The organism is Pseudomonas guariconensis, from assembly GCF_900102675.1.
GTDB lineage: Bacteria > Pseudomonadota > Gammaproteobacteria > Pseudomonadales > Pseudomonadaceae > Aquipseudomonas > Aquipseudomonas guariconensis.
In genome coordinates this window covers 1-57,671 of the sequence record NZ_FMYX01000013.1, presented here as the reverse complement: position 1 = coordinate 57,671, position 57,671 = coordinate 1, and the positions used below count along the sequence as shown (strand labels likewise).

Annotated in this window: 36 protein-coding genes (1 of these 36 running past the window's edge); 27 read left to right on the top strand and 9 right to left on the bottom strand. The window is 65.8% G+C overall.

Features of this window, described 5'->3' with window-relative positions; all coding sequences use genetic code 11:
* Positions 1-263: the final stretch of an AAA family ATPase gene (locus BLS27_RS19625; protein WP_090346439.1), read on the top strand. It extends 316 nt beyond the left edge of the window; the window shows 263 of its 579 coding nt (coding positions 317-579); its start codon lies off the left edge, out of view; its stop codon occupies positions 261-263.
* Between the two features lie 130 nt (positions 264-393).
* On the top strand, positions 394-1,320 hold the full coding sequence (gene pbpG, locus BLS27_RS19620) for a D-alanyl-D-alanine endopeptidase (RefSeq protein WP_043211593.1): 927 nt from the start codon (positions 394-396) through the stop codon (positions 1,318-1,320).
* Between the two features lie 124 nt (positions 1,321-1,444).
* On the opposite strand, the gene BLS27_RS19615 is transcribed toward pbpG, so the two are convergent.
* Complete coding sequence (locus BLS27_RS19615; RefSeq protein ID WP_090346435.1) at positions 1,445-1,879, bottom strand: hypothetical protein; 435 nt, start codon at positions 1,877-1,879, stop codon at positions 1,445-1,447.
* 185 nt (positions 1,880-2,064) lie between these two features.
* Here BLS27_RS19615 and pvdM point away from each other — a divergent pair, with 185 nt between their 5' ends.
* From pvdM to BLS27_RS19585, 6 genes are all read left to right on the top strand, one after another.
* A complete protein-coding gene (gene pvdM / locus BLS27_RS19610) occupies positions 2,065-3,408 on the top strand; it encodes a pyoverdine-tailoring dipeptidase-like protein PvdM (RefSeq protein WP_043211591.1) in 1,344 nt (447 codons plus the stop codon).
* Between the two features lie 17 nt (positions 3,409-3,425).
* Positions 3,426-4,706, top strand: coding sequence for a pyoverdine-tailoring periplasmic protein PvdN (gene pvdN / locus BLS27_RS19605; RefSeq protein WP_090346431.1), 1,281 nt, complete (start codon positions 3,426-3,428; stop codon positions 4,704-4,706).
* Between the two features lie 22 nt (positions 4,707-4,728).
* Positions 4,729-5,637, top strand: coding sequence for a dihydropyoverdine dehydrogenase (gene pvdO / locus BLS27_RS19600; RefSeq protein WP_043211588.1), 909 nt, complete (start codon positions 4,729-4,731; stop codon positions 5,635-5,637).
* A gap of 83 nt (positions 5,638-5,720) precedes the next feature.
* Entirely contained in the window at positions 5,721-7,055 is a 1,335-nt protein-coding gene (locus tag BLS27_RS19595; protein ID WP_043211586.1) for a lysine N(6)-hydroxylase/L-ornithine N(5)-oxygenase family protein, read from the top strand.
* Between the two features lie 27 nt (positions 7,056-7,082).
* Positions 7,083-8,729 carry a cyclic peptide export ABC transporter gene (locus tag BLS27_RS19590; protein WP_090346428.1) on the top strand — a complete coding sequence of 549 codons (1,647 nt, stop codon included), beginning with the start codon at positions 7,083-7,085 and terminating at the stop codon, positions 8,727-8,729.
* A gap of 130 nt (positions 8,730-8,859) precedes the next feature.
* Positions 8,860-11,250, top strand: coding sequence for a TonB-dependent siderophore receptor (locus BLS27_RS19585; protein ID WP_090346426.1), 2,391 nt, complete (start codon positions 8,860-8,862; stop codon positions 11,248-11,250).
* A gap of 211 nt (positions 11,251-11,461) precedes the next feature.
* On the opposite strand, the gene BLS27_RS19580 is transcribed toward BLS27_RS19585, so the two are convergent.
* The 5 genes from BLS27_RS19580 to BLS27_RS19560 form a co-directional block, all read right to left on the bottom strand.
* Positions 11,462-12,421: an alpha/beta hydrolase gene (locus BLS27_RS19580; RefSeq protein WP_090346424.1), complete on the bottom strand. Its 960-nt coding sequence runs from the start codon at positions 12,419-12,421 to the stop codon at positions 11,462-11,464.
* A gap of 85 nt (positions 12,422-12,506) precedes the next feature.
* The gene (locus tag BLS27_RS19575; protein ID WP_090346420.1) at positions 12,507-24,245 is read right to left on the bottom strand and encodes an amino acid adenylation domain-containing protein; all 11,739 of its coding nucleotides are present in this window, start codon (positions 24,243-24,245) and stop codon (positions 12,507-12,509) included.
* Positions 24,242-27,310 (bottom strand): non-ribosomal peptide synthetase, encoded by a 3,069-nt coding sequence (locus BLS27_RS19570; protein WP_090346417.1) that lies wholly within the window; start codon positions 27,308-27,310, stop codon positions 24,242-24,244. The genes BLS27_RS19575 and BLS27_RS19570 overlap by 4 nt, the downstream gene beginning before the upstream one ends.
* A gap of 12 nt (positions 27,311-27,322) precedes the next feature.
* Positions 27,323-28,372: a TauD/TfdA family dioxygenase gene (locus BLS27_RS19565; RefSeq protein ID WP_043215871.1), complete on the bottom strand. Its 1,050-nt coding sequence runs from the start codon at positions 28,370-28,372 to the stop codon at positions 27,323-27,325.
* A gap of 67 nt (positions 28,373-28,439) precedes the next feature.
* The gene (locus BLS27_RS19560) at positions 28,440-37,631 is read right to left on the bottom strand and encodes a non-ribosomal peptide synthetase (RefSeq protein ID WP_090346413.1); all 9,192 of its coding nucleotides are present in this window, start codon (positions 37,629-37,631) and stop codon (positions 28,440-28,442) included.
* 254 nt (positions 37,632-37,885) lie between these two features.
* Here BLS27_RS19560 and BLS27_RS19555 point away from each other — a divergent pair, with 254 nt between their 5' ends.
* The 14 genes from BLS27_RS19555 to BLS27_RS19495 all read left to right on the top strand — a co-directional run bounded on the left by BLS27_RS19555 (position 37,886) and on the right by BLS27_RS19495 (position 48,404).
* Positions 37,886-39,058 carry a PepSY-associated TM helix domain-containing protein gene (locus BLS27_RS19555; protein ID WP_090346410.1) on the top strand — a complete coding sequence of 391 codons (1,173 nt, stop codon included), beginning with the start codon at positions 37,886-37,888 and terminating at the stop codon, positions 39,056-39,058.
* Positions 39,055-39,588, top strand: coding sequence for a thiamine pyrophosphate-binding protein (locus BLS27_RS19550; protein WP_070571318.1), 534 nt, complete (start codon positions 39,055-39,057; stop codon positions 39,586-39,588). The genes BLS27_RS19555 and BLS27_RS19550 overlap by 4 nt, the downstream gene beginning before the upstream one ends.
* Positions 39,585-39,902: a hypothetical protein gene (locus BLS27_RS19545; RefSeq protein WP_043214083.1), complete on the top strand. Its 318-nt coding sequence runs from the start codon at positions 39,585-39,587 to the stop codon at positions 39,900-39,902. Before BLS27_RS19550 ends, BLS27_RS19545 begins: the two co-directional genes overlap by 4 nt.
* Positions 39,899-40,468, top strand: a complete 570-nt coding sequence (locus BLS27_RS19540) for a DUF6162 family protein (RefSeq protein WP_043214085.1) — start codon at positions 39,899-39,901, stop codon at positions 40,466-40,468. The genes BLS27_RS19545 and BLS27_RS19540 overlap by 4 nt, the downstream gene beginning before the upstream one ends.
* Positions 40,469-40,484: 16 nt before the next feature.
* Positions 40,485-41,387, top strand: coding sequence for a metal ABC transporter substrate-binding protein (locus BLS27_RS19535; RefSeq protein ID WP_090346407.1), 903 nt, complete (start codon positions 40,485-40,487; stop codon positions 41,385-41,387).
* Positions 41,384-42,130 (top strand): metal ABC transporter ATP-binding protein, encoded by a 747-nt coding sequence (locus tag BLS27_RS19530; protein ID WP_090346404.1) that lies wholly within the window; start codon positions 41,384-41,386, stop codon positions 42,128-42,130. The genes BLS27_RS19535 and BLS27_RS19530 overlap by 4 nt, the downstream gene beginning before the upstream one ends.
* Positions 42,130-43,029 carry a metal ABC transporter permease gene (locus BLS27_RS19525; protein WP_070571313.1) on the top strand — a complete coding sequence of 300 codons (900 nt, stop codon included), beginning with the start codon at positions 42,130-42,132 and terminating at the stop codon, positions 43,027-43,029. The genes BLS27_RS19530 and BLS27_RS19525 overlap by 1 nt, the downstream gene beginning before the upstream one ends.
* Positions 43,026-43,901 carry a metal ABC transporter substrate-binding protein gene (locus BLS27_RS19520; protein WP_090346401.1) on the top strand — a complete coding sequence of 292 codons (876 nt, stop codon included), beginning with the start codon at positions 43,026-43,028 and terminating at the stop codon, positions 43,899-43,901. Before BLS27_RS19525 ends, BLS27_RS19520 begins: the two co-directional genes overlap by 4 nt.
* Before the next feature lie 66 nt (positions 43,902-43,967).
* On the top strand, positions 43,968-44,894 hold the full coding sequence (locus BLS27_RS19515; RefSeq protein WP_241502446.1) for a LysR family transcriptional regulator: 927 nt from the start codon (positions 43,968-43,970) through the stop codon (positions 44,892-44,894).
* A gap of 250 nt (positions 44,895-45,144) precedes the next feature.
* Positions 45,145-45,453 carry a DUF3077 domain-containing protein gene (locus BLS27_RS19510; protein ID WP_238556633.1) on the top strand — a complete coding sequence of 103 codons (309 nt, stop codon included), beginning with the start codon at positions 45,145-45,147 and terminating at the stop codon, positions 45,451-45,453.
* A 132-nt stretch (positions 45,454-45,585) separates the two neighbouring features.
* The gene (locus BLS27_RS19505; protein ID WP_090346399.1) at positions 45,586-46,503 is read left to right on the top strand and encodes an AEC family transporter; all 918 of its coding nucleotides are present in this window, start codon (positions 45,586-45,588) and stop codon (positions 46,501-46,503) included.
* 49 nt (positions 46,504-46,552) lie between these two features.
* A complete protein-coding gene (locus BLS27_RS19500; protein ID WP_090346396.1) occupies positions 46,553-47,164 on the top strand; it encodes a cell wall hydrolase in 612 nt (203 codons plus the stop codon).
* Positions 47,165-47,328: 164 nt separating this feature from the next.
* On the top strand, positions 47,329-47,634 hold the full coding sequence (locus BLS27_RS23695; protein ID WP_139205765.1) for a hypothetical protein: 306 nt from the start codon (positions 47,329-47,331) through the stop codon (positions 47,632-47,634).
* Positions 47,635-48,002: 368 nt separating this feature from the next.
* A complete protein-coding gene (locus BLS27_RS19495; protein WP_090346393.1) occupies positions 48,003-48,404 on the top strand; it encodes a hypothetical protein in 402 nt (133 codons plus the stop codon).
* 218 nt (positions 48,405-48,622) lie between these two features.
* On the opposite strand, the gene BLS27_RS23690 is transcribed toward BLS27_RS19495, so the two are convergent.
* The 3 genes from BLS27_RS23690 to BLS27_RS19485 all read right to left on the bottom strand — a co-directional run bounded on the left by BLS27_RS23690 (position 48,623) and on the right by BLS27_RS19485 (position 50,959).
* Positions 48,623-48,868: a hypothetical protein gene (locus tag BLS27_RS23690; RefSeq protein ID WP_139205764.1), complete on the bottom strand. Its 246-nt coding sequence runs from the start codon at positions 48,866-48,868 to the stop codon at positions 48,623-48,625.
* Positions 48,814-49,878 carry a Tc toxin subunit A gene (locus tag BLS27_RS19490; RefSeq protein ID WP_090346390.1) on the bottom strand — a complete coding sequence of 355 codons (1,065 nt, stop codon included), beginning with the start codon at positions 49,876-49,878 and terminating at the stop codon, positions 48,814-48,816. The genes BLS27_RS23690 and BLS27_RS19490 overlap by 55 nt, the downstream gene beginning before the upstream one ends.
* Positions 49,879-50,029: 151 nt before the next feature.
* Complete coding sequence (locus BLS27_RS19485; RefSeq protein ID WP_090346387.1) at positions 50,030-50,959, bottom strand: LysR family transcriptional regulator; 930 nt, start codon at positions 50,957-50,959, stop codon at positions 50,030-50,032.
* 213 nt (positions 50,960-51,172) lie between these two features.
* Between BLS27_RS19485 and BLS27_RS19480 the strand changes: the two genes are divergently transcribed.
* From BLS27_RS19480 to BLS27_RS19460, 5 genes are all read left to right on the top strand, one after another.
* Positions 51,173-52,501 (top strand): hypothetical protein, encoded by a 1,329-nt coding sequence (locus BLS27_RS19480; protein ID WP_090346384.1) that lies wholly within the window; start codon positions 51,173-51,175, stop codon positions 52,499-52,501.
* Between the two features lie 9 nt (positions 52,502-52,510).
* Complete coding sequence (locus BLS27_RS19475) at positions 52,511-54,145, top strand: amidohydrolase (protein WP_090346381.1); 1,635 nt, start codon at positions 52,511-52,513, stop codon at positions 54,143-54,145.
* A 49-nt stretch (positions 54,146-54,194) separates the two neighbouring features.
* Positions 54,195-55,544: an APC family permease gene (locus BLS27_RS19470; protein WP_090346378.1), complete on the top strand. Its 1,350-nt coding sequence runs from the start codon at positions 54,195-54,197 to the stop codon at positions 55,542-55,544.
* 91 nt (positions 55,545-55,635) lie between these two features.
* Entirely contained in the window at positions 55,636-55,953 is a 318-nt protein-coding gene (locus tag BLS27_RS19465) for a DUF2388 domain-containing protein (RefSeq protein ID WP_043215867.1), read from the top strand.
* A 411-nt stretch (positions 55,954-56,364) separates the two neighbouring features.
* On the top strand, positions 56,365-57,671 hold a 1,307-nt coding region (locus BLS27_RS19460), incomplete at its 3' end, for an inverse autotransporter beta domain-containing protein (protein ID WP_208599423.1).

Genomic DNA, 57,671 nt, shown 5'->3' with positions numbered 1-57,671 from the left:
GCCAGCAGCATCCCTATAACCCTCATGTTTTCCTGGCACCGCCATGGGCAGAGATTTATGTGCAGGACGCAGAGCGCCGCCATGACATGGCTGCCGCTCGATGTGAGTTCGAGCAGCTCCAGAAGACTTATCCAGCGCTAGGCTATGCGGTATCGCTGCTACCAAAGATCAGCGTGGCTGAGCGTGCCGACTTCGTATTGACCACGTTGGGCATCGCTGAGCCCAGCGGTACTGGCTATGTCGCTGAACGGGTACAGGATTAAATTTCCTTCACCTTGCGCCCTTTGGATATAAGGCATTCGACAGCCGTTCGGCCATACTCCAGAATGCATCGGTTTTTTGGGGGAAACCCTTGCACAGCCAACGACATACCAACTTTTAGTGAGCCTCAACGTGAAAACTTCCCTGTCCATCCTCAGCCTGCTGCTGTTGCTCACAGGAACCGCGACCCTTCCGTCGACCGCTGCTGCACAACCCCCGGCCCAGGTACAACGCGACCCCGCCAAGCTGCACCTGGCCTCCGGCAGCGCCCTGCTGATCGACCTGAACACCAACCAGGAGTTGTATTCCAGCCATGCCGACCGCGTAGTGCCCATCGCTTCGGTCACCAAGCTGATGACCGCCATGGTGGTGCTGGACGCCAAGCTGCCCATGGATGAGATGCTCACCATGACCATTGCCAACAACCCGGAGATGAAGGGTGTCTATTCCCGTGTGCGGCTCGGTAGCCAGCTCAACCGTCGCGAGACCCTGCTGATCACCCTGATGTCTTCGGAAAACCGCGCCGCCAACAGCCTGGCCAACGCGTATCCGGGTGGCTACAGCGCGTTCATCAAGGCAATGAATGCCAAGGCGCGCAGCCTGGGCATGGCGCACACGCGCTATGTCGAGCCCACCGGCCTTTCGACCCAGAACGTCTCCACCGCCCGTGACCTGGCCAAGCTGCTGATGGCTTCGCGCAAGTACCCGATGCTCAGCGAGCTTTCCACCACCCGCGAAAAGACCGTGGCGTTCCGCAAGCCCAACTACACACTGGGCTTCCGTAACACCGACCATTTGGTGAACAAGAGCAATTGGGACATCAAGCTGACCAAGACCGGCTTCACCAACGAGGCCGGCCACTGCCTGGTGCTGCTGACCAAGATGGACAATCGCCCAGTGGCCATGGTGATCCTCGATGCCTTCGGCAAGTACACCCACTTCGCCGATGCCAGTCGCATGCGCCAGTGGTTGGAGACCGGCAGCGCCAAGCCGGCACCGGCGGTGGCGATGCAGTACAAGGCCGAGCGCCAGAGCCGTCCGCGCCTGGCCAACGACTGATCCGCGACCATGCTGCGCGGCACCTGCTTCGCGGGTAAATCCGCTCCCACAGGTATGGCGGGGTTCGTGAGAGCACCGCAAAACCTGTGGGAGCGGATTTACCCGCGAATGCGCATCCCCGGTATCAAGCCTGGGTACTGACCATGCCACCGGCGCTGCTGCCGCCGGTTTTGCTCAGGGCTTCCAACAGTTGCGCGGTGGCCGCCTGGATTTCACCGCTGATCGTGGCGATGCTCGCCTGCTTGGCGGTGATCGCTGCCAGCTTGCTGGTTTCGTCCATGTTCTGGGCCGCCAGCTGAGCCAGTTGCTTTTGCTCCTCGGCCAGCTGCTTCTGCAGCTTCTTGATCATCTCCCGCAATTGCTTGATGTGCGGCGGCTCACCGCTGTCCTCGGCACTTTCCGCTTGCTTGGCCTGTTTGGCCTGCGTGGTATCACGCAGCCCGGAAAGATCGACCTGCACGCCCGTCGCCTTGCCCTGTTCGGTCTTGTCCGCCTCGCCCGCCTGGGTGGTCGTGGCCAGCGATGGGCTGGCGATGTTGATCCCTGTGATGCCTACCATGTGTTTCTCCCTGCCCATTAGGGCCATTTAGACGCAGTAACTATCGGCCGCCCGGCGCACTTCTTGAGCGTCAGCGCCCGCCAATAAATTTGCCGTCCCGCCATTCGTCCACCTGATACCCGAGCCCTGCCCTGGCCCACACCTGCCCGGCACCTCGCCCCGATCAGCCCTGCAACGAGATGGCAATGACCACGACCCGCTCCCGCAAAGCCCTGTACATTGGCCTGCCCCTGGCCTTGGCAGCCGCCCTTGGCGCTGCCGGTTACTTCCACTGGTTCGGCCAGGATCCTGGCTACCCGCGCCCCATCGTCGAGCAGGCCAATGCCCTGCACGAGCACATGCTCTCTTTCGACAGCCATGTGACCGTGCCACTGGACCTGGGTACAGCAGGCAACGAGCTCGACAAGGACGGTCCGGGCCAGTTCGACCTGGTCAAGGCCGGCCGTGGACGACTCTCCGGCGCGGCGCTGACGATTTTCGGCTGGCCGGAGATCTGGAACGGGCCCAACGCCCCGCACCGTCCCACCCCGGGCTTCGTCGACGAGGCCCGCCACCAGCAGGAAGTGCGCTACAAGATCATCACCGGCATGGTCCGCGATTTCCCCAACCAAGTGGGCATCGCCTACACCCCCGAAGACTTCCGACGCCTGAACGGCGAAGGCAAGTTCGCCATCTTCATCAGCATGCTCAATGCCTACCCGCTCGGCCACGACCTGTCCCAGCTCGACCTATGGGCGGCGCGTGGCATGCGCATGTTCGGCTTCAGCTACACCGGCAACAACGACTGGGCCGACTCCTCGCGACCGCTGCCGTTCTTCAACGACACCGCCGATGCCCTTGGCGGGCTGTCGCCGCTGGGTGAGCAGGCGGTCAAGCGCCTGAACGATCTGGGCGTGATCATCGATGTGTCGCAGATGTCCACGCTGGCCCTGGAAGATGTCGCCCGTCTTTCCCGCGCGCCGATCGTCGCCTCCCACTCCGCGCCCCGGGCGCTGGTGGATATTCCACGCAACCTGTCCGACAAGGAGATGCAACTGATCAAGGACAGCGGCGGCGTGATCCAGGTGGTCGGCTTCGGCCAGTACCTCAAACCGCTGGGCAAGCCAGTACTCGACAAGCTCCAGGCCCTGCGCACGCGTTTCGACCTGCCGCCCTTGCAGGGCCTGGCCAACGCCCTGATGCCAGGCGATGCGGTGATCGCCATCTGGCCCGAGGCGCGCTTCGGCGAGTACGCAAGTTCGCTCTACGGCATCCTCGAGGAAGAGCCCAAGGCCACCCTCAAGCAGTACGTCGATGCCATCGACTACACGGTCAAGAAGGTCGGCATCGACCATGTCGGCATCAGCTCGGACTTCAATGACGGCGGCGGCCTGGAGGGCTGGAAGGACGTCAGCGAAATCCGCAATGTCACCGCCGAACTGCTCACCCGCGGCTACAGCGAAACCGACATCGCCAAGCTGTGGGCCGGCAACTTCCTGCGCGTGTGGGAGCAGGTCCAGAAATCCGCCCACCCTGTCGCCCACCGCTGATCAAGGCCTGACCGCTCATGAGCAATCGCCGTACCTTCCTCAAGCAAGCCGGCCTGCTGGCCGCAAGCCTTCCCATGATGCCCCACGCCCTGGCCGTCGCCGCGCCCGCGTCGCTGACCGGCCAGGACAAATGGCGCCAGCTGCGCACATTGTTTCCCCAGGCGCCGGAGGTGATTCACCTGTCCAATTTCCTGGTGACCACCCACCCTCGGCCAGTGCAGGAGAGCATCGACCGCTACCGCGCCGAACTCGACCGCAACCCGGCGCAGTGGATGGACTGGCACAGCCAGGCAGTGTGGAAGCGCGAGGCCGAGGTCCGCGAGTGGGCCGCACGCTATCTGGGCGTCAAGCCCCGCCAGATTGCCCTGACCGGCAGCACCACTGAAGGCCTGGGGATGATCTACGCGGGCCTGAGGGTGGCGCCGCACCAGGAGATCCTCACCACCGAGCACGAACACTACTCGGCCAACACCAGCTTCGACCTTCGCCAACGCCGGCAAGGCACCCAGGTGCGCAAGCTTCGCCTGTTCGACGAGGCCTGGAACGTCAGCACCGAGCGCATCCTGGAGACCATCGACCGCGCCATCAGGCCCAATACCCGCGTCCTGGGCATGACCTGGGTGCATTCGGGCAGCGGCGTGAAACTGCCCATTGGCCAGATCGGCGAGCTGGTGCGTCGGCACAATCGCGACCGCGACGAGCAGGATCGCATCGTCTACGTGGTCGATGGCGTGCATGGGTTCGGCGTGGAAGATGCGCAGTTTTCCGACTTCAACTGCGACTACTTCATCGCCGGCACCCACAAGTGGATGTTCGGCCCCCGGGGCACCGGCCTGATCTGCGCCGCCAGCGAAAAACTGCAAGACCATCTGGTACCCACCTTCGCCACGTTCTCCGAGGACGAGGACTTCGCCACCATCATGACCCCCGGGGGCTATCACAGCTTCGAGCACCGCTGGTCAGTCGGCAAAGCCTTCGAGCTGCACCTGCAATTGGGCAAGGCCGATGTGCAGGCGCGTATCCACCAGCTCAACGACTACTTCAAACAGCGCCTGGCGGAAATCGACCAACTCCAACTGGTCACCCCCCAAGGCAGCACCCATTCGGCCGGGTTCACCTTCTTCCGCGTCAAGGCCGAGGAAGACCAGGACCGGTTCGCCAACTACCTGATCGAACACCGGGTGATGGTCGACGCCGTGTACCGCGACGCAGGCCCGGTGATCCGCACCGCGCCGGGCCTGCTCAACGACGAACAGGAACTCGACCGTACCCTCGCGCTGCTCAAGCGCACGCTATGACCGCCACAGCAAGGAACCCACGATGCCCACGAACCTGCTACGCCCGCTATCCCTACTCGGCCTGCTCGGCTGCCTGCTCGCAGGCCCGGCCCGAGGCGCGCACGACCACAAGCCCGGCGAAGTGTTCCAGGACTGCAAGGACTGCCCGCAGATGGTGGTACTGCCCGCCGGTAGCTTCCAGATGGGCACCCCGGACGATGAGGTCGGCCGTCAGCCTGACGAGGGCCCGTTGCACCTGGTGACCTTCGACAAGCCCTTCGCCATCAGCCGCTTCCACGTTACCGCAGGCGAGTGGCAGGCCTACCTCAAACAGACCGGTACGGTGATCGCCGACGGTGACGATCGCCCAGGCCGGCGCTGCACCAACAGCGTCCCCAGCTACAAGCTCGACCCCAAAACCGCCGACCGCCACCCTGCCGTGTGCATGAGCTACAAGGACGTCGAGGCCTATGTCGCCTGGCTGTCGAAAAAGACTGGCCATACCTACCGCATGATCAGCGAGGCAGAACGCGAATACGCGGCCCGTGCCGGCAGCACTGGGCCATTCCCCTTCCCTCTGGACCCGGATGCCGACTACGAAATCACCCGCCACGCCAACGTCTACGGCCCCAAGGACGGCTTCAGCTATACCGCTCCCGTGGGCAGCTACCCGCCTAACGCCTTCGGCGTGTACGACATGCACGGCAACGTCTACGAATGGACTGCCGACTGCTATCACGACAGCTACGTCGGCGCGCCCAGCGATGGCAGCGCCTGGAAGGAACCCAACTGCGAGCTGGTGCAGCTGCGCGGCAACGACTGGGGCGAAGCACCGATCTTCTCCCGCTCGGGCAACCGCAACCAGACCTATCCGGACGATCGCGGCGACTGGATCGGCTTTCGCGTCGTCCGGGAACTGGAGAACGAGAAGAGTTCTAAATTGCACGGCTGACGGCTCGTTCTATCGGTGTACATGCGCAGGACCCGGGTGCCTTCAAGGCACCCACCTCCGACAGACCCCGAGGAATCGTCACCATGAGCCAGCACCCAACCTCCGAGCCCCTTCACGACCTGATTGGCGTAGGCTTCGGCCCTTCCAACCTGGCCTTGGCCATCGCCCTGGAAGAACTCGCCGACACCCACGGCTACGCCCTCGATGCCCTGTTCATCGACAAGCAGCGCAACTACCGCTGGCACGGCGACACCTTGGCCACCCAGAGCGAACTGCAGATCTCCTTCCTCAAGGATTTGGTGTCCCTGCGCAACCCCACCAGCCCCTACAGCTTCGTCAACTACCTGCACCAGAAGCAGCGCCTGGTGGACTTCGTCAACCTGGGCACCTTCTACCCCTGCCGCCTGGAGTACAACGACTACCTGCGCTGGGCTGCCGAACACTTCGCCACCCAGGCGGCCTATGGTGAGGAAGTGGTGCGCATCGAGCCGGTCCTGGAAGCCGGGCGCATCCAGCACCTGCAAGTGATCTCCCGCGAGGCGGGCGGCCAGGAGCGCCGCCGCCTGGCCCGCTCGGTGGTGGTCGGCACCGGCGGCACGCCGAAAGTGCCGGCGACCTTCGCCGCGTTCAAGCATGATCCACGGGTCTTCCACCACTCCACCTACCTCAAGAGCCTGGCGGCCCTGCCTTGCAGCGACGGCAAGCCGATGCGCATCGCCATCATCGGCTCTGGCCAGAGCGCGGCCGAGGCGTTCATCGACCTGAACGACAGCTACCCATCGGTGAAGGTCGACATGATCGTACGCGCCTCGGCGCTCAAACCCGCCGACGACAGCCCCTTCGTCAACGAAATCTTCGCGCCGCAGTACACCGACCTGGTGTTCAACCAGAGCCAGCCCGAGCGCAAGAAACTGATCGATGAGTACCACAACACCAACTACTCGGTGGTGGACATCGACCTGCTCGAGCGCATCTACGGCATCCTCTATCGCCAGAAAGTCGCCCACCAGTTCCGTCACGCCGTGCTCTGCCGCCGTCAAGTCGAAGCGGCCACCGCCACTGCCGAGGGCATCGAGCTGACCCTGCAGGACCTGGCCACACACCAGCAGCAGACCCATCGCTACGACGCGGTGATCCTTGCCACCGGCTACGAACGCCGTTCGCACCGCGAGCTTCTGGCGCCCCTGCAGCAGCACCTGAAGGACTTCGTGGTCGATCGCGACTACCGGGCCCTGGCCAGCGACGACCTGCAGGCGGCGGTGTACCTGCAAGGGTTCTGCGAAAGCTCACACGGCCTGTCCGACACCTTGCTCTCGGTGCTGCCGATGCGCGCCAGCGAAATCGGTCAGTCGCTGTACCAGACCCTGGCCGGCCAGCGTGCCGGGCTGCGTGAAGCCGTCGCCCTGAGCCGCGCGTGACGCGCGGCCGTTTTTTGAGGACGCTTCATGAGCTCGACAAAGGCTACATCCCGCGAACTGCTGTCGATCCTGCGCCCGCTGCTGCCCACCCTGGCCGTCTCCATCGTGCTGGGGATCGTCGGCGGCCTGAGCGTGACCGCACTGCTGGCGAGGATCAACGCCCTGATGCACAGCGAGCAGGCTATCGCCAGCGCGGTCATGCTCGGCTTCGCCGGACTGTGCGCGCTGGCCCTGGGCTGCGCCATCGCCGCGAACATCGGCACCAATTACGTTGGCCAGCAGGTGATCGCGCGCCTGCGCATCTCGTTGGGCGGCAAGGTACTCTGCGCCCCAATCGAGCAGTTGGAACGCTACCGCAGCCATCGCCTGATCCCGGTGCTGACCCACGACATCGACACCGTGAGCGACTTCACCTTCGGCCTGCCGCAGCTGATCGTCTCGCTGACCGTGACCTTGGGTTGCCTGGGCTACCTGGCCATGCTCGATGGGACGCTGTTCCTGATCACCGCCAGCGCTGTGGTGCTTGGCTGCATCGCCCAGTACGTGGCGCGCAGCCATGGCATGGGCGGCTTCGAAGCCGCCCGCGAAGAAGAAGACCAGTTGCAGAAGTACTACCGCAGCATGGCCGAGGGCGCCAAGGAACTGCGCATGCACCGCCAGCGCCGGCACACGCTGTACCGCGAGCAGGTGATTCCCACCGTGCAGCGCATCGCCGCACTGCAAATCCGCTCGGTGAACATCTTCCTGAGTGCCAGCACCTTCGGCTCGCTGCTGTTCTTCATGGTCATCGGCTTGTGCCTGGCCCAGCAGACCTGGGGGGTGCCGGTCGAAAACAGCGTGCTCAGCGGCTTCATCATGACCTTGCTGTTCATGAAAGGCCCGATGGAATCGGTGCTCAGCCTGCTGCCGCTGATCAGCCGCAACGCCGTCGCCCTCAAGCGCATCGCCGACATGAACGCCGCGTTCTCCACGCCCGAGCCGTTCCTGCTCCCCGCCAACGAGACCGGCGCACGCCCTGTGCTCAAAAGCCTGGAGCTGCGTGGACTGACCTATGCCTTCCCCAGCGTCGACGGCTTGCCACCATTTCGCATGGGGCCATTCGATCTGACGGTCACGCCAGGTGAACTGCTGTTCATCGTCGGCCAGAACGGCAGCGGCAAGACCACCCTGATCAAGCTGTTGCTGGGCCTGTACGAACCCGACAGCGGCCAGGTACTGCTCAACGGCCAGGCCGTCGGCCCTGCCCAGCGTGACGACTATCGCCAGCTGTTCACCACCGTGTTCGCCGACTTCTTCCTTTTCCAGGAACTGCTCGAACGCAAGGGCGTGCTCCCCGAGCACACCCAGGCCTACCTCGAGCGCCTGGAGCTGGCGCACAAGGTGACCATCCGCGACGGCGCGTTCTCGACCACCGACCTCTCCACCGGTCAGCGCAAACGCCTGGCCCTGCTGCACGCCTGGCTCGACGAGCGTCCGGTGCTGGTGTTCGACGAGTGGGCCGCCGATCAGGATCCGGCGTTTCGCAAGGTCTTCTACACCGAGCTGTTGCCGGACCTCAAACGCCAGGGCAAGACCGTGATCGTGATCTCCCACGACGACCGCTACTTCGACCTGGCCGACCAGCTCATCGAAGTACGTGGCGGCCAATTGCATCCCTTGACCGAGCGCGCCTGACCCCAGGCGCGTCTTTTTTACCCCTACCTGCAAGAATTTTTTCCGGTTTCCAGAAGGCTATGCGTCTTCTCCTTGAATACGAACAACTCTCATTCACCCAAAAATTACAAGTTCCTTCAAAGGAAGCACGATGTCTGTCAAACACGCACTGTCACCGTTGGCCCTGGCCCTCATGCTGCCCTGCGCAGCGCTGGTCCAGGCCCAGGAAATTCAGTTGAACATCCCGTCGCAACCGCTGGGCTCGGCACTGCAAGCCCTCGGCCAGCAGACCAACCTGCAGATCCTGTTCAGCCCTGACACCGTCGGCGGCAAGCGCTCCACCGCGGTGAACGGTCGCCTTGAGCCGCAGCAAGCGCTGCGCCAGATGCTGCAAGGCACCGGCGTGCGCTACAGCATCGACGGCTCCCAGGTCACCTTGCAGGGGCCCTCGGCGGGCGACGCTCTGGAGTTGGGGAACATCCAGATCGACGGCCAGGCCCTGAGCGCCATCTCCGAAGGCACGCACTCCTACGCGGCCCAGGCGGTCACCATCGGCAAAGGCACCGAGCGCCTGAAGGACATCCCGCAGTCGGTGACCGTGGTCACCCGCCAGCGCATGGATGACCAGAACATGAACAACCTGCAGGACGCGATGCGCCAGGTCACCGGCGCCACCATCAAGACCTACAACACCGGCTCAAGCCTGAACGACGTGTACATGCGCGGCTTTTTGGTGGACCAGGTGCAGGTCGATGGCGTCTCGCAGATCACCGGCCAAGGCGACATGGCCACCAGCTTCGACCTGGCCATGTATGACCGCGTCGAAGTGCTGCGCGGCCCGAGCGGCCTGTACGCAGGGTCCGGCGAGCCGGCCGGTACCATCAACGTGGTGCGCAAGCGCGCCCTGGACACCTTCGCCCTGAACGGCGAGGTGGCCGCAGGTTCCTGGGACCGCTATCGCACCATGGTCGACGTCACCGGCCCGCTGAATGCCGAAGGCACGATCCGCGGCCGTGCGGTCACCGCCTACGAGAACAACAAATCGTTCGTCGACTATGTCGAGAACGAGCGCCCGATGTTCTATGGTCGCCTGGAAATGGACCTGGACCCGAGCACCACCCTGTCGTTCGGTGGTGCCTACCAGAAGAACGACTCCACTCCGGCGTTCGGCCTGCCGGCCTATGCCAACGGCAAGCTGCTGGATGTGGGCCGTCACACCTACATCGATGCCAAGTGGAACACGCTCAAGGAAGAGACCTGGGAAGCCTTCACCGAACTCGACCACGCCCTGGACAATGGCGGCCAGTGGAAGACCTCGCTGACCTACCGCGATGCCCGCACCCCCACCCGCGAGTTCACCTGGACCACCGACGGCGTGGACCCGGCGACCAATACCGCCATCGCGTCGATGTACTCCTACTACACCCGCATCAAGACCATGGGTCTGGACAGCTTCGTCACCTCGCCATTCACCTTCGCCGGTCGTACCCACGAGTTCACCCTCGGTGGCGAATACCAGCACCTGGACAAAGCCTTCACCTACGGCACAGCGGACCTTGACGGCGACGGCTGGGCGGACGGCTTTCCGATCGGCATCGGCGGCGCCAACGACCTGCCGCACCTGGACATGCCGCACACCAACTTCAACTACTCCAAGAGTGAGCAGTACGGGATCTACGGCCGCACCAAGCTCAGTGTCACCGACGAGCTGGACGTGATCCTGGGCAGCCGCGTGACCTGGTTCGAAGCTGACGCGAAGAACGCCAACACCTTCTTCAACAACTTCGGCAACCCGTCCACCGAGACCAACGCCAAGGCCATTCCCTATGGCGCCATCGTCTACAAGCTGACCCCCGAGCTTTCGGCCTACGCCAGCTACACCAGCGTGTTCAAGCCCCAGAGCGAAACCGACGCCACCGGCAAGCAGATGGTCGGCCCGCACAAGGGCAAGCAGTATGAAGTGGGCCTGAAGCAGGAACTGCTCGATGGTCGCCTGAACGCATCCCTGGCGATGTTCCAGATCTTCGACGAGAACCGTGCCCAGTGGAACGGCGTCAATGGCTACGAAGCCAGCGGCAAGGTGCGCAGCCAAGGCTGGGAAACCGAGCTGACCGGCAACCTGACCGACAACTGGAGCATCGCCACCGGCTATGCCTTCACCATGACCAAGCTGCTGGAGGACGACACCACCAACGGCGTGAGCAAAGGCAGCCAGTTCAGCACCATCACGCCCAAGCACAACTTCAATCTGTGGACCAAATACGAGTTCCTCGACGGCGCGCTCAAAGGCTTCCATGTGGCCGGGGGTACCCGTGTGGTCAGCGAAACCTCCTACAGACGCGGTGATGTCGACTTCGTTCAGGGTGGCTACGCGGTGACCACCGCGCAGGTGGGCTACAAATTCAGCGAGCACCTGAGCTCGACCCTGACCGCCAACAACCTGTTCGATCGCAAGTACTACGACCGGGTTGATAGTGCCTGGGGGTCGAACTTCTATGGCGAACCGCGGAATCTGACCTTGACCTTGCGCGCCCGCTACTGATCGGCGCCAGGCAGGACCAGGAGGCCGGAGCCACGTGTGTGGGCTCCGGCTTTTTCGTTGGGGCTGTGTCGGTTCTGAGGTTTGTGGGCTTAGCCATTGAGCTGGGTGACGCTGATTCACCCTTGCGCCCTTACGGCGGCTTACTTTTTTCTTGGAAAAAGCAAGCAAAACCGCTGCGCCCCTAATGGGCCACGCAGCGGCCCCCAAGCGCTCAGAGCCGCCGCTGGATTTCCTGCGCCAGCGTCGTCAGCATTTCGGGCACTTCGCCTACCACCTCGCCCATGCGTGCAAAGTCGTGTGTCATGCCTGCCTTGACCTCGCAGTCGATCTCGAGCCCAGCCCCGCGCACCCGTTCGGCATAAGCCAGGCCTTCATCGAGCAGTGGATCGAACTCGGCCAGCCACAAGATCGTCGGCGCCAGTTGCGCTGGCAGCTGGGCATGGATCGGCGAGAAGCGCCAGTCCAGCCGGTCTGCAGTATCACGTTCGTACTGCCGGTAGAACCAGCGCAGCGACTGCTTCTCCAGCAGGTAGCCCTCGGCGAAGCGTTCCAGCGAGGGTCGCTCCACCGCCGCGTCCAGCACCGGGTACAGCAGCACCTGGACCTTCGGCCGCAACGCCAGTTGCTCCGGGGCCGAAGCGGCGCGGATCGCCAGCGCGGCCACCAGGCTGCCGCCGACGCTGTCGCCTGCCAACGCCACCCGCCCGGCATCCAGGCCATGACGGGCGCCTTCATTGAGCAGCCACAGCGCCACGTCCTCGGCATCGTTGAATGCGGTGGGGAACTTGTGCTCCGGCGCCAACCGGTAGTCCGCCGACAGCACCACGAAGTCCCCCGCCAAGGCCAGGCGACGACATAGGGTGTCGTGGGAATCCAGGCTCCCCACCACATAGCCACCCCCATGGAAATACACCAATACCGGACGCAGTCGCTCCGCACCCTGGGCACGCTGATAGGCCCTCGCCGCCAGGGGCTGGCCGTCGCGGCTGGGGATCGTCAGCTGGGTGATTTCCAGGTTGCCGGCTGGGGCGCTGTCCAGCAGCCGTGAAGCTTGGGCGAACTGCTCGCGTGCCTGTTGCGGCGACAGTTCATGCATGGGCTGGCTCTTGCCGGTCAGGCGACCGAACTCCACCAGTTCGAGAAATCCTTCAATATCAGGGTGCAGCGGCATCGATCGGTCTCCAAAAAAAAACCACGCTCGACTCACTAACGTAAGCCGGGCGTGGCTATTTACTGCAAACCGCCAGACTGGCCGGTCAGGCTTGAGGCAGCCGCACCGGCTCCAGGGTCGCCAACACCCCATCAAGGCAGCCGGGGCTATGCAGGATGTCGTAGTGGCTGGCGCGCACCACCTCGGTGTGGGCAATACGCGGTTGCTGCGCTTCGAGCGCCGCTCGCTCACCGGTCGGGTTGGCACTGGCCCACCAGCAACGCAGCTCGGCCTTGACCACCGGCAACATCGGCAGCTCGCGCGACATTTGCTTGAGCCGCTGGCTGACCATGAAGGTATGCGCCAGCTCATCGGCCCCGAGCAAGGCATAACCCGCGCCCTGTTGTGGCTGACGCTGGATCACCTCGGCAATCAACCCACCCACCTCCTGGGCCTCGATCGCCCTGTGCCCGTCGAGCACTGGTTGCACCGCGTCCGGGTCCATCCCCAGGGTGGCGCAGAGGAAGGCCTGCAGGTCTTCGCGCAGCGCTTCGGCCTGCTCACGGGTGCCCAGCGGCACGTAGCTGTCCACCAGGCCCAGCCAGCGTACGCTCTGCCCTTGGCCCTCCAGGACCTGAGCCACCAGCAGTGCCAGACTGCCGCCGAGCGACCAGCCCAGCAAGTGATACGGCCCCTGGGGCTGGCGAACGCGAATGGCAGCGGCGTAGTCACTGGCCATCTGCGCCAGCGACAAGTCTTGCCACTGGCGGTCCAGCAGCATCCGGCACTGCACGCCGTACACCGTGCGCTGCCCTTCCAGGCGCCGGGCCAGGGGCTCGTAGTCGAACACTGTGCCGAACCCTGCATGCAGGCAGAACAGCGGCGCTGCATCCGTCACCGGTTGGTTGAGCAGCAGCAACGGCTCCGGCGCCTGGCCCTGGGCGGCGGTCAGGCCGGCGATGGTCGGGTTGGCCATCATGTCGCGCAGCTTGAGTTCGAAGCCCAGCCCCGGCATCGCCCGTACCTGGGAGATCACCTTCAAGGTGCGCAGCGAATCGCCGCCCAGCTCGAAGAAGTTGTCGGTGATGCCCACCTGATCGACACCCAGCACCTGTTGCCAGACCTGCGCCAGCGCCGCCTGCAGGGGCGTGCGCGGTGCAACGAATTCGCGGGCACCGAAGTCAGGGTCCGGCAGCGCCTTGCGGTCGAGCTTGCCATTGGGCGTGAGCGGGAACTGCGCCAGCACCACCACCTGGGCCGGCACCATGTAGTCCGGCAGGCGCTCGCGCAGGGCCGCCAGCAGGCGCTGGCTCAACCCCTGTTCGGCAGCGGCGACCACATAACCGATCAGCTGGCGGCCTTGCGGTGTGTCGCGCACCACCACCAAGGCATCCTTGACCCCGGTCTGTTCGCGCAGCCTCGCCTCGATCTCGCCCAGCTCGATCCGGAAGCCCCGAACCTTGACCTGATGGTCGACGCGCCCCACGTAATCCACTACGCCATCGGCGCGCATGCGCACCAAATCGCCCGTGCGGTACAGCCGCGCTCCCGGCGCGCCGAACGGGTCGGCGATGAAGCGCTCGGCGGTCTGGCCGCGGTGGTGATGGTAGCCGCGGGCAACGCCCTCGCCACCGATGAACAGCTCACCGACCAGGCCCGGCGGCAAGGGATTGAGGTCGCCATCGAGCACGTACAGGGTCCGCGCCCCCACCGCCAGACCGATCGGCGCATACATTGCCTGGCAATGCCCGCTCGCCGGGGTCTTCCACAGCAGCGGCGTGACCACGGTCTCGGTCGGGCCATAGCCGTTGACCAGGTACTGTGGCGCCAGGCTGCGCTTGACCCGCTCGAAGCTGGCATCCGGTACTGCATCACCGCCAAAGCAGTAGATGCGCACGGCCGGCGCCTCGCCTTGGCGTTCGGCCTGCTCGGCCAGCTCCAGCAAGTACGCCGGCGGGAAGCAGGCGATGGTGATGCGTTGCGCCTTGAGCACCTGCAAGGTCTGCTCGGCGGTCCACAGGTTGTTGTCACGGATCACCAGGGTGCCGCCACTGATCAACGTGGTGATCCAACGCTCATGGGCGCCATCGAAGGCGAACGACATGAAGTGCAGCTCGCGGCTGTCGTGGTCCATCTCGTAGAGCTGGGCGATAGCCTGCACATGCATGCTGATCGCCCCATGGGCCACGGCGACACTCTTGGGCTTGCCGGTAGAACCCGAGGTGTAGATCAGGTAGGCCAGGCCCAGGTCCTGAACCGCCGGCAAGCCCGAGGCATCGACCGTTTCATCGAGTACCAGCGTATCGACCGCAAGGCAGGTTACCGACGACGACAGGGTCACCCGATCCTGCAGGCGATGCTGGGTCAGCAACACCGCCATGCCCGCGTCGGCCATCATGTAGCGCAGGCGCTCGGCTGGGTACTCCGGGTCCAGCGGCACATAGGCACCGCCGCTCTTGAGTACCGCCAGCAGCGACACCACCAGCTCCAGCGAGCGCTCCATGAACACGCCCACCACGGTTTCCGGCCCTACACCCAACGCTTGCAGACGCACGGCCAAGGCCGTGGCGCGGCGCTCGAGGGTAGCGTAGTCGAGCACTTGCTCGCCCAGCACCAACGCTGGGTGTTGTGGCAGCTCCCGGGCGCGACGGGCAATCAGCTCATGCACCGGGGTGTTGACCACAGTTGGCGCGGCCGCCTGCAACTGGCGTGGCGCGCCCTCGACCAGGCCCAGACAGCCGACCGGCTGGAGGGCATCGTCGCACAGCCTGCAAAGCAGGCTTTCCATGTGCGCGCGTATCTGCTCGACCGTCGCAGGATCAAAGTGCGAACGCTGGTGCATGTACTCGATGCGCAGACCGCCCTCCTCCACGCTGACCATCAGGTCCATGGCAAAGCTGGTCAGGCCGAAGTCCGATACCTCCTCAAAGCGCAGTGAGTCGCCGTCCCACTCGCGCAGCGTGCGATCGACCGGCTGGTTCTCGAACACGATGATGCTGTCGAACAGCGCCTGGCCGCCCTGCCCGGCCCAGCGCTGGATATCGCCCAGTGGCGTGTGCTGGTGATCGCGGATGCACAGGTTGTAGGCCTGCAGCTCACGCAGCCAGTCGCCCACGGCCTGGGTGGTCGGTACGCTACTGACCACCGGCAAGGTGTTGATGAACAGCCCAAGCATCTGCTCGGCGCCTTCCAGGGTTTCCGGACGCCCCGACACGGTGGCGCCGAAGGTCACCGTGCGCTGGCCGCTGTAACGCTGCAACAGCAGCAGCCAGGCCGCCTGGACCAAGGTGTTGAGGGTCACCCTTTGCCCCTGGGCGAACTGCTGCAGGCGCGTGGTCTGCGTTGCATCCAGCTGGGTGTAGAGCGCGTGATAGCCCGCCTGCGGCTGCTTGACCGGTACGGCACGGGCAAGGTGCGTCGGCCCTTCCAGCGCTGCCAGCGCAGTCTTCCAGAACGCTTCGCTGGTCAGCGGATCCTGGCGCTGCAGCCAGCCGATGTAATGACGGTACTCGGCCACCGGAGACAGCGCCTGGCCACTGTAGTGGCGCAGCACGTCACCGATCAGCCGCGAGACGCTCCAGCCATCCATGAGGATGTGGTGGTAGGTCCAGATCAGCCGGTACCGCTGCTCATCGATGCGCACCAACAGCACCCGCAGCAACGGCGCGCTCCCCAGGGCAAAGCCCTGCTCGCGCTCGGCATCGGCCAGCACGCGCACGGTCTGCCGGGCGTCGGCGCGGTTGCGCCAGTCGAGCACGCTCAGCAGCGGCGGCACTTCGCGCAGCACCACCTGCAGCGGCTCCTGCTCGCCCTCCCAGAGGAACGCGGTGCGCAGGATCGCGTGGCGGCGGGCTACCGCCTCCCACGCCGCAAGCATGCGCTGCGGATCCACGCCCACCACGCCTACTTCGATCTGGTTGACGTACAGGCCATCGTCGCTGTCCTGCAGCCCGTGGAACAGCATGCCCTGCTGCATGGGCGACAGCGGGTAGGCGTCCTCCACTTGCGCGGCAGTGAGCCCAAGGCGCGCCAGTTGGGCCTGCGAAAGCCCCACCGACACCCGCGCCACCGGCGTCTCGAGCGCCGGTGCCAGGGCGGTGGCGACCTGGGCCAAAGCCTCCAGGGTCGGGTGGCTGAACACATCCTTGGGCGTGATCGACAGCCCCGCCTTGCGCGCCAGGGCCACGGCCTGGATCGACACGATCGAGTCGCCACCGAGTTCGAAGAAGTCATCTTCGACGCTGATGTCGTCGCGCTCGAACAGCGCCTGCCAGACCGCCAGCAAGCTCGCTTCCTCAAGCGTGGCCGGTGCGCGCCCCTGACGCGTGCGCGCCTCAGGTGCCGGCAGACGGCGCCGGTCGAGTTTGCCGTTGGCCGTCACCGGCATGCGTTCGAGTTCGATCAATTGAGCCGGTTGCATGTGCTCGGGCAGTCGCTCGGCCAGGGCAGCCTTGAGCACCGCGGGGTCGAGCGCGCCGGCACTGGGTACCAGATACGCCACCAGTTGCGTGCTCTTGCCCACCTCCAGCGCCAGTACCACGGCTTCGGCGACGCCGGGCTGTTCGACCAGGGCGGCCTCGATTTCGCCCAGTTCGATGCGCAGGCCGCGGATCTTCACCTGATGGTCGATTCGGCCGATGTATTCGATCACCCCGTCGGCGCGGTAGCGGGCCAGGTCGCCGGTGCGGTACAGCCGCTGGCCGGCGTCGAATGGCGAGGCGACGAAACGCTCGGCGGTCAGCCCAGGGCGCTGGTGGTAACCGCGCGCCAGGCCCACGCCGCCCAAATACAGCTCACCGACCCGGCCCACGGCCTGGAGCTGCAGGCTGTCGTCGAGGATATAGGTACGCAGGTTGGCGATGGGACGGCCGATCGGCACGCTGTGCCCACCGTCGTCGCGGCAGGTCCAGTGAGTCACGTCGATGGCCGCCTCGGTGGGGCCGTACAGGTTGTACAGCCCGGCCTTGGGCAGCACGCGCAGCACCTGGCGTTGCAATTCGGCGGGCAACGCCTCGCCACTGCAGATCACCTGGCGCAGGCTGTGACAGGAGGCCGCGCCCTCGTCGCGCACGAACGCCTGCAACATCGACGGCACGAAATGCAGCGTATCGACCTGGTGACGGTTGATCAGCGCCACCAGTTGCGCCGGGTCCCGATGCGCCCCGGGCTCGGCGATGGCCAGGCGGGCGCCGACCATCAGCGGCCAGAAGAACTCCCACACCGACACATCGAAGCTGAACGGCGTCTTCTGCAACACCGTGTCCCCCGCGCCCAGCGGGTAGGCCGCCTGCATCCAGGCCAGGCGGTTGTACAAAGCGTCGTGACGGTTGCCCGCGCCCTTGGGTCGGCCGGTGGAACCCGAGGTGTAGATCATGTACGCCAGCGAAGCGCCGTCCAGGGCCAGGTCCAGGTTGTGGTCCGGGCCTTGGGTGAGGTCCAGCTGATCCAGGCACAGCACCTGGACGCCATCGACCAGCGGCAAGCGCGCTACCAGGGTGCTGTGGCTGAGCAGCAAGCCCACGCCGCTGTCCTCGAGCATGTACTGCAGGCGCTCGGCCGGGTAGTCCGGATCCATCGGTACGTAGGCGCCACCGGCCTTGAGGACAGCCAACAGGCCAATCACCAGTTCCAGGGAGCGCTCGGCGGCGATGCCGACCAGCACCTCCGGGCCCACCCCGTGCGCGCGCAAGCGGTGCGCCAGGCGGTTGGCCTGGCGGTTGAGCTCGGCGTAGTCCAGTTGCTGATCGCCAAACACCAGTGCCGGCGCCTGCCCCGCACGCTCGGCCTGCGACTCGAACAGCCGATGCACCGGTTGCATTGGCGCGAAGGCCACCTGGGTGTCGTTCCAGGCCAGCAGTTGCAAATCGCGCTCCGAATCCCCCAGCAGCGTCAATTGGCCCAGCGCCTGCTCAGGCGCTGCGGCCATGGCCTGCAACAGGTTGCACAGGTGCTCGTGCAGGCTGGCGATGAAGGTGTCGCCAAAGGCGCTGCGGGCATAGTTGTAGCGCAGCGACAGGCGCGCGCCGAAGTCGGCCGAAACCGTCAGCGGGAAATGGGTCTGTTCGCGACCTTGCACATCGAGGATGCGCAAGCCCGTGTCCGGTCCCTGCTGCAGCGCCTCGGCCAGCGGGTAGTTCTCGAATACCAGCAAGGTGTCGAACAGATTGCCCAGCCCTGCCAGGCGCTGCACCTCGGCCAGCGGACTGTGCTCGTACTCGCGCAGGTCCAGGTTCAGCGCCTGGATCGCCTGTACCCACTGCGCCACCGATTGCCCGGGTTCAGGGCGGGCGATCACCGGCAGGGTGTTGATGAACAGGCCCAACTGCTGCTCGATGCCCGGCAGGTCTACCGGACGGCCAGCCACGGTGGCGCCGAAAGCCACGCAGGCTTGCCCGCTGTAGCGCTGCAACAGCAGCAGCCAGGCGGCCTGCACCAAGCTGTTGAGGGTGACCTTGTGCTGCCGGGCAAACGCGCCCAGGCGCTCGCTGGTCGCCGGGTCGAGCACCTGGAAATATTCTCCGAAGCCCGTTGCGCCAGGCTCGGCCTGAGCACCATTGGCCAGCAAAGTCGGCTCTTCGAGCGGCGCCAGCTGGGCGCTCCAGAAGTCCTGGGCGGACTGGGCATCCTGGACGACGAGCCAGGCCATGTAGTCGCGGTAGCGGCTGGCACTGCTGGCCGGGGTCTGGCCGGCATAACGCTGCATCACTTCGCCGAGCAACTGCGAGGTGCTCCAGCCATCGAGCAGGATGTGGTGGTGCGTGACGATCAGGTGCTGCCGGCCTTCGGCGGTGTCCAGCACGCTGACCCGCAGCAGCGGTGCCTGGGCCAGATCGAAACCGCGCTGACGGTCAGCTTCGGCGAATGCCTCCAGGGCACTGCGCGGCTGGCCGCGATAGTCCAGCCGTTCCAGCGGCAGACGCACCTGGCGCCCGATCGCCTGCAACGGCTGGCGCAGTTCATCGCCCCACAAAAAGCGCGCACGCAGGGTGTCATGGGCGTCCAGCGCCCCCTGCCAGGCCGCCCGCAAGGCTTCGACGTCCAGGCCTTCGACGTCCAGGCGCAGTTGGTGAACGTAGGCGCCTGGCTCATCGTCGTAGAGGCTGTGGAACAGCATGCCCTGCTGCATCGGCGACAGCGGGTAAAGGTCTTCGACGTCGCGCGCCACAAGGTTCAGGGCATCGAGCTGCGCCTGGTGCAGTTGCGCCAGCGGTACATCGGCCGGTGTCAGCCCGCCATCGCTGGCCAGGCAGTGCTCGACCAGCGCACGCAAGGCCTGGCCATAGGCGTCGGCCAGGGCCTGCATCTGGGTCTGGGCGAAGCGGCGCGGGTCGAACGACCAGCTCAGGCACAGCTCGCCGCCATACACCTGCCCATTGATGCTCAGGCCTTCGAGCACTGTGTTGCCCGGCGCCTGCTCGTCACCGCCGCGCTCGCGTGCCGGTTGCCAAGCCGCCTGTGCATCGAAGCTGGCATCGAACTGGCCCATGTAGTTGAAGGTGATGGCCGGTGCCGGCAGCGCCCCCAGCCCCACGTCGGCCAAATAGCGCAGGATGGCGAAACCGATACCTTTGTTCGGCACCGCACGCAGTTGCTCCTTGACGGCCTTGATGCTGGCGCCGGCATCCAGCGCCGGGGTCAGCTTGACCGGGAAGATCGAGGTGAACCACCCCACCGTGCGGCTCAGGTCGATGTCCTCGAACAGGTCTTCGCGGCCATGGCCTTCGAGCTGCACCAGGGTCGAGGCCTGGCCGGTCCAGGCACAGATCACCTGGGCCAGGGCGGTCAGCAACAGGTCGTTGACCTGGGTGCGGTAGGCTGCCGGGGCCTGCTGCAGCAATTGGCGGGTGAGGTTCGGGTCCAGGCAGGTCTGCACGGCGCAGATCTCCTGCGCCACCGGGTGGGACACAGCCTGGCTCGGCAGGCCTGGCGTCACGTCCTGGTACTGGGCGTGCCAGTACGCGGCCTCGGCCAGCAATGACGGGCTCTGCGCATGCTGTACCAGGCGCCGGGCCCACTGCTGGTAGGCGCTGGTCTTGCCCGGCAGGCGCGGCTGCTCGCCGGCGGCCAATTGCTGGAGGGCCTGCTGCAGATCCTCCAGCAGCACCCGCCAGGACACCCCGTCCACCACCAGGTGATGGACCACCAACAGCAAGCGCTGCCCGCCCTCTGCCATGTCCACCAGCAGGGCGCGCAGCAGCGGTCCCTCGGCCAGATCCAGGCTAGCCTGAGCCTGGTTGCACAGCGCCAGCAAGGCCTGCTCGTCCCAGGCGTGGGCGTGCTGCAGCACCGGCTGCTCGGCGCCCTCCTCGGCATGCCATTGACGCCACTGGCCGGCCTGCTGCGCAAAGCGCAGGCGCAGGGCGTCGTGCTGGCGCATCACGCAGGCCAGCGCCCTACGCAGCTGCTGCGCATCGACCGGCTGGCGCAGGTCCAGCAACACCGACTGGTTCCAGTGGGCGCGATGGGCCACGGGCTGCTCGAAGAACCACTGCTGGATCGGCGTCAGCGGCGCCTCCCCAACCACCGGCGCACCGCTGTGGACGGCCGCCTCGCTGCGCACCGCGACCCGCGCCAGACTTTGCACGGTCTGGTATTGGAACAGGTCCTTGGGGCTGAAGCGGATGCCGCTCTGACGGGCACGGCTGACCAGCTGGATGGCGATGATCGAGTCGCCACCGAGCTCGAAGAAGTTGTCATCGATGCTGACCGGCGCACGCTTGAGCACCTCTTCCCAGAGCGTGACCAGGTCAGCCTGCAGCGCATCCTGCGGCGCTTGCCAGGCCCCTCGCGACGGCGCCAGGCCCGGCGCGGGCAGCGCCTTGCGGTCGAGCTTGCCGTTGCTGGTCAGCGGCCAGGCGTCGAGCACCATCAAGTGTGCGGGCACCATGTAGTCAGGCAGCTCGCCGCGCAGGTAGTCACGCAGGCCCTGGCCGAAGGTGCTGCTGCCGGCCTCGACGCCAGCCTTGACCACCAGGTAGCCGACCAGTTGCTTGCTGGCGCCAGCCTCGTGCACCAGCACCAGGGCCTGGGCGACCTGCGGATGCTGTTGCAGGCAGCGCTGGATCTCGCCCAGCTCGATGCGAAAACCGCGGATCTTCACCTGATGGTCGATCCGGCCGATGTACTCGAGGCTGCCGTCGGCGCTGTAGCGGGCCAGATCGCCCGTGCGGTACAGGCGCGCCCCAGGGCGCTCGGCGAAGGGGTCGGCCACAAAGCGCGTGGCAGTCAGATCCGCGCGTTGATGGTAGCCCCGTGCCAGGCCCGCCCCGCCCACGTACAGCTCGCCCACGCAGCCTTTGGCCACCGGGTTCAAACGGCTGTCGAGCACGTACCACGACAAATCGCCGATCGGCTCGCCCAGCGGGCTGCTGTTGCTCGATTCAAGGTCGGCCCAGCCCAGTGGCCGGTAACTCACGTGCACCGTGGTCTCGGTAATGCCGTACATGTTCACCAGTTGCGGCTGGCGATCGCCGAAGGCTTCGAACCAAGGCCGCAGGTCTGCCACCGCCAGGGCCTCGCCGCCGAAGATCACCGTGCGCAGGGCCAGCGGCCCCTGGTCACGGGCCGCGCACGCCACCTCGATCAGCGGGCGGAAGGCCGACGGCGTCTGGTTGAGCACCGTCACGCCCTCCTCGCGCAACAGGCGGTGGAAGTCCTGGGGCGAACGGCTGGTGGCATAGGGCACCACCACCAGCGTGCCGCCATGCAGCAATGCGCCGAAGATCTCCCACACCGAAAAATCGAACGCATAGGAATGGAACAGCGTCCACACATCGTGCTCGTCGAAGCCGAACCACTGCTGGGTGGCCTGGAACAGGCGCAACACATTGGCATGGGGCAACAAGGTGCCCTTGGGCTTGCCGGTGGAGCCTGAGGTGTAGATGACGTAGGCCAGGTTGTCGGGGTCGGTCAGGTTGGGTAGGTCGTGCTCGGGCGCCTCGCTCAGCCAGTCACCGGCCTGATCGAGCAACAGCGTCTGAAGGCCCTCGACCTGCGGCAGGCGCGCGGCAAGCGGCGCCTGGCTGATCAGCAGGCGTGTGCCGCTGTCTTCGAGCAGATAGGCCAGGCGCTCCTCGGGGTACTCAGGGTCCAGCGACACATAGGCACCGCCGGCCTTGAGGATCGCCAGCAGCCCCACCAGCATCTCCAGCGAGCGCGGCAAGGCGATGCCCACGCGCACATCCGGGCCTACGCCCTGGGCACGCAGGTGCCAGGCCAGGCGGTTGGCCCGGCGGTTGAGCTCGCCATAGCTCAGGCGCTCGCCCTCGCAGACCACCGCAGTGGCCGCTGGGTGCAACGCCGCCTGGCGCTCGATGCGCTGGTGCAGGCACTCGCGCACCTCATGCCGGGCCGGATTGGGGTTCCACTCGGCCAGGGTGGCAGCGCGCTCAGCGGCATCGAGCATCGGCAGCTCGCCCAGGGCCGTGGCCGGATTGCGCACGATCGCTTGCAGCAAGTTCAACCAGTGGCGCGCCATGCGCTCGAGGGTGGCGGCCTCGAACAGGTCGGTGGCATAGGTGAACGCCGCGCTCAAGCCCTCGGGCCCTTCGACGGTATCGAGCATCAGGTCGAACTTGGTGCTGCGTTCATCGACCGCCAGTACTTCGACCTCCAGCCCCTGCAACGACCAGCGGGCACTGCCCTCGGCGGCCTGCTGATGATTGAGCATCACCTGGAACAGCGGGCTCTGGTTCAGGCTGCGTTCTGGCTGCAGCGCGTCCACCAGTTGTTCGAACGGCACGTCCTGATGGCTCTGAGCTTGCACGGCCGCAGCCTTGAGGGCCTGCAGCAGGTCCAGGAAGGGTTGCTCGGGCTGCGGCTGGCTGCGCAGCACCTGGGTGTTGATGAAAAAGCCCAGCAGCGTCTGCACGTCCTGGCGTGTGCGGTTGGCCACCGGCACGCCGACACGGATGTCGTGCTCGCCGCTGTAGCGGTGCAGCAACGCATGCAGCGACGCCAGCAGCACCACGAACAGCGTACAGCCCTGCTCGCGGGCCAACTGGCGCAGGCCTTCCAAGGTTGCGGCGGGCACCTGGACGCTGACGCAATCGCCCTGCTGGCTGGGCACGCTCGGGCGCTTGCGGTCCAGCGGCAGGCTCAAAAGCGGGTGTTCATCGCCCAACTGCTCGCGCCAATACTGCAATTGCCGCTCGCCCTCGCCCGCCTCCAGCCACAGCCGCTGCCACAGGGCAAAGTCGGCGTACTGGATCGGCAGGGCCTCTACCTGCGGCGCCTGGCCGCTGGCGAACGCCGCGTAGTGGCGGGTGAATTCCTCGATCAGGATGGGCAACGAGGCGCCATCGGTGACGATATGGTGCAGCGTGAGCACCAACACATGATCCTGGGCGCCGAGCCGGACCAACCGGGCGCGCATCAGCGGGCCGTGGGCCAGGTCGAACGGTGCCCGGGCAGCGCTGGCGATGGCAGCCTGAAGGCCTGCCTCGTGCGCCTCGACCTGCTCCAGCGGGCAGGCCATCGCAGGGTGGATCACTTGCTGCACAGCCCCCGCCTCCAGGCAGAAGGTGGTGCGCAGTACTTCATGACGCGCCAGCAGCGCGGCCAGGGTCTGCTCCAGGGCCGCACGGTCCAGCGGGCCGCGCAGGCGGAAGGCACCGGTCAGGTTGTAGGCGCTGGCCTGCGGCTCCAGTTGCCAGATGAACCACAGCCGCTGCTGGGCGTAGGACGCCGGCACCACCTGCAAACCCGCCGCACGCGGCGGGATCGGCAGGGCTTCCAGGGTCAGGCCCTGCTCGCGCATCTTGCCTTGCAGCGCCTGTCGGGCTTCGGCCGACATCCCTGCAAACCGTTGCGCCAGCGCCAGCATTCTGTCCGGTACCGCATTCATAGAGCTTCAACCTCGTCGAACAGCGCCTCCAGGGAGTCCACTGTGTTTTGCTGATTACCGGCTTGCTCGCGCAATGCATCGATCTCCTGCGCCAGGCGCTCGAGGGTCTCGCCCTCGAAGAACACCCGCAGCGGGATCGTCAGGCCCAAGGCTTCCTGGATCCGGGTACGGATCGCGGTGGCCAGCAGCGAGTGGCCGCCGAGCTCGAAGAAGCTGTCCTGCACACCGACCTTGTCCACCTGCAGGGCCTCGGCCCAGATACCGGCCAGGGTGCGCTCAAGGTCCGTGCGCGGGGCGATGTACTGGCTGCGTCGGCTGTCCAGGGCCAGCAAGGCATTGCGGTCGAGCTTGCCATTGGGGGTCTGCGGGAAGCGTTCCAGCACCCGGATGCGCGCCGGCAGCATGTGCTCGGGCAGCACCTGGGAGAGGTGGCTGTGCAGGTCCAGGCCCAGTTGCTCGTGACCTTCCTGAGTAGAAACGACGAAGGCCAGCAATTGTTTACCCGCCGCGGTGTCATGGGCGATCACCAGGGCATCGTCCACGCCGCGCCCGGCGCGCAGGGCGTTTTCGATTTCGCCCAGCTCGATGCGAAAACCGCGCAGCTTGACCTGATGATCCAGGCGCCCAAGACAGTCCAGGGTACCGTCGACCCGGTAGCGCGCTACATCGCCTGTGCGGTACAGGCGCTGCCCCGGTTCCTGGGCGAACGGGTCCGGCAAGAAGCGCTCGGCGGTCAGGGACGGCCGCGCCAGGTAGCCACGGCACAGGCCATCGCCGGCCACGTGCAGCTCGCCCTCGACACCCGGCGCGACCGGCTCGAACTGCGCGTCCAGCACATGCACCCGCAGGCCCTGGACCGGCTTGCCGATGGCGATGCCATGGCCGTCGGCCGGGTCCAGGTAGGTGGCGATGGACCACACGGTGGCTTCGCTCGGTCCGTACTCGTTGACCAGCGAAACCCCGGCCAGGCGCTCGCTGTGGCGCCGCGCAAGCTCTTGGGTGCAGGCCTCGCCGGCGACGATCACGCAGCGCAGGCTCGGTGCATCGAGGTATTCGAGGATCTGCCCGTGGAACGAGGGCAGCGTCAGGTAATGGGTCACGCCCTCCCGGGCGATCAGCGCGGCCAGCTGTTGCGGATCCTTGTAGCTGTGCTCGTCCGGCAGGGTCAGTGTCGCGCCCTGGCTCAACGCCCAGAAGACACCGGCAACGGAGCTGTCGAAGGAGAACGACGACAGCATCAGGAAATTGCCCAGCGCTTCGCGGTAGAAGTGCCCACGGGCCAAGGTCGAGGCCACTGCGTTGGCGTGGCTGACCATGACCCCCTTGGGCTTGCCGGTGGAGCCGGAGGTGTAGATCACGTAGGCCAGATTGTCGGCATCGCCCAGTGGCGCCGGGGCCTGCTCGCTGGCCGACCACACGGGCGCATCGGCGGCCAGGGAAGTGACCGTCAAACGCGGGTCCTGCTGCCAGGCCGCAGGCAGCGGCAGGCAGGCCAGCACCTGCTCGGCACCGGCATCGGCGAGCATGAAGGCCAGGCGCTCGGCCGGGTAGTTCGGGTCCAGCGGCAGGTAGGCGCCTCCGGCCTTGAGGATGCCCAGCAGTGCCACCACCAGCTCGCGGCTGCGCTGGCCATACACCGCCACCACCTGGTCCGGGCCTGTGCCCTGGGCGCGCAAGGTGTTGGCCACCTGGTTCGACAGGCGCTCCAGCTCGCCATAGGTCAGCCGCTCGCCGCCCACGCTCAAGGCGATGGCCTGGGGCTGACGCTCGGCCTGCTCGGCGAACAACGCTTGCAACTGCCGCGCCTGGCGCAGGGAGGCGGCCTGGGGGTTGAAGCCCTGCAGCACCAGCCGGCGTCCAGCCTCATCGAGCAGGCCGGCCTCGGCAAGGTCCTGCGCTGGCGCGACCAGGGCCTGACCGGCAAAGTGCAGGAACTGCCCCAGCAGCGTCTGCAAGGCCTCGACGCTGAAAGCGCCGGCATCGGCATCCAGGCGCACCAAGCCTTCGCCTAGCACCAGGCGCAGGCGCTCGGCCGGCCCTTCGGCGTCCAGCGCCAAAACGCTTTGTTCAGCGGCGTTCGGGCGATGGACGAAGCCGTAGCGGCACAGCCCCAGGTCGAACTCGTTCAGGCAGTCCAGCCAGGAGCGCGACTGTTCGAGGCGGGTCGTCATCTCGTCGGTCAACCCATCGAGGCTGGCGCCCTGGCGTTGGTCGAAGGCCACCGGCAGGGCCCGGGCGAACACGCCACAGGCATCGGCCAGATCCTCGTTACGGCCCTCCACGTGCAGGCCGATCAGCAAGCGGTCCTGCTGGCTGATACGGGCCAGGAAAGCGCCCCACAGCGCCAGCACCCGCGCCTCGCCGCCGTCGCTCGACAGCAGCGCCTCGAGCGTCCGATCGGCACGGCTGGCCTGGTGGCGAGCGTTGGCGTGGCCTGGGGTTTCGAAGGCCAGGCGGTGGTTGACCTGATGGCTGCGCACCAGCGCCTGCCAGAACGCCGCGCCCTGGCGGCCCAGCTCATCTTCGCGCAGTTCCTGCTGCCAGGCGGCGAAGTCGACGTACTGCAACGCCTCGTGGTTGTCGGCGAGCACGCGGCCCTCGCACAAGGCGGCCAACTCGCCCGCCACCATCAGCAGGCTGGCGCGGTCGAGGCTGGCCGCGCTGCCCAGCAGCAACAGGCGTGGCTGGGCACCGGCCAGGGCGCTCACCGCCACGCTGCAGGCACCGGCTGCACTCACCTGGGCCCTGGCCCAGGCCAGCGCCTGGTCCAGGTCGCGGTCGGCCTCGGCATGTACGGCGCCAGGCACTTGCGCCTGCACGGCCTGCAGCGGCCAGGTCATGCCCGGCAGGCGGCGGTATAGGGTGCGCAGTATTTCGTGGCGCGCACCCAGGGTCGCCAGGTGCGCGGACAGCGCGCTGGCATCGGGCAGGCGTGCGACGCTGAGCACCACCCAGGCGTGCCCTGGGTGCTCGCCCTGGTTGGCCAAAGCCAGCGCCTGCTGGGCAGAGGCCTGGAACAGTTCACCGCCTACGTCGTCATGGCCTGGCTGGAGGGAGAGGGTCATGTGTGGAGCTCCTTAATCGTGGGCCAGATCGGCGCTTTTCTGCGCGATCGCCATGGCGGTGAGAATTTTTCGACGGCCCGTGAAGGCGTTGCGCGCATGCACGGTGAGGATGTTGTCCAGCAGCACCACGTCGCCCTTCTGCCAGTCGAATTCGACCATCACGTCGCGGTAGATCTGTTGCAGGTGGCGCACCACGTCATCGCCGATCGGCGTGCCATCGCCAAAGAACGTGTTCTGCGGTAAGTCCAGCGGGCCGAACTCGCGCAGCAGGTTGTCGCGGATGCTGTCAGGCAGGGTCAGGGCATTGAAGAAGGTGCCGTGGTTGAACCAGATGCGCTCGCCGGTCTGCGGGTGGCGGACGATGGCCGGGCCGCGCTGACGGGTGCGCAGGCGGTTGCCTGGTTTCCACTCGGCCTCTACACCGATTTGCGCGCAGTAGGCTTCCACTTCGCTGCGCACCTCGCTCTGGAACACGGTCTGCCACGGCAGGCCCATGCCGTCGCCATAGTTGCGCACATAGAGAATGCCCTTGCGGGCGAAGGCTTCGCGCACCTGCGGATCGACGCGGTCGAGGATCAGCCGGGTATCGCCCAGCGGCGTCTGGCCACCGGTCTGGGAGGGGGTGTCGCAGTAGAAGTACAAATGCAGCGGGAACACCGGCGAATAGGAGTGCTCGTTGTGCGGGAAGATCCGCTCACCGGCCGGGTAGTCAGTGGAGCTGTAGATGTTGAACTGGCCCGTGATCTGGGTGCGTGGCGAGGCGCGGAACAGGTACTGCAGGGCGCCGCCGGAAATCGCGTCGATACACTGGTTGAATTGATCGATACCTGCCACATCGAAGCCGCGGAACAGGATCGCCGCCCCCTGGTGCAACTGCTGCTGGATCAGCGCGCGGTTCTGCGCCGCCCAGGCGACCAGATCGACCCCTGGCACGGTGGGCGTACACAGCAGCGGAAAGCCCGCCTCGAACAACGGGCGGAAGCTGACCAGGCTGGACGTGTCGCTGGAAATGCGCTTGCGCGCACCGCGCATGGGGCGAGAGGACAATGAAGTGACAGACATGACGCCTCCTGGAACTGGACCATGGCGGCTCGTCGCGAGCCGCCGCAAAAGTCGTTGAACAATCAGGTCATTCGACGGCGCTGGAGCGACGCCGGCGGATCGGGTGCAGCCCTTTGAGGCGGGCGGCGCGTTCGCTGCTCTGGCGCTGCTGGTGGTCACGCCAGACCTGCTCGGCCCGGGCCGACAGCTCGCCCAGGGTGGCTGCGCCCCCGACCAGCGCCGCGAGCACCGCCCGGACCTGCTCGAACATCGCCTCCAGCGTGGCCGGAGCGAAACGCCCGGCCGGATACTCGAAGCTCAGGTGCAGGTGCTCGTCGTCGTTGTAGAACGCCGCCACCAGGTCCAGCTCGGCCGCCTGGCGCCCGGACGGGAAGTCACTGACCTGCAGCGCCCCCATCGACGGCAGGCGTCCCACGCCTTCCTGGTGGATCAGCTTGATCGAGAACAGCGGCGAGCGGCCGTTGCGCCGGGGCAGGCGCAGGGCCTCGACCAGGCGCTCGAACGGCAGGTCTTGGTGCTCGGATGCCTCGATCAGCGTTCGGCTGCACAGGGTCAGCAGCTGATCGGCAGTCATCGCCGGCACAAGCTCCACCTGCAACACCAGCTGGTTGACGAAGAAGCCAACCATGCGCTCGAGCTCGGCATGGTTGCGGTTGGCGATGTCGGTGCCGATGCGCAGGCGGGCCTGCCCGGTGCGCTGTTGCAACACCACGTTGAACGCGGCCAGCAGCACGCTGAACAGCGACTGCTGGCGTTGCCGTGCGAACCGGCGCAAGGCCGCGCTCTGGGCGAGGTCGAAGGTGAAGTGGCAGGTCGCGCCCTGCCCGGCTTCGCCGGGTTCGGCGGTCGGGTCCGGCGGCAGCTCCAGCACCGGGTGATGCTCGCCCAGATGGGCCTGCCACCAGGCGAGTTGGCGTTGCAGTTCGCCGCCCTGCTCCAACCACTGGCGCTGCCAGCGGGCGAAGTCGGCGTATTGCAGGTTCAGCCCTGGCAGGGTCGGCTGCTCGCCTGCCGCGAATGCGCTGTAGAGGCTGACGAACTCGTCGATCAGCACACGGAACGAGCCGTCGTCGGCGACGATGTGGTGCAAGGTCATGAGCAGCACATGGTCCTGGTCGGCCAGTTGCAGCACCTGCACACGCAGCAGTGGGCCGTTGGCCAGATCGAACGGCTGCGCGACTTCCTCGCGGGCCAGTGCCTGGGCACTGGCCTCGGCATCGGCCAGGCCACGCAAGTCGCGGTAACGCAGCGCTAGCGGCAGGTCGTCACGCACCTGTTGCCAGGTACTTCCGCGCGCCTCGTGGTAGGTGCTGCGCAGCACTTCATGACGCGCCAGCAAGGCTTCGAAGGTACGGCGCAGGGCGTCCGGATCCAGTGGGCCGCGCAGGCGCAGGGCGCCGGGCATGTTGTACATCGAGCTGTGCGGCTCCAGGCTCCAGAGGAACCACAGGCGCTGCTGGGCGAACGACAATGGCTGCTCGCCCGGCCCTGGGTCTCGCGCCATGGCCGGGCGGGCGAGCACGGCCTGATCGGCACTGGCGCGCACCTGCTCGGCAAAATCGCACAGCCGCGGATGCTCGAACAGCGCCCGCAGGCTCACTGCACGCCCCAGTTGCCGGCGCACCTGGGAAACGATCTGGGTGGCCAGCAGGGAGTGGCCGCCCAGGTCGAAGAAGTTGTCCTCGCGGCCCAGGCCATCGAGGCCCAGCACCTGCTGCCAGATCTGCCCGAGCTGCTGCTCCAGGCCTTCGCGCAGCGGCTCGCCACCCTCGAGCGCCAGGGCCTCGGGCGCGGGCAAGGCCGTGCGGTCGAGTTTGCCGTTGCGGTTGAGCGGCAGCGCTGCCAGCGCCACCACCTGGGCCGGCAACAGGTAGTCCGGCAAGCGGGCCTTGAGCGCCTGGCGCACGGCGCGGGTCAGTTCGGCGCTGGTATGCGCAGGCGCGGTGGGCACGGCGTAGCCGATCAATTGCTTGCCGGTGGCGCCCTCGTGCACCAGCACCGCTGCTTCGCGGATCATGGGCAACGCTTGCAGGTGCGCTTCCAGCTCACCCAGTTCGACCCGGAAACCACGGATCTTCACCTGATGGTCGGCCCGGCCGATGTACTCGACCACACCATCGGCGCGCACCCGCGCCAGGTCGCCGCTGCGGTACAAGCGCTGGCCCGGGGTGCCGGCGAACGGGTCTGGCACGAAGCGCTCGGCGGTCAGCGCCGCACGGCCATGGTAGTCACGGGCAAGGCCCGCGCCTGCGGCGATGCACAGCTCGCCGGCCAGGCCCACCGGGGCCAGGTGGCCGTGGCCGTCCAGGATGTGCAGCGCCCGCCCCGGCAACGCGCGGCCGATCGGAATGGCGCCCGCGCTGTCGGCCAAGGTGCAAAGGTGCGTGCTCGACACCACCGTGGCCTCGGTGGGGCCGTAGGTGTTGACCAACCGCACATGCCCCAGCCCAGCCGCGTGCCACAGCTTGAGCCCCTCGGCGGACATCGCCTCGCCCCCCACATGCACCTGGCGCAGGCGCCCGGCCTCACGCGGTGCGCTGGCGGCCCACTCCTGGGCCAGCAGGAACCAGTACGCCGCCGGCAGGTCGGCCAGGGTGATGCCCTGGGCGATGATCTGCTCGTACAGGGTCGTGGTGTCCCACAGCTCATCGCCGCGCAGCACCAAGCAGGCGCCCACGCACAGCGGCGGGTAGCACTGCTCGACGAAGCCGTCGAAGCTGAAGGTGGCGAACTGCAGCACTCGATCCTCGGGGACCAGTTGCGAATAGTCGGCGGCGATCACGCAGAATTCGCGCAATGCCGCATGGGCAATCGACACCCCCTTGGGCTGGCCGGTGGAACCGGAGGTGTAGATCAGGTAGGCCAGGTCCTGGGCACTGGCCAGGTTGACCGGGTTTTCCGGGCTGTAGCCCTCCAGCCAGCCCTCGCCCGCCTCCAGCAGCAGGCAAGGCAGCCCGGCCGGCGCCTGGAGCAAACCAGGCTGCATGAGCAACAGGCTCAGGGCGCTGTCCTCGATCATGTAGGTCAGGCGTTCGGCCGGGTAGTCGGGGTCCAGCGGCACATAGGCGGCGCCCGCCTTGAGCACCGCCAAGAGGCTGGCGATCATCATCGGCCCGCGTCGCACCGACAGCCCCACGCGCTGGCCAGGGCCCACGCCGCATGCGCGCAGGCGATGGGCCAGGCGGTTGGCCTGGGCATTGAGTTGGTCGTAGGTCCAGCGCTGCTCGCCGGCGATCAGGGCCAGCGCCTGTGGCGTGAGCGCTGCCTGGCATTCGAAGCGCTGGTGCGCCAACAGCGGGCTGTCCAGCGTCAGCCGCGGCTGCCCGCCCTGGGCTAGGCGCTCGGCGTGGCGCGCGGCATCGAGCAGGCCCAGGCTCGCCAGCGGCTGTTCAGGCGCGGCCACGAACTGCGCAAGCAGGTGCACCAGGGCATCGCGCAGCTGCGCCACCTGTGCACTGCCGATCCGGGTGCGGTCGTGGCTGAAAGTCAGTACCAGGCCCTGGTGCTGCTCGATGCCCAGGGTCAGGGGATAGCTGGTCTGCTCGACGTTGCTGACCTGCGAGAGCCGCAAGCCGCCCGGTGCCCCTTGGCGCAGCGCCTCGGCCACCGGGAAGTTCTCGAACACCAGCAGGCTGTCGAACAAGGCTCCCTGCTGGCCGGCCCAACGCTGGATGTCCACCAGCGAAGTGTGCTCGTGCTCGCGCAGTTGCAGGTTAAGCGCCTGCACCTCGCCCAGCCAGGCAGCCACGCGCTGGGTCGCACGCGGCGCGCAGATCACCGGCAAGGTGTTGATGAACAACCCGACCTGCTGCTCGATGCCCGGCAACTGCGCCGGGCGCCCGGCCACGGTGGCGCCGAAGGCCACCGATGGCTGGTTGCAGTAGCGCTGCAGCAGCAACGCCCAGGCCGCCTGGAACACCACGCTGACGGTCACCTGTTGGGCCCGGGCGAACGCCGCCAGGCGTTGGCTGAAGGCTTCGTCCAGGCCGTGGACCAACTCGCCGAAACCCTCCTCGCCCGCCTCGCGGGGCAGCGCTTCGCCCAGCAGGGTCGGTGCTTCGAGCGCCTGGAGCTGGCCGCGCCAGAAGACCTCGTCCAAGGCCGGGTCGCGCCGTTGCAGCCAGGCCAGGTAATCGGCGTACTTGCCCGCACTCACCGGCGGTTGGCCGCCTGCATAGCGTTGCAACACCTCGCCCAGCAGTTGGGCGTTGCTCCAGCCATCCATGAGGATGTGGTGGCTGGTGTAGATCAACTGGTAGCGCTCGCCGCCCAGGTGCACCAGCACCAGGCGCAGCAAGGGTGCACGGTCCAGGGCGAAGGCGCGGGTGCGCTCCTGATCGGCAATGCGCTGGATATCCGCGCCTTCACCCGGCAGCACCTGCAGTGGCAGTGCTACCTCGCGGGCGATCGACTGCACCGGCTGCGCCAGGGCCTCCCAGTGATACTGGCTGCGCAGCACGTCGTGGCGTGCGAGCACGGCCTGCCAGCTGGCGGCGAAGCGCGCCACGTCCAGGCCGTCGATGCACACCTGCAACTGGTTGATGTAGGCGCCGGTCTCGGGCGCGTAGAGGCTGTGGAACAGCATGCCCTGCTGTAAGGGCGAAAGCGGCAGCACATCCTCGACGTGAGCCCAGTCCAAGGCCAGGCCATCGAGTTGTGCCTGGTTCAGCCGCGCCAAAGGGAAGTCCGAAGGTGTCACGCCGAGGGTGCCGGGGGCCAGGCAATGGTCAAGCAACGCCTCGAGGGCCTGGCCGAAGCCCTCGGCCAGACGCTCGAGTGTGGAGGTGTCGAAACTTTCGCGACAGTAGCGCCACTCCAGCACCAGCTGGCCCTGGTACACCTGCCCTTCCAAGCTCAAGGCGCTGGCCAACGGCGCCATAGGATCCTGGGCCTGGCCGCTGCCTTCGATGGCCGGGGCGAACAAGGCGTCGTCTCCGAATTGCTGGTCGAACTGGCCCAGGTAGTTGAACAGGATGCCCGCCTGCGCCTGGGCGGCCAGCTGTGCGCCGGCCTCGGCATCCAGGTAGCGCAGCACACCATAGCCGACGCCCTTGTCCGGCACCGCGCGCAACTGCTCCTTGACCGCCTTGATCGCCTCGCCCGGCGTCGGCGCAGCCTTCAGGCGCACGGGGAACAGGCTGGTGAACCAGCCCACGGTGCGGCTCAGATCGATGTCGTCGAACAGCGCCTCGCGACCGTGGCCTTCGAGCAGTACCAGGCAGTCCGCCTGAGCGCTCCAGTCAGCCACGGCCTGGGCCAGGGCGGTCAACAGCAGGTCGTTGACCTGGGTGCGGTAGGCCTGGCCTGCGTGCTGCAGCAATTGGCGGGTGCGCTCGGCGCTCAGGCGCCAGGTCAGCACGGCCGCGCTGGCGTTGACCCTGCGCCCATTCGGGTTGTCGTGCGGCAGTGGCGCGCTGGCGCGCTGCGCCAGCCAGAACGGCAATTGCTGACGAGCTCGAGGCAGGTAATCGCCCAAACGTGCAGCCCAGTGCTGGTAGCCGCTGGTCTTGGCCGGCAAGGCCTGCTGACGGTAGGCCTGCTGCAGGTCCTCCAGCAGCACGCGCCAGGACACCCCGTCCACCACCAGGTGATGGGCGACCAGCAAGAGCCGCTGGCTGCCATCGGCCATCTGCACCAAGAGCGCACGCAGCAGTGGGCCGTCGGCGAGGTCCAGGCTGGCCTGGGCCTGGTCGCACAGGGCGCGCAAGGCCTGGGCCGACGCAGCCTGACGATGCCACAGCTGCACAGGCGCCGCCTCGGCGTGGGTTTGCTGCCAGCCGGTCAATGTGTGGCGATAGCGCAGGCGCAAGGCGTCGTGTTGCCGGACCAGGCGCTCCAGGGCCGCCTCCAGACGCTCGGGCTGCAGCGGCTCGCGCGGGGTCAGCAGCAGGCCTTGGTTCCAATGCTCGCGCGTCGGAATCGTCTGTTCGAAGAACCAATGCTGGATGGGCGTCAACGCCACCTCGCCCTGCAGCGGCCCTTGCTCGATCTGCACCAGCGGCGCCTGCTCCACGGCTTCGGCCAGCTCGCGCAGGGTCTGGTGCTTGAACACATCGGCGGGGCTCAGGCGCAGGCCGGCCTGGCGGGCGCGGCTGACCACCTGGATGGCGATGATCGAATCGCCGCCCAGGGCGAAGAAGTTATCGTCCAGCCCGACCGCCTCGACGCCCAGCAACGGCTGCCAGATCTGCGCCAAGGCGCGCTGGCGTTCGCTGTGCGGCGCCTCGTGCTGCTGGCGTACCGCTCCGGCGCGTGGCAAGGCCTTGCGGTCGAGCTTGCCGTTGGCAGTGACCGGCAGACGCTCCAGGAGCATGAAGCACTCCGGCACCATGAACACCGGCAGGCTCAGTTGCAGATGGGCTCGCAGCTGCGCCTGCAGCGCGCCGCTATCGGCCACAGGCGCCGATGGCACCAGGTAGGCGACCAACAGCTTGTTGTCCTGGGCCAGCACCACCGCTTCCTTGACCGCCGGGTGAGCCATCAGGCCGGCCTCGATCTCGCCCAGCTCGATGCGCAGGCCACGGATTTTCACCTGATGATCCAGGCGCCCCAAGTAGTCGATCACGCCATCTTCGCGGTGACGCGCCAGATCGCCGGTGCGGTACAGGCGCTCACCGGAGCCGAATGGGTCGGCCACGAAGCGCTCGGCGGTCAGCGCCGGGCGGCGGTGGTAACCACGCGCAAGGCCCACGCCGCCCAGGTACAGCTCACCGGCGGCGCCAACCGGCACCGGGTTGAGTTCGGCATCGAGGATGTGGGTGCGCAGGTTGGCGATGGGCCGGCCGATCGGCACGCTGTGGCGGCCATCCTCGATGCAGGCCCAGTGGGTCACGTCGATGGCGGCTTCGGTCGGGCCGTAGAGGTTGTACAGGCCCGCCCCAGGCAAACGGGCGAACACCTGGGCCTGGGCTTCGGCCGGCAGGGCCTCGCCGCTGCAGACAATGCGTCGCAGGCTGGTGCAGGCCTGGACGCCCGGCTCATGGATGAAGGCCTGGAGCATCGAGGGCACGAAGTGCAAGGTGCTGATGCCCTGCTCGGTGATGATCTGGATCAGTTGTGCCGGGTCGCGATGGGCACCGGGCTGGGCCACCACCAGGCGCGCACCGACCATCAGCGGCCAGAAGAACTCCCACACCGACACATCGAAGCTGAACGGCGTTTTCTGCAACACGCTGTCGCACGCCTGCAGCCCATAGGCCTGCTGCATCCAGGCCAGGCGGTTGAACAACGCCTGATGGCTATTGCCAGCACCTTTGGGGCGGCCGGTGGAACCGGAGGTGTAGATCACATAGGCCAGGTTGTGGCCACTGACCTGGCAGGCGGGATCGCTGTGCGGATACCCGGCGCAGTCGGCGGCGGCACTGTCCAGGCACAAGATGCGTAGGTCGGCGTTCAGCGGCAGGCGTGTCCGCAGCGCGGTCTGGGTCAACAGCAGGTTCACACCGCTGTCTTCGAGCATGTAGGCCAGGCGTTCGGCGGGGTAGTCCGGGTCCAGCGGCACGTAGGCACCGCCGGCCTTGAGGATTGCCAGCAGGCCGACCACCATCTCCAGCGAACGCTCAAGGGCAATGCCCACCAGCACCTCAGGGCCGACGCCTGCCTCGATCAGGCGATGGGCCAGGCGGTTGGCTCGGGCGTTCAGTTCGGCATAGCTCAACTGCGTACTGCCGAACACCAAGGCCGGGGCATCCGGCGTGCGCAGGGCCTGCGCCTCGATCAGGCGCTGCACGCAGGGGCCGTTTTCGTAGTGCTCGGCGGTGGCGTTCCAGCCGCGCAGCAGACGCTCGCGTTCGGCATGCCCCAGCAGCGGCAGGTCGCCCAGGCGTGCATCCGGCGCCTGGACGATGCCCTGCAGCAGGTTCAGCCAGTGCTCGCGCAAGCGCTCGATGCTGGCCTGCTCGAACAGGTCGCAGGCGTAGGTCAAGGCTGCGTGCAGGGCGCCAGACTTTTCCAGCGTGTCCAGGGCCAGGTCGAACTGGGTGGTGCGCCCACCCAACTCAAGGCGCGAGGCCTTGAGCCCGTCGGCGATGTACAACTGCTCGAGGTCGGCGACCACGGGCTGGTGGTTGTAGAGCACCTGGAACAGCGGCGAATGGGCAGCATCGCGCGAAGGCTCAAGGGCGTTGACCAGACGCTCGAACGGCAGCTCCTGGTGCGCCTGGGCGCCCAACACTGCCGTACGGACTTCAGCCAGCAGCGCGTTGAACGGCTGATCCCCACGCGGCTGGGCGCGCAGCACCTGGGTGTTGACGAACAAGCCGATCAACCCTTCGGTCTCGGCCTTGCCGCGCCCGGCGACCGGCACGCCGACACGGATGTCCTGCTGGCCGGTGTAGCGGTGCAACAGGGCCTGGAACGAGGCCAGCAGCACCATGAACAAGGTCACGCCTTGCTGCTGGGCCAGTGTGCGCAGGCCCGTGGCCAACGCAGGGTCGATAGCGAACTCCAGGCGCACGCCGCGATAACTCGGTGCGGCTGGCCGGGGAAAATCGGTCGGCAATTCCAACACCGGCTGTTCATCGCCCAGCTGGGCCGTCCAATAGTCGAGCTGGCGCTGCAACTCGCCCGCCTCCAGCCAGCTTCGCTGCCACAGGGCGTAGTCGGCGTACTGGATCGGCAGCGGCGGCAACTGGGGTGCCTGGCCCGCCACGCATTGGGCGTACAGGCGGCTGAATTCGTCGATCAGCACGTTCATCGACCAGCCATCGGCGACGATGTGGTGCAAGGTGAGCAACAGCACGTGCTCGTCCTCGGCCAGGCGTACCAGGCATACCCGTAGCAACGGCCCTTCCTGCAGGTCGAACGGCAGGCCCGCCTGCTGCTGGGCGATGTCTTGCAAGCGCTGCTCGCGCTCGGCGCAACCTGCAAGATCGTGGCGCTCCAGCGCCAGTGGCCTAGGCGCCTGCACGCGGGGATACCAGATGCCCTCCTCCAGGCGGAACAGCGTGCGCAGCGGCTCATGCCGCGCCACCAGCGCCTCGAAGGCCGCGCTCAGTGCGTCCAGGTCCAGCACGCCCTGTAGGCGCACCGCTCCGGGTAGGTTGTAGGCTGCGCCTTCTGGATCGAGCAACCACAACAGCCCCATGCGCTGCTGGGCGTAGGACGGCTGCGCGCAGGCGATGCCCTCGACCTGCGCAGGAATGGGCAACAGCGAGAACTCTACCCCTTCTCGCGCCAAGGCCTGAAGAAACAGGCGCCGCTTGTCCAACGGCAGGGCGATAAAGCGACGGGCAAGCTTCTCGGCGTCTTCAGGTTTCATGCTGGGCGTCTTCCTAAAAGTTCATTCGTAGTGCCGGGGCACTCGCATGCAGTTAGGAACGAAACTCAATTCGGCGGATTTAGGCTCGGCGCAACGCCGCGGCCCAGAGGCTTTGAAATATTTTTTTGCATTTTGCCCCGCAGGTTTTTGCCGCTCATTCGTCACATATAGAAACGAATGCGATTCAGTCGCGAAAAGCCCGCCTGGGCCGTTGCGCGATGTCGTGGCTCATTTGCCCAACAAGACCGGTACTCATGTCGAAAAAGTCCCGCTCCAAAACCTGGTTCCTGGTGCACAGCTGGCTGGCGTTGCCCATCTGGTTCTTCGTGTTGATCGTCTGCGTGACCGGCACCCTGGCCGTGCTTAGCCAAGAAATCGTCTGGCTGGCCAACCCAGACGTGCGCGCCAGCAAGCCCCACGATGACGCCCAGCCGCTGAGCTACCAGCAGGTGCTCGACGCGATCCACCGCGCCGACCCGGCCATCGCGGTGAACTACATCAGCAAGCCGGGCGAGGCGCACTTCGCCCTCACCGCCAGCGTCACCTACCCCGACGGCACGTCACCGATCCTGTACGTGAACCCCTACACCGGAGCGATCCAGGGCAAGAGCCCGACCTTCGATTTCGAAGCCTTCACCCGGGCACTGCACGGCTGGTGGCTGGTGCCGTTCACCAACGGCTACAGCTGGGGCTGGTACCTGGTGTCCTTGCTGGGGCTGCCGCTGCTCGCCTCGCTGGTCACCGGGCTGGTGGTGTACAAGCGCTTCTGGAAAGGCTTTTTCAAGCTGCCGCGCCTGGGCCACGGTTCGCGGATCTTCTGGGGCGATCTGCACCGCCTGAGCGGGGTCTGGTCGATCTGGTTCATCGCCACCATCTCCATCACCGGCACCTGGTTCCTGATCCAGGCCACGCTGGCCGATAACCACGTGACGATTTCCAGCGAGCCGATCGTGCCGGCCATCGCCCGCGAAGACGTGCCGCGCACCGCCGACGGCCATGCGCCAACGCCGATCAGCCTGGACGAGGCCGAGCGCGCCGCCACCGAGCGCTTCCCAGGCTTCGAGGTGACCTTCATCACCCTGCCGGGCAATGCCTACAGCCATTACTACATGGGCGGGCGCGGCTGGTATCCGCTGATGTTCGAAACAGTCAACGTCAACCCCTACAACAGCAAGGTCGAGGCTTCGTTCATGGTTTCGGACCGCTCGGCCCTGGAGTTCGTCACCGAGTCCATGCGCCCGCTTCACACCGGTGATTTCGGCGGTATCTGGGTCAAGCTGATCTGGGCCTTCTTTGGCCTGATGCTGACCTTGATGGTGCTCAGCGGCCTGTTGATCTGGACCAAGCGCACCGCCCAGGCCACCGCCGCTGCGCTCAAGCGCCAGCCCCGGGCACGCGCGGCGACCGCGTCGGAGGCCAGCCTATGAGCAAGCACACCCCACCCCAGTCGCCAGTCAAACGTTTCTGGCTGAAGTGGCGATTTCACCTGAACATCCTGCTGGTGCTGATTCCCCTCGGGCTGATGCCCAAGTACTTGCATGAAGCCTCGATGGACCGTGGCGAAATCGGCCTGGGCGAACGTGAATTGGGCGAACTGAATGCCGGCCCGTGGAGCGTGCGCCTGGCCGAGCGCTTCGACGAGGCGCCGCGCTCCGACGGCCCGGCGGGCTACTTCAAGCAGTTCAAGATCGCCCTGTGCGAGCAGTGCAGCGACATCAAGGCGGTGTACCTGCGCGTGGGCAAACCGCGCAGCCTGCGGGCAGCCGGCGCGCTGTTCGTCGGCACGCCTTATCGCATGACCGGCGAGGTCAACATTCCGCAAAAGACCCGGCCCGACGCCGAGCTGTGGCTCACCTTCGAAGGCTGGGACGGGCAGATGCACCAGGCCTCGATTCCGCTGGCCAAGGCATCGCCGGCCACCGTGGCGTGGCTTCAGAAACAAGGAGGCAAGCAATGAAACACTGGATGGGCGTCCTCGCCCTGCCCCTGCTGCTGGGCGTCGCGCTGCCTGCGCAGGCCCATAACCCCATGTGCGAATGCACCGAATCGGCCGACCAGATCACCTGCAAAGGCGGGTTCTCCGACGGCAGCGGCGCACCGGGAGTGACCCTGGACGTGATCGGCTATGACGAACAGGTGCTGCTGGCCAGCAAGCTCGGCGAAGACTCCACCCTGACCTTCAAGCGCCCCGAGGGTGAGTTCTATGTGCTGTTCGACGCAGGCCCCGGCCATGTGGTGGAAGTCGACCATGCCGACATAGGCGCGCCATGAGCCGGGCCCAGGTGGTACGCCCGGCCGGTGCCGGGCACGAGACCTTGTACGTGCTGCTCGCCGCCCTGCTGATCATCACCCTCGCCACCACGGTGGTGGTGCTGCGCGGTGAGCGCGAAGACGAAGTGGCCATCGCGGCCCACCAGATCGATGCCCGCCGCGACCTCACCGCCGCCGAGCAAGGCCTGTACACCGACCTGTGGGTAGCGGTCGAGGAGATCGCGCTGCTGCGCGAGGAAAGCGGCCAGGTCCCGGACGTGGAGGCCTTGGCCGAGGAAGGCCTGCCGCCCTTCGTGCCCGACGCCAGCAGCCAGCGCCGCGGAGGTCACCACTGGCAGCGACTGCCCAGCGGCGCCTACCTGGGCCGCAGCCAGGACGCCCAGGTGGCGGGCAGCCTGCTGCTGATCCTGCCTTCTGGCGACGGCGAACAGCCGGATGTCTGGCTGCGCCGTGACCGCAGCGCCCTGGCCCCGGACGACCTGGGCCAGACCGCGCTGATCGCCGCCGGCTGGCAGCAGGTGGTCAGCCACTACGACGCCGGGGTCACCCGCCAACACCGCCACTGAACCGAAGGATACCCCCATGCTCCGCTTCGTCCTCACCCTGCTGTTGGCCTGCGCCTTGCCGGCCCTGGCCCAGGCCGACAACGGCAAGCCCCTGCGCATCGGCATCACCCTGCACCCCTACTACAGCTATGTGACCAATATCGTCGGCGACAAGGCCGAGGTGGTACCGCTGATTCCGGCAGGCTTCAACCCCCATGCCTACGAGCCGCGGGCCGAAGACATCAAGCGCATCGGCACCCTGGATGTGATCGTGCTCAACGGTGTGGGCCACGATGACTTTGCCGACCGCATGATCGCCGCCAGCGAAAAACCCGACATCAAGACCATCGAGTCCAACGCCAACGTGCCGCTGCTGGCCGCCACCGGGATCGCCGCCCGGGGCGCGGGCAAGGTGGTCAACCCGCACACTTTCCTGTCGATCAGCGCGACCATCGCCCAGGTCAACAACATCGCCCGCGAGCTGGGCAAGCTCGACCCGGACAACGCCAAGGCCTACACCCAGAACGCCCGCGCCTACGCCAAGCGCCTGCGCACGCTGCGCGCCGAGGCCCTGGCCCAGGTCACCCAGGCACCGGACGCCACCTTGCGCGTAGCCACCATCCACGCCGCCTACGACTACCTGGTGCGCGACTTCGGTCTGGAAGTCACCGCCGTGGTCGAGCCGGCCCATGGCATCGAGCCGAGCCCGGCGCAGCTCAAGAAGACCATCGACCAGCTCAAGGCCTTGGATGTGCAGGTGATCTTCTCGGAGATGGACTTCCCGTCAGCCTATGTCGACACCATCCAGCGCGAAGCGGGCGTGCGCATCTACCCGCTGACCCACATCTCCTACGGCGAGTACACCCAGGACAAGTACGAGGTGGAGATGAAGCGCAACCTGGACACCGTGGTACGCGCCATCCAGGAGACCCGCACATGACCGCAGCCGCCCACCTCGGCGCCGCCTGCGGGCCGCGCATCGAGTTCGCCGGCATCGACCTGACCCTGGGGCGTACGCGCATTCTCGAAAACGTGGCCTTCAGCGTCGCCGCCGGCAGCGTGCATGCCATCGTCGGCCCCAATGGCGGCGGCAAGAGTTCGTTGATCAAGACCTTGCTTGGGCAGATGCCGCACCAGGGCCAGTTGACCCTGCACTGGCCGACCGAGCGCGAAGTGATCGGCTACGTGCCCCAGGCTCTGGAGTTCGACCGGGGCCTGCCGATGACCGTGGACGATTTCATGGCCGCCCTGTGCCAGCGTCGCCCGGCCTTCCTGGGCCTGGCCGGTCGCGAGCGGCCAGCCATCGACGCGGCCCTGGCGCGGGTCGGCATGCTCGAGAAACGCAAACGGCGCATGGGCGCCCTCTCCGGGGGCGAACGCCAGCGCGTGCTGCTGGCCCAAGGGCTGATCCCCGAACCTCAGCTGCTGGTACTCGACGAACCCATGTCGGCCCTGGACGAAGCCGGTATCCAGGTGTTCGAGCAACTGCTCACGGCCTGGCGCCAGGCGGGTACCACGGTGCTGTGGATCGAGCACGACCTTGAAGCCGTGTTGCGCCTGGCCGACCGGGTCACCGGTCTGAACCGCCAGGTGCTGTTCGACGCCCCACCCGCCCAGGCCCTCACACCGCAGCGCCTGCTTGGCCTGTTCAGCGTTCACCCTCGCAGCGGGAGCCTTGCCTGATGAGCTATGACGCCTTCCGCCAGTTGGTCCAGGCCTGGGCCACCGCTGGCTACCTGCCCGAGGCCCTGGCCTACGGGTTCGTGATCAACGCCCTGCTCGCAGGCCTTATGATCGGCCCGGTGCTGGGCGGGCTGGGCACCCTGGTGGTGGTCAAGCGCTTTGCCTTCTTTTCCGAGGCGGTCGGCCACGCGGCGCTCACCGGCGTGGCCATCGGCATCCTGCTGGGCGAGCCCTACACCGGGCCCTATGGCAGCCTGTTCGGCTACTGCCTGCTGTTTGGCCTGCTGCTCAATTTCTTGCGCAACCGCACCGGGCTCTCGCCGGACACGTTGATCGGCGTGTTCCTCTCGGTGTCCCTGGCGCTGGGCGCGAGCTTGCTGCTGATGCTGGCCGGCAAGATCAACGTACACATTCTGGAGAACGTGTTGTTCGGCTCGGTGCTCACCGTCAGCGCCCAGGACCTGGTGGTGCTGGGCATCGTCGCGCTCCTGGTCCTGGCCCTGGCCCTGCCGCTCTACAACCGCATCATGCTGGCCAGCTTCAACCCGCAACTGGCGGCGGTACGCGGGGTGGCGGTCAAGACCCTGGACTACCTGTTCGTGGTGCTGGTGACGCTGGTCACCGTGGCCTCGGTGAAGGTGATCGGGGCGATCCTGGTGGGCGCCCTGCTGGTGATTCCAGCGGCGGCGGCCCGGCTGGTCAGCCAGTCGCTCAAGGGGTTTTTCTTCCTGTCGGTGATCATCGCCACCCTGAGCACCCTGCTCGGCATCTTGCTGCCGATCGTCTTCGACCTGCCTGTGCCCTCGGGCGCGGCGATCATCCTGGTGGCCGGCGCGTGCTTCGCCCTCGCCGCCCTGGCCCGCGCCCTCGTCCCCCGCCTGCAAGGAAACCCGGCATGACCCTCTCCCTCAAGCACCTGACGCTGGCCCTCGCCCTGGCCGGCGTGCCCACGCTCTCCTACAGCACCGAAGTACTCACCACGTTACCGGTCACCCACAGCCTGGCGCAGGCTCTGCTCGACGGCACCTCGGTGCAGCTCAAGCGCGCAGCACCGGCCAACTTGCCAGCCACGCGCCAGCCGTCGTACTTCAGCGGCAGGGGCGGCGCCAGTCTGCACAAGGCGGCGCAACAGGCCGACGCGGTGATCGGCGTGCGCTCGATCTGGCGCGACGACCCGCTCTACCCCATGGCCCGGCGCAGCAACATCCGTATCGTCGAGATCGATGCGGCGCGGCCGGTCGATGGTGCGCTGCCGGGCATCGCGGTCACAGGTGAAGACGCCTTCATCGCCTACCCTTGGCTCAACCCGACCAACCTCGGGCGCATGGCCGACGTGGTGGCCAATGACCTGGAGCGCCTGTCGCCGGCGGACAAAGCAAAGATCCAGGCCAACCTCGCCAGCCTCAAGCGTCAGTTGCTGAGCCTGGCCGCCGAGGCCCAGACACAGTTGGCCGAGGTCGATAACCTGAGCGTGGTGAGTTTGTCCGACCGCCTGGGTTACCTGGCCAGCGGTCTGAACCTGGATGTAGTGGAGCAACCGGTGCCCGCCCAGGACACCTGGCACGAGGCCGACCTCAAGGCCTTGGGCGACACCCTCAAGGCCCAGGACGTGGCCCTGGTGCTGCACCACCGCCAGCCCGCCCCTCCGGTGGCCGAGGCGATCAAGGCCGCGGGCGCCCGGTTGCTGGTGCTCGACAGCGACCCGGACGACACCGTCGGTGGCCTCAAGGCCAGCGTCGAGCAGGTGGTGGCCGCGTTGCGCCAAGGCTGAGCCGGCCCTTGCCGTGCGCGGCTGCGAACTTGTAACGTGCGCTCATTCCAGCCCGGAGCCGCCTGCGTGTCCCTCAAAGCCCTGCGCACCCTGGTGACCATCGCCCGCCACGGTACCTTCGCCCGCGCCGCCGATCTGCTCAGCCTGACGCCCTCGGCGGTGAGCCTGCACATCAAGACCCTCGAGGACGAACTGCAGGTCCCGCTGTTCGACCGCAGCCGGCGTCAGGTGGTACTGACCGAGGCCGGGCAACTGGCCGTGGCCCGCGCCGAAAGCATCCTGGCCGCCTATGACGAGCTGGCCGATGCCCTGGCCAATGGCCCGAGCCTGCGGGGGCGCCTGCGCCTCGGGGCGATCCACACAGTGCTGGCCCGGCGCCTGCCCAAGGCGCTGGTGTGGATCAAGGCCCATCATCCGCAGCTGCACATCAGCGTTTTTTCCGGCATGTCAGCTGAGCTGGCCCGGCGCGTGGAGGACGGCGAGCTGGATGCGGCGATCACCACCGAGCCAGTGCCACCCTACCCTCAGAGCCTGAACCACACCCCGCTGTTCGAAGACCGCTTCTGGGCCATCGCCAGCCCCGAGCTCGCTGGCCAAAGCCTGCCCGAGCTGCTCGCCAGCCAGCCCTTCTTGCGTTTTGACAAGCGCGCCTGGGCCGGGCGGCAGATCGAACAGGAGCTGCGCCGCCAGCACTTGCAAGTGCACGAACAGATGGAGCTGGACAGCCAGGAGGCGCTCGCGCGCATGGCGGCCATGGGGCTTGGGGTCGCGATCATCCCCATGGCCGACGACGACCTCGAACGCCTGCCCCCGGCCATCCGCCTGCCGTTCGGCGAGCCGCAGCTAGTCCGCCGGGTGGTGTTGCTCGAACATGAGAAGAGCCAGCGGCGGCACCTGAGCGCCGTGCTCAAGACCGCGTTGGAGGCCTGCGATGGGCCGCGCAGCGGCCCCCTGCCGGAATCGCGCCTTGAATCGCCTGCCCTAGGCCGGTAACCTGTGCGCGCTGCTGTCAATCCAGCAGCCGGGTTTGGTAGCCCGCGATCAATCAAGGCGCACAAGCGCCCGCTCTGCGTTTCAGCTGGCGCTTTTTTAGTGCCTGGCTGTTTCGTGTCATGGCGGCTGTGCGTAGGGCGCACTCGTGCGCGCCGGTTTCCTTGATTCCCGGTCTACCAACCTGCGTACAGCCGTCACCATTCGTTTGGTAGCGAATTGTGGCGGCTCCATTGAATCAAGGAGCGACACAATGACGAAAGCCATCCCGGACCCACCCCACCGCAGCACCACGGCTCCCGCCGCATTCGGCAGCTGCGAACACAGCCACCCTCCCCTGTTCAGCGTCTGCGCTGGCGTCGAACTCGAAGACGCCCTGGTCCATCTCAGTTCCCTGCTCAAAGGCGCCTGCGCCAGCAACCTCAAAGCCTTGCAAATAACCGACGGCACCTGCCATGACCTGCTGCTGGGCAATGACCATGCACTGGAGGCCGGCAAGGCATTGGTGGAGGCGCTGCTGGATGGGCTGGAGAGACAGCAGGTGACAAAGACCATCGACTAGCCATGGCTGTGACTGCGCGAGACGTGACCGTCTGACCGTGCAGTTTTCCTCAAGGGTCACTGCAGAAAACAACGTTTTTTTATGCTGACTGGCGCGGCTAGTCTGTGCCGTAACCCGACACGGACTGCCGCCATGCTCCCTCTGCTCCTGACTACCCTGCTCCCCATCATCTTGCTGATCGCCTTGGGCACCGTGCTGCGGGTGCGGGGGGTTCTGGGCGAGACGTTCTGGCCCGGTGCCGAGCGTCTGAGCTACTACGTGCTGCTGCCCGCTTTGTTTCTGCATGGCCTGGCCACGGCCAACCTGGACGGCGTGCCAGTGTTGGGCATGGTCGGCGTGTTGATGCTTTCGACCGTGCTCGGCGCGCTGCTGCTGGTGCTCTACCAGGGCGCGGTCAACCACGACGGCGCTGACTTCACCTCGGTGTTCCAGGGAGGCGTGCGCTTCAACAACTACATCGGTGCCACCCTCGCCGCAGGTCTTTACGGCAGTGCCGGCATCGCTCTGGCGGCGGTGGCCAACGCTGCCATCGTGCCGTTGGTGAACCTGCTGTGTGTGCTGGTGTTCGCCCGTTTCAGCGCCCGGCACAGCTCACCAATCACGGTGCTGCGGGCGATCTTCGCCAACCCGTTGATCGTCGGCTGCGCCGGCGGCCTGCTGTTGCGGGTGACCGGGCTGGGCCTGCCGCCTGGGCTCGAGCCCACGGTCAAGGCCCTGGGCCAGGCCGCCCTGCCCCTGGGGTTGTTGTGCGTGGGCGCAGCGCTGGGCGGCGCTCGCCTGGGCCGGCAGGTGCGGCCCTTGGTGGCGGCCTCGGCGTTCAAGTTCCTGGTGATGCCACTGACCACCTGGGGCCTGTGCCGACTGTTGGGCCTGGGCGGTCAGGCGGCGGTGGTGGCCGTGCTGTTCCAGGCCCTGCCGACCGCGTCGTCGTCCTATGTGATGGCCAGACAGATGGGCGGCAACGCACCGCTGATGGCCACGATCATCGCCCTGCAGACCGTCGCTGCCGCCGTCACCCTGCCACTGGTGCTGAGCCTGGCGCTGAGTTGAATCCGCTTGGCTAGACTGTGATTCACCTCACCTCGCGGAAAACTCGACCATGCGCACCTCGTCGCTGGTGTTCGGCCTGACCCTGGCCCTGCTCGCAGGCCCGCTGCACGCAGCCGACAGCCCCAAGGCCGCCGTGGCCGAGGACAAGGCGCAAGTGCTGGAAGAGAAAGTGGTCGATGACGCGCCACCGCCCAAGAAGAAAGAAACCCTCACGCCCGGTGAAGTGAAAGCGGTCGACCCCGCCGGCCAGGCGCCGTTGGATGACAGCATCACCTGCCTTGCGCGCACCATCTATTGGGAATCGAAAGGCGCCAACGCCCAGGACATGAGCGCCGTGGCCAGTGTGGTGCTCAACCGTCTGGGCCACGAAGGCTTCCCCGATACGATTTGCGGGGTGGTCAAGCAAGGGGTGGAAACCAAGGCCTGCCAGTTTTCCTGGTGGTGCGATGGGCGACCTGATCAGGTCGAGGAGGAGCAGCGCTATGCCGTGGCCAAAGAAATCGCCCGCAAGGCCCTGAACCAGCAGTTGAAGGACCCCACGGGCGGCGCGCTGTATTTCCATGACCGCACGGTGCGGCCGCAGTGGGCCAAGGCCTATCGCAAGACGGCCGAGACCACGCATTTCTTGTTTTACAGGCCTAATCAGGCGTTGGCGCGATAAAGGCGACGGGCACGTTACATGCAACGCCAGGGCTCTTCTCGTACTTTCCCTGAAACCCCATTGCATGTACCAGTTACCACATTCTCTTGAATATAAAACAATAGCCGCACCAACCTCACTATCTGGCGAGATTGGCTCCCCATAAATCATTCTGGAAACCGAAGATGACCAACACCCCGCCTAAAGTTGACAGCAACGACGTTAGTAAAATTGATTATACATTTACACCCACCGAACTATCCATATCCTACACACCTAATAGCGACAGCACTTATCTACGACTGAACACCAACGAAGGACAACTCCTAGAAATCAAGGTACCCGAAGCTCTCGCGCCGGCAGCATTCAGTGCTGCCCAAATAGCGAATGGCGGCCCGATCGCGCCTAGCGATAAAGTTACCATAATCACCCAATTTGACTCTAACGCCAATACTTATACCAGCAAGCGCATTTACATAGGCCCTATTTAACCGCAATAGCGCCTGAATGATGATCATCTACGCCCCCTAAACTCAAGCCTATTACCACATAAATAAGTCAGCGCCCACGGATTCGAAGGTCATCACGGCATATCGGACTTGTGGGCGCTGTGCTTTGCTTAATACCAGGATGGCGCGAACCTTACACCGCTGCACCGGCAGCCCTTGAATTGAAGGCTATGCCCCCTCCGCTTCAGCGTTGACTCCAGCCACACATCTTTATCACATAGCTTTTTCAGTTATCGGGCGCACGACACCTGCCCATATTGCTAGTTACCCAAATTATCGATAGTTAGAATAATGACAACTCCGGATTGCTTACACAGCAGACTGGACCTATCACTATTTGGAAACCTATCGTGAACAACTCTACACTGAACGCCAGCAACATAAAGAAAGAAGAAGTCATCCCCTATCACCCACTCATGGACTTTGGAGATATTTTCGTCAAGGAAATTTCAATCTCATACGCACCCAACAGCGATGAAACCCACATAGCAGTCACTGGGAAAATTATTACCGACTTAGGTTACGGAGATGGTGAGTACGTAGGTGCGGTCATAGATGACTGCAGCCTACTTCTCAAAATACCCGAAGCACTAGTTCCTGCTGCATTCACCGCCGCACAGATATACAACGGCAACGGCCCAGTTGCACCTGATGAAACGGTGTATCTCAAGACCATGGAAGGCTCGCCCAACCGAATCGCCAAGCATGTTCTCATCGGCCCTCTGCCCTTCCCAGTTCCAGAAATGCCTTGACCCGCATGAAATAAACATGGCATGACACTTGAAACGCAATTGGCCTTCAAACCGATTGCCACATAAATAAATCAGCACCCACCGCTTCAGCTGCCTCCCGGCACGCCGAGACGGTGGGTGCTGTGCTTTGCCTTCCTGAGTTCCATGAATGGCCCTGGATTGTTTGCATAGCCTATGGCAACTAACCCCACCCCGACACATAACCCAGTCGTGCGTAGTCACCTGCGTCCTGCACGACCAAGTGGTGGATTGCGGTAGTGAGAAGGTGCATGCAACGCAATGGTATGTGGATCGAGCAATTGGTGTTCCAGGCCGGCCGCCGGGGTGTCCTGGGCCATGATCCAGGCGCAGTTCCAGTACTCAAGCCCTGGGTTTTCCGTCGACGGCTGCTTGCGCTGCGGATCGAAGATCAGGCCCAGCCAGCGGCGGGCTTCTCTGGTGGCGTCCAGCTCTCGGTCAACCATGGCGTGGCCGCATTGCCGTTGAGCAGGAAGGTGCCCGTCCAGAGACTGCTCTGATCAATAACGAGCTCCATTTTTGTGCTAGTCGCGGTTTCGGCGTGAACGGTGATGAAGTTGGCAGCGCTTTCCAGGGGTTGTTCGTCGACAGCGTCGATCTGCACGCTGAAACCCGCACCTTGACTCACCCCTTGCGCGTCGTACTCGGCCAGTGCTGCAGGCAGCTCGGCGGACTTCACCTCCTCGGAGTTTTCATACCATCCAAAGAAATTCCTCTTGAAGCTGGTCCCGAGCAGTTTCACCCCCGCCCCTTCTACAGGATGGATCAGCTTCACGACTTGGAACTGAGGCGCCTTGTTCATCATGCAACGGAATTCGACCGTGCCTGCAGGGGTGGTGTGCACCTGGGCGCGCATCCAGACACCCTCTGCGACTTTCAATACACGGGCTACGTACACTGCCACAGGCTTGACCACCTCGACCTGGGTCACCGTGCGATTCATGGTGTCTTCATCGAGCGAAAGGTCGTACAGATCAGGACGCCGCGTTTTCAACGTCACGGCTTTGAGCACATTCCCCTCCGGCTCCAGCTCTTTCTCCACGAAGGTCAGCAGGTCGATCAGGTAGGCCGCCGGCGAGGTAGTGGCATCCACCGCTTGCGGATGGGTGTGGTTGCCCCAGGACGGCGAGAACTGATTCTCGAACGTCGGGCCATTGCTCTGTGCTAGTGGGCCCTTGAGCTCGTCCGCTGCCCGGCGTGTCGCGGCGCTCAGACGGTTTTCCCGAAATACGCGCATCATCGCTGCCGTGGCCACGTCCAGGCGATCCTTGAGTCGCTGGGCTTGCTTCATACGCAAACCGCAAAAGCGCTGGACCAAGGCGGCAGGAGGTTTGCCCTGCAGGTCCAGGACTGTGTCCTGGGCCACTGCATGGGTACTTAAAGCGCTTTTGATGCCGGGTTCGGTTTCGAGGATTTGGTCAAGCAGGTTGGGTTCATGATCACTGTGGTCAGACATCTAGGGCTCCCTTGGCATACGAGCGATCCATCCCGATCTGGCCGTCTGACGGCACTGCCGGGCGTTTCGATGGATGCTATTCCTGCTGCCTTGGCGCCTGAACTCGCAGATCTGTAGGGCGTCTACCAGTTGACCTATGGGAAAAGTTGCCTCAAGCCCCTTCCCCAGAGCGTGCGCTCATCCCCTCCTCGTTCAAGTACGTGCGCAGGTGTTCGATGAACACCGCGATCTTGCGCGTCGCCCGCCGGGTACTCGGGTACACCGCCTGCAACTGCGCGCCCAGGGCTTTGCGATCGAACGCATAGTCGCCGAGAAACGCCTGCAGCCGCCCCGCGTGCAAATACGGCAGCACGCTCCAGTACGGGCAGGCAATCACCCCTTGCCCGGCCAGGCAGGCCTCGAGCAACAGCTCCAGGTTGTCGCTGCCCAGCCGCCCTTTGCGCTTGATGGCATGGCGCTCGCCATCCTTTTCCAGCACCCAGGAATCGCCCAATGCCGGGTGCCGATAGACCAGGCACTCGTGCGCGGCCAACTGCATCGGGTGCATTGGCGTGCCGTGACGGCGCAGGTACTCAGGGCTTGCGCACAGCACCACTCGGCTCTCGCCGATGGGCTGGGCGATCAGGCCCGGCAGATCACTCTGGCCCAGGCGCAAGGCCATGTCGTAGTGGCCGTCGAGCAGGTCGATGTACTGGTCGCTCAGATCCACCTGCAAGGACATCTGCGGATGCGCCTGCAAAAAGCGCGCGCAGGCGGCGTTGAGAAATGGCCGGCCAAACGACAGCGGCCCGGTGACGCGTAGCGTGCCTTTGAGGCTGTGCTGCAACTGGGCGATTTCCTCTTCGGTTTCGCGCATGCGCTCGAGGATGTCCCGGGCGTTTTCCAGGTACAAAAGGCCGGCCTCGGTCAACGCCATGCTGCGCGTGGTGCGCTCGAACAACCGCGCTCCGACCTCTGCCTCCAGGCGGCGGATCGACTTGGCCACCGCCGAGGGTGTCATGTCCCGCTGCTCGGCGGCCCGGCTGAAACTGCCGTACTCGGCACTGGCAACGAACAGTTGCAGGCTGAGGAACTTGTCCATGATCTAGTCCAGAAATTCCCAAGTGTTATGCCAGGCGATAACTAACTCGCCACAGCGAAGGCCTTTAACCTGTGCCGCAAGCCAAAGGTGACGGGAAAGACTGCCACAGCGCACCGCGCCCGCAAAGCCACCCTGGCTCCGGCACTTTGAACTCCTGGGCCGCAAAGCCCGGCACTGCCCCGCCGACAACAACAAGAACAAAGGACACCCTCGATGCATCGCACCCTCTCGCCCGCCCGGGCGTTGCTTCTCTGTGGACTCGCCGCTAGCCAGCACGGTTGGGCCGGCCAGCGTTTCGACCTCGATGGCTTGCAGGGCGAGCTCTCCATCGGTGCTGGCGCCGCCAACATCGTGAGCCGCGGCGTGAACTTCGGCGCCGGACGCATGGACCTGCGCGACGCCAGTAACGGCGGCACCCGCGTGGACTGGCAAGAGCTCTACATCAAGCCGGGAGTCACCCTCGGCTATGCGTTGGCGCCGGATGTGGAAGTGCTTGGCGGTGCGTCGGTGATCGGCGCCACCACCCAGGGCGACGGCGATGCCGGTGGCTACACCCGCAGCGCCGATGGCCGCTTCGCCCTCGAAGAGGCCTACGGCGGACTGCGCGTAGGCGACTGGCGCCTGACCGCAGGCCGGCAGAACTTCATGGTCGGCACGGGGTTCATCGTCGCCGACGGCAACCTCGACATGTTCGATGACGGCGCCTACTGGCTCGCCCCGCGCACCGCGTTTCGCGACTCGGCGCTGCTCGGCTATACCCACGACGTGCTCCAGGCCCAGGTCTTCAGCCTGCGCAGCGACAATCACCAAGGCGACTTTCGCCTCAACGGCATCAACCTCGATTACCGCCTGGCCGACCGCGTCACCCTCGGTGCCATGGCCATGGCGGTCGACTCCCTGGCCGGCCATGGCGAGAACCTGACTGCCCGCGATGGCATGCAGGTTTTCAATCTGCGTGCCCTGAACGGCCAGCTGCCAAGCCTGGATGCCCTGACCCTGCACGGTGAGTACGCCGCGCAACGCGGCAGCGGCGAAGGCATGCACTACCACGCCGACGCTTGGTACGCCCAGGCCGACTACCGGTTCGCGCACCTGCCGCTTACGCCGATCCTCAGCTATCGCCATGCGCGCTTCTCCGGTGACGACGCCCCCGGCGACCGCACCCAGAAAAGCTGGGACCCGCTGAGCAAGGGCTTCATCGACTGGAGCACCTGGTTGATCGGCGACGTGGTCGGCAACTACTTGCTGTTCAACAGCAACGAGCGGGTCAGCCAGTGGACCCTCAAGACCCACCTGAGCGATACCGTGACGCTGGGCGGCATCCATTACCAGTTCTCGCTGGACGAAAAGCACTTCAACGGCATGCCCGTGGACGATCGCCGCTTCGCCGACGAGAACGTGGTCTTTCTCGACTGGAACCCCACGCCCTACCTGCACACTTCGCTGGCCTACAACTGGGTCAAACCCCAGGGCGCAGCCAAGCAGGCGTTGGGCGACGACACCTTCCGCGCCCTGGAAATGTATTTCACCTACCTCTACTGAGGACCTGCCATGCAGACCGCCGAACTGATCATCACCCACGCCGACATCCGCACCCAGGATCCGCACCTGCCCAGGGCCGAGGCCATCGCCGTGCGCGACGGCCGCATCCTGGCCGTGGGCGACAACGCCACCATCGAACGCCTGGCCGATGCCGCCACCCGGCGCATCCATGCCCAAGGCAAGCTGATGCTGCCGGGGCTGCAGGATACCCACGTGCATTTCCAGCTCAGCAGCGCCGACCTCTACCACAACGCGGCGCTGTACGACGCCACCAGCGTCGAGGACCTGCTGGCGATCATCCGCGACTTCGCCCAGGCCAACCCGGACAAACCCTGGATCCGTGGTGTGGGCTTTTCTTCGGCGCGCTTCACCCCCGAGCAATTGACCAAAGAGCGGCTCGACAGCGTCACCGACGGCCGCCCGGCGCTGATGTTCGCCAGCGACTACCACAACGGTTGGGCCAACAGCGCCGCCTTCGCAGCGGCCGGCGTACGACCCGGCAGTCCGGAGCCGGACAACGGCAGCTACCTGCGCCTGGCCGATGGCAACCCAAAAGGCTGGCTGGTCGAGGACGCCATCTGGGCCATGGGCCGCATTGCCCCAGGCTACAGCGAGGCGGACTACCTCCAAGCCATGGCCCACTACAGCAAAGTATTCAACAGCCGCGGTATCACCGGCGTGCTCGATGCGATGGTCAGCCGCAACTACATGAAGAACTACCAGGCGTGCCTTGAGCGCGGTGACCTCACCCTGCGCGTGCGCGCCACCGCCAAGGTGTTCGCCCACAAGCCGCTGGATGAGCAACTGCGCGAGCTGATCGACCTGCGCAACACCTATCAGGGCGAGCGCGTGTCGCTGCATTCGGCCAAGTTCTTCCTTGATGGCGTGCTGGAGAACGGCACCGCCGTGTTGCTCGAACCGCGTTGCGACACGGGCGGCAATGCCGAACTGATGTTCACCCAGGCGCAGATCAACGAGTGCTTCGCCGCCTTCGACCGCGAGCGCTTCCAGTTGCACGTGCACAGCATCGGCGATGGCGCCACCCGTGCGGCCATCGACGGTATCGAACATGCCCGGCGCCAGAATGGCCCGTGGGACGCGCGCCACCAGATCGCCCATCTACAAGTGGTGGATCCGGCGGACATCCCACGCTTTCGCGAGCTGGGCATCCTGGCCAACTACCAGACCCTCTGGGCACAACCGAACCCCGACGCCGACCCGCTGGTCGATGCCATGCTTGGCGAGGCCCGTGCGCAATGGACCTACCCGATCGGTGAGTTCATCCGCCAGGGCGTGACCTGCATGGTCAGTAGCGACTGGGGCGTGACCACATTCGACCCGTTCCAGATCATCCAGTGCGCGGTCACCCGCCAGAACCCTGCCCACGGCCCCGACAGTCCGGCGCACACACCGCAGCACCGGATCAGCATCGACGAGGCGATCCGTGGCTACACCCTCAACGCCGCCCATGCCGCCTGGCGCGATGACAGCACCGGCAGCTTGAGCGTGGGTAAGTACGCCGACCTGATCCTGCTCGACCGCGACCTGTACAGCATCGCGCCCCATGAGATCGGCGCCACCGAGGTCCTGCTCACCCTCCTGGAAGGCCAGGAAGTCCACCGCCACGCAGGCTTCGTCGGCTGACCCGCACCTGCGCCGCCCCCTCCAACAACGACAAGAACCGGAGCTCACCATGGGCCTTGCCACCGAGAAACCTGTGAGCCTTGAGGGCGGCGCGACACTGCGGCGCACCCTGGGCATGAAAGACCTGCTCGCCTACGGGCTGGCCTACATTGCGCCGATGGCGCCTCTGACCACCTTCGGCTTCGTCTGGGAGGCCTCGGGCGGGCTGATCGCCCTGGCCTACCTGCTCGGCGCCCTGTGTATGTATTTCACCGCCCAGAGCTACGCCACCATGTCGGCCGAAGTGCCCTGCTCAGGCTCGGTCTACGGCTTTGCCCGGCACAGCCTGGGCGAGTTGCCGGGGTTCATCGCCGGCTGGCTGATTCTGCTCGATTACCTGCTGATTCCGGCGCTGGTGTTCCTGGTCATGGCGGTCGGCCTGCAAACGCTGGTGCCGGGCCTGGACCGCGCCAGTTGCCTGGTGGGCCTGGTGGTGGTTTCGCTGGCGGTGAACTGGTTCGGCGTATCGGTGACCACCCGCATCAGCCTGGTCTCGGTGGTCGTGCAGTTCGCGGTCATGCTGGGGCTGATCATGCTCGCGGTAAATGCTTTGGCCGACGGCAAAGGCGCCGGTGCGCTGACCTTGGCGCCGCTGTATGACGCCAACCAGCTCGAGTTGGGCAAGGTGTTCGCGGCCACCTCGATTTGCGTGCTGTCGTTCCTGGGCTTCGACGCCATCTCGACCCTTTCGGAGGAGGTCAAGGGTGGCGACCGGCGCCTGGTCGGGCGGGCCATTCTGGCGGTATTGCTGATCTGCGCGGTGCTGTTCGTCCTCAGCACCTGGGTGCTGGGCAACCTGATGCCGGGGTTGCGCATCGCGGATGCCTCCGGTGCGATCTATCAACTGCTGGCCGTGCAGATCAGCCCCTTCAGCGCCGTGGCGGTGGCTTGGCTGATCGCCTTGATGTGTGGGTTCACCAATGTGTTGCCGATGCAGGTGGGTGTGTCCCGGGTGTTGTTCGCCATGGGCCGCGATCGCCAGTTGCCGGGGTTGTTCGCCCGTCTGCACCGGCGCCATGGCACGCCTCACGTGGCGCTGCTGTTGTCGACCGCACTGTCGCTGGTGATCGCCATCGTGATGTGCGAGCGGATCGACAGTCTGGCGTCGTTCGTCAACTTCGGTGCGCTCTGTGCATTCGTGCTGCTGCACCTTTCGGTGCTGGTGAAACTGGGCATCCAAGGCCGTAGCCGGCGGTGGTTCGCCCACTGGCTGGTGCCCGTGGTGGGGATCGCCGTTGTACTGACGGTAATAGGTGGGATGAGCGCCGCGACCTTGGCGTTCGGGAGCCTGTGGCTGGCACTGGGCCTGGGCTATGGCCTCTACCTGCGTGGTCAAGGGCGCATGGCGCTACAGGTGTGACAGACAGGCGCGGCCAATGGAACTCCTGAGCACCGCCACCGCTCTTAACAACATGCAGTAAATCCCTTGGGCTTCACCTGGAGGTCTTGCCATGCGCCGTCTACTGCTCGTTCCTTCGTTCTTGCTCCTGCTCCCGGCAGGGGCTGCCCTGGCTGGTGTGGATGCGGGCGATGTCGCCACATCTGCGGGGGTCTCCGCCTCGCTGTACTCGACCTTCAAGGACGACAAACGGATCATCCCGGCCCGCGATGAGCTGTCGGCCTTCGTGGCCAGCGGCGGCGTCATTCGCGGTGCCTATGTGGAATCGGCGCTGGAGCAGGCCCGCAAGGACAACCCTGGGTTGCAGGCCAGTGACGAGGAACTGGCCAATGCGCTGCTTTCCCAGGATGATCCCTTGACTGATAACTGACGTCGACCTGCGTTCACTCGACGCTGCGTCAAACCAAGGGCCGCATTCCTGCGGCCCTTTTCGTTGAAGATGCGCAACACAACAATCCCGTTATTCAAGACCTCCATGCGATTACCCCTACAGATCCGCTCTTTTCGTTTTCGTAAATTCTGCCCCTGAAAGCCTCCTGACGCTGTTAGAAACTCGCAAATACTGCATTTCCAATCCATTGCGTTTGGCGGCCTCGTAACATCTATCGAAAAGATGGAAGTTGCTTTCAACCGCTTCGCCTTGGTGTTGGTTATTTCCTCTTTGTCACTTTTCCTCCAGTGCACCTAAAACTGTCCATTGCTTGCGAACGGGCAATGGCCGGGCGAATAAACAGCTCCATCGCGAAGTTACATTTCAGGCCTTCAGGGAATGATAACTTCATTGAAAAAGCACACGTTTTACGGCGGGCCGCCCTTCGCGACCCAGACCGTTGCCTGGCTCAACATCGGCGTCCAGGCGGTCCTTCCGTTGACCCTGGCATTGGCCACGCCTTCAGCCAGTGCCGCCCCCACCACTGAACCGGCCAAGCGATCACCCGCGCCTTCCCGTCTTCACACCTTCGCCATGGGTGACACCCTGGCCTCGATCGCCACCCAATACGCCGCCACCATCGCCACCCTGCGCAGCCTCAACCCCGGCCGCGACCTCGATACCCTCAAGCCCGGCGATCGCTTGGTCGTACCCTCGGCCGCCGCGCACCCGCTGCCGAAGCTGAACTCGCCCGACCCACAGGCCTCCACCGACGCCCAGGACGAACAGGCCCGCGAGCTCGCCGCCATGGCCAGCGGCACCGGCAACTTCCTCAGCAACAACCCTGACAGCGACGCCGCTGCCGCCATGGCCCGCGGTCTGGCCACCCGCGAGGCCAGCAGCCAGGCTCAGCAGTGGCTCAGCCGCTTCGGCACCGCCCGGGTGCAGATCGATGTGGACGACAAGTTCTCGCTGAAAAACTCCCAGGTCGAATTGCTCGCCCCGCTGCACGACACCCCCGAGCAGTTGCTGTTCACCCAAGGCAGCGTCCACCGCAAGGACGACCGCCAGCAGACCACCCTGGGCCTGGGCGTGCGCCGTTTCAACGACGGCTACATGCTCGGCGCCAATAGCTTTTTGGACTACGACCTGTCCCGCCAACACGCCCGTCTGGGCCTGGGGGTCGAGTACTGGTGCGACTTTCTCAAAGTCAACGCCAACAGCTACACCCGTCTGACCGGCTGGAAGGATTCGCCCGACGTCGAGGACTACCAGGAACGCCCGGCCAACGGCTGGGACCTGCGCACCGAGGCCTGGCTGCCGTCGATGCCGCAGCTCGGCGGCAAGCTCAGCTACGAGCAGTATTACGGCGATGAAGTCGGCCTGTTCGGCAAGGACAACCGCAAGAAAGACCCCAGCGCCGTCACCGTCGGTCTCACCTACACGCCCATCCCTTTGCTGACCCTCAGCGCCGACCAGCGCAAGGGCAACGGCGGCAACGAGACCACCGTCGGTGCCGAGTTCAGCTACCAGATCGGCGAGCCCTGGGCCAAGCAGGTCGACCCCGCCGGCGTCGGCGCCCTGCGCACCCTGGCTGGCAGCCGTTACGACCTGGTCGAACGCAACAACCACATCGTCCTCGAGTACCGCAAGAAGCAGGTCATCCAAATGGCCGCCGCCGCCCACGTCAGCGGCCAGGGCGGCGAGACCAAATCCCT

Coding starts and splice junctions, on each gene's coding strand:
- BLS27_RS19575 (WP_090346420.1), bottom strand. CDS start 24,245: ATGAATGCGGTACCGGACAGAATGCTGGCGCTGGCGCAACGGTTTGCA.
- pvdN (WP_090346431.1), top strand. CDS start 3,426: ATGAGCAATCGCCGTACCTTCCTCAAGCAAGCCGGCCTGCTGGCCGCA.
- BLS27_RS23690 (WP_139205764.1), bottom strand. CDS start 48,868: ATGGTTGACCGAGAGCTGGACGCCACCAGAGAAGCCCGCCGCTGGCTG.
- BLS27_RS19535 (WP_090346407.1), top strand. CDS start 40,485: ATGCTCCGCTTCGTCCTCACCCTGCTGTTGGCCTGCGCCTTGCCGGCC.
- BLS27_RS19590 (WP_090346428.1), top strand. CDS start 7,083: ATGAGCTCGACAAAGGCTACATCCCGCGAACTGCTGTCGATCCTGCGC.
- pvdM (WP_043211591.1), top strand. CDS start 2,065: ATGACCACGACCCGCTCCCGCAAAGCCCTGTACATTGGCCTGCCCCTG.
- BLS27_RS19510 (WP_238556633.1), top strand. CDS start 45,145: ATGACGAAAGCCATCCCGGACCCACCCCACCGCAGCACCACGGCTCCC.
- BLS27_RS19505 (WP_090346399.1), top strand. CDS start 45,586: ATGCTCCCTCTGCTCCTGACTACCCTGCTCCCCATCATCTTGCTGATC.
- BLS27_RS19545 (WP_043214083.1), top strand. CDS start 39,585: ATGAAACACTGGATGGGCGTCCTCGCCCTGCCCCTGCTGCTGGGCGTC.
- BLS27_RS19580 (WP_090346424.1), bottom strand. CDS start 12,421: ATGCCGCTGCACCCTGATATTGAAGGATTTCTCGAACTGGTGGAGTTC.
- pvdO (WP_043211588.1), top strand. CDS start 4,729: ATGCCCACGAACCTGCTACGCCCGCTATCCCTACTCGGCCTGCTCGGC.
- BLS27_RS19475 (WP_090346381.1), top strand. CDS start 52,511: ATGCAGACCGCCGAACTGATCATCACCCACGCCGACATCCGCACCCAG.
- BLS27_RS23695 (WP_139205765.1), top strand. CDS start 47,329: ATGACCAACACCCCGCCTAAAGTTGACAGCAACGACGTTAGTAAAATT.
- BLS27_RS19465 (WP_043215867.1), top strand. CDS start 55,636: ATGCGCCGTCTACTGCTCGTTCCTTCGTTCTTGCTCCTGCTCCCGGCA.
- BLS27_RS19555 (WP_090346410.1), top strand. CDS start 37,886: ATGTCGAAAAAGTCCCGCTCCAAAACCTGGTTCCTGGTGCACAGCTGG.
- BLS27_RS19550 (WP_070571318.1), top strand. CDS start 39,055: ATGAGCAAGCACACCCCACCCCAGTCGCCAGTCAAACGTTTCTGGCTG.
- BLS27_RS19540 (WP_043214085.1), top strand. CDS start 39,899: ATGAGCCGGGCCCAGGTGGTACGCCCGGCCGGTGCCGGGCACGAGACC.
- BLS27_RS19595 (WP_043211586.1), top strand. CDS start 5,721: ATGAGCCAGCACCCAACCTCCGAGCCCCTTCACGACCTGATTGGCGTA.
- BLS27_RS19490 (WP_090346390.1), bottom strand. CDS start 49,878: ATGTCTGACCACAGTGATCATGAACCCAACCTGCTTGACCAAATCCTC.
- BLS27_RS19615 (WP_090346435.1), bottom strand. CDS start 1,879: ATGGTAGGCATCACAGGGATCAACATCGCCAGCCCATCGCTGGCCACG.
- BLS27_RS19500 (WP_090346396.1), top strand. CDS start 46,553: ATGCGCACCTCGTCGCTGGTGTTCGGCCTGACCCTGGCCCTGCTCGCA.
- BLS27_RS19525 (WP_070571313.1), top strand. CDS start 42,130: ATGAGCTATGACGCCTTCCGCCAGTTGGTCCAGGCCTGGGCCACCGCT.
- BLS27_RS19570 (WP_090346417.1), bottom strand. CDS start 27,310: ATGACCCTCTCCCTCCAGCCAGGCCATGACGACGTAGGCGGTGAACTG.
- BLS27_RS19565 (WP_043215871.1), bottom strand. CDS start 28,372: ATGTCTGTCACTTCATTGTCCTCTCGCCCCATGCGCGGTGCGCGCAAG.
- BLS27_RS19485 (WP_090346387.1), bottom strand. CDS start 50,959: ATGGACAAGTTCCTCAGCCTGCAACTGTTCGTTGCCAGTGCCGAGTAC.
- BLS27_RS19585 (WP_090346426.1), top strand. CDS start 8,860: ATGTCTGTCAAACACGCACTGTCACCGTTGGCCCTGGCCCTCATGCTG.
- BLS27_RS19530 (WP_090346404.1), top strand. CDS start 41,384: ATGACCGCAGCCGCCCACCTCGGCGCCGCCTGCGGGCCGCGCATCGAG.
- BLS27_RS19480 (WP_090346384.1), top strand. CDS start 51,173: ATGCATCGCACCCTCTCGCCCGCCCGGGCGTTGCTTCTCTGTGGACTC.
- BLS27_RS19560 (WP_090346413.1), bottom strand. CDS start 37,631: ATGAAACCTGAAGACGCCGAGAAGCTTGCCCGTCGCTTTATCGCCCTG.
- BLS27_RS19470 (WP_090346378.1), top strand. CDS start 54,195: ATGGGCCTTGCCACCGAGAAACCTGTGAGCCTTGAGGGCGGCGCGACA.
- BLS27_RS19520 (WP_090346401.1), top strand. CDS start 43,026: ATGACCCTCTCCCTCAAGCACCTGACGCTGGCCCTCGCCCTGGCCGGC.